Below are 54,577 nucleotides of genomic sequence, written 5' to 3'. Positions count from 1 at the left end.
CCGACCTGGGTGTCTTCCTGAAGGCCAACTCGTCGGTGATCGGCCCGGATCAGGACATCGTCCTGCCCTACTCCGACATCCGCACCGACCAGGAAGGGGAACTGGCCGTCGTCATCGGCCGGACCGCCTCGCAGGTCAGCGCCGAGAAGGCCCTCGACCACGTCTTCGGGTACACCTGCCTGCTGGACATCACCGTCCGCTCCGGCGAGGACCGCTCCACCCGCAAGTCCTTCGACACCTTCACCCCCATCGGCCCCTGGATCGTCACCGCCGACGAAATCGCCGACCCCGACCGGCTGGACCTGCGCTGCGATGTGTCCGGCGGGACCCGGCAGAGCACCAACACCGAGGACCTCATCTTCGGCGTGCGGGAACTGGTCGCCTACGCCTCCTCGGTGATGACCCTGTACCCCGGCGACGTGATCGCCACGGGCACACCGGCCGGAGTCGGACCGCTCAGCGACGGGGACCGCGTCGTCGTCGAGATCGAGAAGATCGGCCGCCTCGAAGTAGGCGTGGACGGATCCCGGGCGACGCCGTACGCGTCGCGGCCGGGGCACCGCCGGGGCTGATCCGCCCGCACCCCTGCGAGGCGGTCCCGAAGCGCCGCCGAGGGACTGCCGCGCGGGGCCCGGTGAGCAGAAATCAGCCACGCTGCGCCCTCTCGACCCGCACCTCCCCGCCGCTGGTGAGCAGCATGGCCGCGGGCCGTGCGGGCAGCCTTCGGCCGACGGGCCGTCGGGGTGGCAGCCGGCCCACGGGGCGCGCCCTCCGCGTTCAGGACCGCGGCGTGCTCGACCTGCGTACGACCAGCTCGGGCTGGAGCACGATGCCGGTGTGCTGGTGCTCAGGGGCCGCGTCGGATGCCTCGATCTCCTGGAGCAGGAGTTGTGCGGCGAGGCGGCCGATCTCCGCCGCCGGATGGCGTACCGAGGTCAGCGGGATGAGGCTCGCCTCCGCGAACTCGATGTCGTCGTAGCCGACGACGGCCAGGTCGTCCGGGACGCCCACGCCCGCGTCGAAGGCCGTCTGCATGACGCCCAGGGCCATGAGGTCGTTCGCGCAGAAGACGGCCGTCGGGCGGGGCGCGAGGCCGATGAGCCGGGCCCCGGCGTCCCTGCCGGCGGCGACGTCGAGCCTGTCGGCCCGGATGTCCACGATCGCGTCGGCGTCGAGGCCCGCCTCCTGAACCGCACGTGCCAGCCCTTGGCGCCGGTCTTGTATCTGCTGCAGATGCTGGGGGCCGCGCACGAAGGCGATGCGCCGGTGACCACCGGCAACCAGATGCCTGCCAGCGAGCAGGCCCCCCAGGACATCGTCGGCCGCCACTGAACAGGCCGTCTGCTCATCGGCCGCCCGGTCGACCACCACGAACGGAATGTTCGCCCGCCGCAGCGCCGCCCAGGGCTCCCCGTGCGAGGCGACCGGAGCGAACAGGACCCCGCGGAGGCGCTGCTCGACGAAGAGCGACAGGTAGGCCTGTTCGGCCGACGTGTTCTCCGCACTGTTGCACACCATCACGCCGAGGTCCGCCTCGGCGGCGACGCGCTCGGTGCCCCGGGCGAGAACGGCGAAGAAGGGGTTTCCGGTGTCCATGACCAGCAGTCCGAGCATGCGGCTCCGACCGGCACGCAGCTGTCGTGCCGACTCGCTCCGGACGTACCCCAACAGCTCGATCGCGGCGTGGACACGAGTCCGCACCTCGGGCGAGACACGATCGGGCCTGTTCAGGACATTGGAGACCGTGCCCACGGAAACGCCTGCCTGACGCGCCACCTCCTTGATGCCGACCACTGACGACGTCCGTTCTCCTCGAGTCCGTAGGAACGTCATCCTAAGCCAGCCCCTCGCGCCGCAATGAATCCTTTCAATCACCTCGAACGCAGCACCTTGACTAGCAGTGCAGCACGTGTTTCATTGGTGATGAAACGATTCAAACGCTGATGCGTAGAGCACGGCTCTGGTTGTGAGGTTGCCCATGACTGTCGTACGGAACGCCGTGAAGGCTGCGCTCAAGTCCCAGAGGATCGAGACCCCGTCCTGGGGCTACGGGAACTCCGGCACCCGCTTCAAGGTGTTCTCCCAGCCCGGTGTCCCGAGGACGCCGTGGGAGAAGTTGGACGACGCCGCGAAGGTGCACGAGTTCACCGGTGTCGCGCCGAAGGTGTCCTTGCACATCCCGTGGGACCGGGTCGACGACTACACGGCTCTCGCTGCCTATGCCAGGGAGCGCGGTCTGGAACTGGGCGCGATCAACTCCAATACTTTCCAAGACGACGGCTACCGGCTCGGCAGCGTCTGTCACCCGGAGGCGAAGGTGCGCCGCAGGGCCGTCGATCACCTCCTGGAGTGCGTCGACATCATGGACGCAACCGGATCCACAGATCTGAAGCTGTGGTTCGCCGACGGCACCAACTACCCCGGCCAGGACGACATCACCGGCCGCCAGGACCGGCTCGCGGAGTCTTTGGCCGAGGTGTATGAGCGGCTCAGCGAAGGCCAGCGGCTCCTGCTCGAGTACAAGTTCTTCGAGCCGGCCTTCTACACCACCGACGTGCCGGACTGGGGGACGTCCTACGCCCACTGCCTCCAACTGGGCTCCAAGGCGCAGGTCGTCGTGGACACCGGCCACCACGCCCCGGGCACCAACATCGAGTTCATCGTTGCCTTCCTCCTCCGCGAGGGGAAGCTCGGCGGCTTCGACTTCAACTCGCGCTTCTATGCCGACGACGACTTGATGGTCGGGTCCGCCGACCCCTTCCAGTTGTTCCGAATCATGCACGAGGTCTCCAAGAACGGCGGTCTGGACGCCTCCGGGAACGTGGCCTTCATGCTCGACCAATGCCACAACATCGAGGCCAAGATCCCTGCTGTCATTCGGTCCGTGATGAATGTCCAGGAGGCCACCGCCAAGGCTCTGCTCGTCGACCTCGACGCGCTCGCCGCCGCGCAGCTCTCCGGTGACGTCCTCGCCGCGAATGCCGTGCTGATGGATGCCTACAACACCGACGTCCGCCCTCTGCTGCGGGAGGTGCGGGAGGAACAGGGGCTGCATCCCGACCCGGTCACCGCGTATGCCGCTTCCGGATGGCAGGAGCGGGTCGCATCCGCGCGCGTGGGCGGACAGCAGGCCGGCTGGGGCGCCTGAGCGCGCCGGCCCTCCGATCTGTTTTCGCGCCCAGCAGGCGCCCTCTCCTCTTCCTCCTCCGCACACTTCGCATCTGAAGGACCGATCTCCATGGCCACCCACCCCGAAGTCGCCGCCCTCCTCGACCGTGCGCAGCGGCTGGGCTCCGACCCGCGCAACACCAACTACGCGGGCGGCAACGCATCCGCCAAGGGCACCGTCCCCGACCCCGTCACCGGCTCGGACACCGAGCTGATGTGGGTCAAGGGGTCCGGGGGCGACCTCGGCACCCTCACCGAGGACGGTCTCGCCGTCCTGCGGCTCGACCGGCTGCGGGCCCTGAGGGACGTGTATGCGGGAGTGGAGCGCGAGGACGAGATGGTCGCCGCCTTCGACTTCTGCCTGCACGGGAAGGGCGGAGCGGCGCCATCCATCGACACCGCGATGCACGGTTTGGTGGATGCCGCTCACGTGGATCACCTCCACCCGGACTCCGGCATCGCGCTCGCCTGCGCCTCGGACGGGGAGAAGCTGACGGCACAGTGCTACGGGGGGAAGGTGGCCTGGGTGCCGTGGCGGCGTCCCGGGTTCCAGCTCGGCCTGGACATCGCGGCGATCAAGGATGCCCACCCCGAGGCCGTCGGCGTGGTCCTGGGCGGGCACGGGATCACCGCGTGGGGTGCCGGCGCCGAGGAGTGCGAGGCCAACGCGCTGTGGATGATCCGCACGGCGGAGGCCTTCCTCGCGGATCACGGCAAGGAGCAGCCGTTCGGCGTTCCGCTGGCCGGCTACGGGGCGCTGGAGGCCGTGGAGCGTCAGGCACGGGCCGCCGCGCTCGCGCCTGTCATCCGTTCCCTGGCCTCGCAGGACCGGCCGCAGGTCGGCCACTTCACGGACACCGACGTCGTCCTCGACTTCCTCGCGCACGACCAGCACCCGCGTCTCGCCGCTCTGGGCACCTCGTGCCCGGACCACTTCCTGCGCACCAAGGTCCGCCCGCTCGTCCTGGACCTGCCGCCTGCGGCCCCGCTGGATGAGGCCGTGGCCCGGCTGAAGGAACTGCATGCCGAGTACCGCGAGGAGTACGCCGCCTACTACGCCCGGCATGCCACCCCCGACTCGCCGGCCATGCGCGGCGCGGACCCCGCGATCGTGCTGGTGCCGGGCGTCGGGATGTTCTCGTACGGCAAGGACAAGCAGACCGCGCGGGTGGCGGGCGAGTTCTACCTCAACGCGATCAACGTCATGCGCGGCGCCGAGGCCGTCTCCTCCTACGCCCCCATCGATGAAGCGGAGAAGTTCCGCATCGAGTACTGGGACCTGGAGGAGGCCAAGCTGCGGCGGATGCCGAAGCCGAAGCCCTTGGCGACGCGTGTGGCGCTGGTGACGGGTGCGGGCTCGGGCATCGGCAAGGCCATCGCGCACCGGCTGGTCGCCGAGGGCGCCTGCGTGGTCGTCGCCGACCTGAACGGCGAGAACGCCGCTGCCGTGGCCGAGGAGCTGGGCGGCCCGGACAAGGCCGTCGCGGTCACCGTGGACGTCACCTCCGAGGAGCAGATCAGCGCCGCGTTCCGTGCGGCCGTTCTCGCGTTCGGGGGGGTCGATCTCGTGGTCAACAACGCCGGGATCTCGATCTCGAAGCCGCTGCTGGCCACGACCGCGAAGGACTGGGACCTCCAGCACGACATCATGGCCCGGGGGTCCTTCCTCGTCTCCCGCGCGGCCGCCGGAGTCATGATCGAGCAGGGCCTGGGCGGCGACATCGTGTACATCGCCTCCAAGAACGCCGTCTTCGCCGGACCGAACAACATCGCCTATTCCGCCACCAAGGCCGACCAGGCCCACCAGGTCCGCCTTCTCGCCGCCGAACTCGGCGAGCACGGCATCCGCGTCAACGGCGTCAACCCCGACGGCGTCGTCCGCGGTTCGGGCATCTTCGCCGCGGGATGGGGGGCGCAGCGCGCCGCGACGTACGGCATCGAGGAGGACGAGCTCGGTGAGTTCTACGCCCGGCGCACGCTGCTGAAGCAGGAGGTCCTGCCCGAGCACGTCGCGAACGCGGTGTTCGCCCTCACAGGCGGTGACCTCACCCACACCACCGGCCTGCACATCCCCGTCGACGCCGGTGTCGCTGCGGCCTTCCTCCGCTGAGCACCCTCGATCGCCTGGGGCGGGTGACTGACGCACCCGCCCCGGTGCACCGCGGACCGGCGGCACGATGCCGGCCGAGGCCCGGCCCTGACACCAGGCCCGGCACGGCGCCGCCGGTCCGCCATTCCCCAACTTCCCGATGAGCCGCCCGCACCGCAGAGGTATGCACCCCGTGACCAGCACTCCCCCGCCCTCCGCGTTCGCCGCGGTCGATCTCGGCGCCACCAGCGGACGGGTGATCGTCGGCCGTGTGGGCCCGGACCGTCTCGACCTCACCGAAGTGCACCGCTTCGGCAATACCCCCGTGCGGCTGCCGGACGGCCTGCACTGGAACGTCCTGGCCCTGTTCCAAGAGATCCTCGACGGACTGCGTGAATGCGCCCGCTCCGGCGGCGTCGCCTCCATCGGTGTCGACACCTGGGCCGTGGACTACGGCCTCCTGGGCAGCGACAACGCCCTCCTCGGCAACCCCTTCCACTACCGCGACTCGCGTACCGAGGGCATCGCCCCGGGCGTCTGGGCAGAAGTCTCCGCCGAGACGCTGTACAGCATCACGGGCCTCCAGCACCTCCCCTTCAACACGGTCTTCCAGCTCGCGGCCGGCACGGGAGCCGTTCAAAGGGACGCCGCCCGCACCCTGCTGCTCATCCCGGATCTCCTGATCCACTGGCTGACCGGATCGTTGGGTGCCGAGGAGACCAACGCCTCCACCACCGGTCTCTTCGACGCCCGAACCGGCACCTGGTCCCACCACCTCATGAAGCGGCTCTCCCTCGACCCGGGCCTCTTCCCGCCCCTGCGCAGGCCCGGAGACGCGGCGGGTACCCTCCTCCCCCACGTAGCCGCCTGCACCGGACTCCCCTCGCATACGCCGGTGACTACGGTCGCCTCCCACGACACCGCCTCCGCAGTCGTCGCCGTACCCGCCACCGAAACCGGCTTCGCGTACATCTCCTGCGGAACGTGGTCCTTGGCCGGCCTCGAACTCGACGCCCCCGTCCTCAGCGCCGCCTCCCGAGCGGCGAACTTCACCAACGAACGCGGCATCGACGGCACCGTGCGCTACCTGCGCAACATCATGGGCATGTGGCTCCTGGAAGAATGCCGGCGCACGTGGGACAAGGAGGGCCTCCCCACCCACATCCCCACGCTGCTCACCGAAGCCGCGGAGGCTCAACCGTTCGCCGCGGTCCTCGACCCCGACGCCCCGGAGTTCCTCGCCCCCGGCGACATGCCCACCCGCATCCGCGCATACTGCGCCCGCACCGGACAACCCATCCCCGCCACACAGGGCGCCATCGTCCGCTGCATTCTGGAAAGCCTGGCCCTCGCACACCGCCGCGCCCTGCGCCAGGCCGCCGAGCTCGCCGGCCGCGACATCACCCGCATCCACCTCGTCGGCGGCGGATCACGCAACGAACTGCTCTGCCAACTCACCGCCGACGCCACCGGCCTGCCCGTCGTCGCCGGCCCCAGCGAAGCCACCGCACTCGGCAATATCCTCGTCCAAGCCCGAGCCGCCGGCCTGGTGGGCGGCCTTCCCGACATGCGCCGCCTCGTCGCCCGCACCCAGCACCTGCGGCACTACACCCCTCAAGGCAACAGCGCCGCCTGGGACGCGGCCGCCGCCCGAATCGGCGCACCGACGCACCCGATGATCCCGTGACGCCGGAGCCCCAGATCTCCTATCCCAGGCGGCCAGGAGACGGACCACTGCGGTCGCGGGCCCATGGCCCAGGGATTGCCCTCCCACGCCAGCCGGCGCACGGCGGCGGTGCTCACGGAAGTCCCACGCCCCCGAGTGGCGGTCTCGGCAAGCTTGTACGCCTTGATCCGCGGACGCGCCCCGGGAAGGCTGCGACAGCCCTCGGAGGAATCGCAGCTCAGCGCACCCGCCCCCGCGGCTTCAGTCCCACGTCCGGCAGCGCCGGCGCCGGAATGGGCGGCCCGTCGTAGCCGTGTACGGCCCCGAACCGGTCGCCGCCCATCCAGTCCTCCCGGGCCCGGGCGATCTCGTCCTGGGTCCTGCCCACGAAGTTCCACCACATGATCAGCTCCTCCTCGAACGGTTCGCCGCCCAGGAGCATCAGGCCCGCGTCGGACTCCGCGCGGAGCGGGAGCTCGGTGCGGCCGCAGCCGAGGTAGAGCATGGAGCCGGGGAGGACCGGGACGCCGTCGACCTCGGCCTCGCCGGACATCGAGAGCACGGCGTACTCGAAGTCGGGGTCCAGGGGGAGCCGGGCCCGCGCGCCTCGGGTCAGCGAGAGGTCGGCGCCCACGATCGGGGTGTACGCGGTGCCGGGCGAGGTGGCGCCGTCGAGGTCGCCCAGGATCACCGTGGCCGTGAGGCCGGGGGCGGTGACCGCGGGCAGGTCGCTGTGGTGCTGGAAGTGGGGATCCGCGAAGCGGTGCGCGTCCGGGAGCGCCACCCAGAGCTGGGCACCGTGGAGCAGGGCGGCGTGCGGCTTGGGGCTCTCCTCGGAGTGGCTGATCGCGCGGCCGGAGGTCATGAGGCCGAGTTCGCGCGGGCGGATCGTCTGGAGGCTGCCGAGGCTGTCGCGGTGCAGGACCTCGCCCTCGTGCAGCCAGCTGACGGTCTGGAGGCCCATGTGGGGGTGCGGCGGCACCTGCATCCCGGGTTCGTCGGCGATGTCGTCGGGGCCGTAGTGGTCCACGAAGGCCCAGGCACCGACCATCCGGCGGCCCAGGTTGGGCAGCAGCCTGCGGACCTCGGTGGACTCGCCGAGCCGCACCGTGCGCGGGGCCAGCAGTTCGCGTACGGGCTCCGCGACGACGAAACCCCGGCCCCCGCAGACGGTGGGGACGGCCTGGCGATCGAGATTGCTCATGGCGCTCAACCTATTCCGCTGCGGGCGGGGGCGGGTGGCACCCACGCCGGATGATTAGTGGAATGTTAAACCACCTATCGGTGTTGTGCGGATCGGACACCCGCCCGGCCGAGGAGACGACATGAGCGACAGCTACTACGAGTTCGGAACCGCCGCCGAGCGCTGGGAGCGCGCGGGATTCTTCTTCGACGCGAAGGAGTACACGACCGCGGCACGCATCCTGGACGGCCTCGTCGCGGAGGTCCCGGAGCAGGTCGCGCCCCGGCTGCTGCTGGCCCGCGCCTACTACCACTCGGCGAGCCTCGGGCGGGCCGAGACGGAGCTTCGCGCGGTTCTGGAGCGCGATCCGGTGGAGCACTACGCCCGCCTGATGCTCGGCCGGACCCTGGAGCGCCAGGGGCGGCAGGCCGAGGCGGACACACAGCTGCGGCTGGCGGCAGCGCTGTCCGGTGACCTCGGGCCGGCGTGAGCGCGTCCCGGCACCCGCCATATTCCAGGTGCCGGGAACGGCGGCCACGTGATACTCCACAGGACCATGAACGACCTTGAGACGCCGCGCCTGTTCCTGCACCCCATGAGCCCCGCCGACGCCGAGCACGTCGCCGCGGGTTCGCCGCCGGCCGGGGCGCGCTGGGCTCCCGGCTACCCCTCCCCCGGCGAGCGGGGCGCCGCCTCGCGCTTCCTCACGACCTGCGCGGACACCGGCGACCCCACCCCGTTCTGCTCGTACGAGATACGGCTCCGGGCCGATGGTGTGGTCATCGGCGGCATCGGCTTCCACGGGGCGCCGGACGAGCGGGGCGGCGTCACGATCGGGTACGGGCTCGTGGAGTCGGCGCGCGGACGGGGCTATGCCTCCGAGGCGCTGCGGGCGCTGCTCCGGTTCGCGCGGGGACAGGGCGTCGCCCGGGTGCGCGGGGACGCCGACACGGGCAACATCCCCTCGCAGCGGGTCATGGCGGCGGCCGGGATGCGCCTCGTGGGCGAGGACGCCTCGCTCACGTACTACCTGGTCGAGTGGGCGGCGTAGGACGGGCGGAGCCTGCCGGTGACCCACCCGGCGGGCTCCGCCCGTCGCCTCGTCCACGGCGGCCGTCAGCCCACGGCGGCGGCCGTCCGGTTCGTCCGGCCGTCCGCGAGCGCGTCGGCCCTCGGCACCAGCAGCCGTTCGGTGAGGTGGCCGAAGAGCAGGCCGAACGCGGTCCACAGCGTGGCCTGCACCGCGAGCGTGGCCAGCCGGAACTGCCACAGCAGCGTGGCCGGGAAGTCCGTGCCGACCTCGTTGAACGAGGGCAGGAACACATAGGCGAGGGCGATCAGCAGGACGTAGCCGGCCGCCGCCGCGACCGTCGCGTTCCAGTTGCCCAGGCGGCGTGCCAGCCGCCTGCCGGCGATGACGGCGGCGACCGCGAGCAGCACGCTGAGGGCGACCATCAGGAAGAACAGCGCGGTGCGTTCGCCGATGGTGTCGGGGTTGCCGACGGCCGGCGGGTTGGCCGGGTACTTCAGGAACGGCACGACGTACACGCTGAGCAGCGCGGCGCCCGAGATCAGCGCGGCCGTGACCCTGGGGCCGAACCGGCCCATCCTGCCCAGCGCATAGCAGAAGACGAGCGCGGCGATGCCGCCGGCCGCGACGCCGAAGACGAGCACCCCGGTGGCCAGGCCGGCGGTGGACTGCACGCCCCTGCTGACGAGTTCCTCGCCGGCGCCGTGGTGGTGGCCGTGGGCGCTGTGCGCGGCCTCTTCGATGGCGATGGCCGCGTCGACCCTGGACTCGCCGAGGAAGTAGGCGACGAGCAGCGCGAGCGCCCCCGCGGCCAGTCCGGCGAGCATGCCGCGGATCAACAGGGCTCTGACAGATATGGAGTTCATGAGGGATTCCCCTGGATCAGCCGGTGGGGCGGTCAGTGGCAGGGGAAACCGAGCAGGTGACGGCCGTCGTGGACCCACTCGTGGACGCCTTCGCCCGAGATGAGGGCCGTGGCCCCCTGTTCGGCGCCGACGAAGTAGAGCAGGACCAGCATGAGGATGCCGAAGAAGACCGCCCAAGGAGCAATGGCCTTCAGGGAGATGGGGGTGATGGCGGGTGCGCCGGTTGCGGGGGCAGCACTCTGTGCCATGGCAGAACCTCCTGTGGGAACACGCGTCCCGTTCGTGGTGCCTGAGACGAGGGTGCTGGGTCTGACTTCCCGCGTGCGCGGGTACACAGTGGCGCGACCGTGCCGGATTCTCACCGGACTTCCGTCACACCCTCGTCATGTCGTCGCGACCATACCGCCTGGGCACCGGGCTCCGCCATGCCCCCTGCAAGCGGCCGGTGGGACCCGGATGCCATGGTGTGCTGGGCCGCGGGGCCTGTGTTCCGGGAGTTGAGGGCGGGTATGACGGTACGGGTGATGCTGATCTCACCGGCAATGAACGCGGCGTTGCGTGAGGCCCGGTTCGCCGGTGACGCCACGCTCGACGTGTCGGGTGTGCGTACGGCACGACTGGCCGCACCACACGTCCCGGACGCGGACCGGGCGGTGCACGGCCCGTCCCAGCGGTGCGCCCGTACGGCGGCGGCACTGGGCCTGCGCTCGATGGGCGAACCCGCGCTTCGTGATTGGGAGTTGGGCCGCTGGACGGGTGCCCGGCTGGACGAGGTGAGCACGCGCGAGCCGGCGGAAGTGGCCGCCTGGCTGGCCGACCCCTCGGCCGCCCCGCACGGCGGCGAGTCGCTGCTCGGCCTGTGCGCGCGGGCGGGGGCCTGGCTCGACTCGCTGAGCGGTGCCGGCCGGGTGCTGGCCGTCGCCGAACCGTCCTTGGTGCGTGCGACCGTGGTCCACGCGCTCGCGCTGCCGCCACCGGCGTTCTGGCGCCTCGACGTCGCCCCGCTCACGCTGACGGAGCTGAGCGGCCGGCCGGGGCGCTGGAACCTGCGCGTGGGGCGGCCGCTCGCCCCGCCGGGCCCGGCTACCCCCGGTACGTCTCCAGCAGCCTCAGCCACACCTCGCTGATCGTCGGGTAGGAGGGGACCACGTGCCACAACCGGTCGACGGGGATCTCGCCCGCGACCGCCATGGTCGCCGAGTGGAGCAGTTCGCCGATGCCGGGGCCGACGAAGGTGACACCCAGCAGGACTTCGCGGTCGAGGTCCACCACCATGCGGGCACGGCCCCGGTAGCCGTCCGCGTACAGGCCCGACCCGGCCACGGAGGCGAGGTCGTAGTCAACGGCGCGGACGCGGTGGCCGGCCTGTTCCGCCTCGGCCAGGGAGAGGCCCACCGAGGCGGCCTCCGGGTCGGTGAAGACGACCTGCGGGACAGCCCCGTGGTCGGCGGTCGCCGCGTGGGCGCCCCAGCGGGCGGTGTCCAGTGGCCTGCCCTGCGCGCGGGCCCCGATCGCGTCGCCCGTGATGCGTGCCTGGTACTTGCCCTGGTGGGTCAGGAGCGCGCGGTGGTTGACGTCGCCGGCCGCGTAGAGCCAGTCCGTGCCCTCGACCCGGCAGGTGTCGTCGACGGTGAGCCAGGAGCCGGGTTCCAGGCCGACCGTCTCCAGGCCCAGGCCGTCGGTGCGCGGGGCGCGACCGGTGGCGAAGAGGACCTCGTCGGCCTCGACGCTCTCGCCGTTGTCGAGTTCCACGGTGACCGGTCCTTCGCCGTCCGGGCGGCGTACGGCGGTGGCCGAGACTCCGGTACGGATGTCCGCGCCGGCCCCGGTGAGCGCCTCGGCGACCAGCTCGCCGGCGAACGGCTCCATCCGGGGCAGCAGCCCCTGGCCGCGCACGAGCATGGTGACCTCCGCGCCGAGCGCGTTCCACACGGTGGCCATCTCGACGCCGACGACTCCCCCGCCCACCACGACGAGCCGGCCGGGGACCGCCTTGGCGCTCGTCGCCTCGCGGCTGGTCCAGGGGCGGGCTTCCTCGATGCCGGGCAGGCCGGGGACCACGGCCCTGCTGCCCGTGCAGACGGCGACGGCGTGCCGGGCGGTGAGCCGGTGCTCCGTGCCGTCGGGCGCGGTGACGGTGACCTGCTTGACGCCGGTCAGCCGGCCGTGGCCGCGGAAGATGTCGGCCCCGATCCCGTCGAGCCAGGCGACCTGCCCGTCGTCCTTCCAGTGCGAGGCGTACTCGTCGCGGTGGGCGAGGACGGCGGCGGCGTCCAGCGGTCCCTGGACGGCGCCGCTCAGGCCGGGGACGCGGCGGGCGTCGGCGCGGGCGACCACGGGTCGCAGGAGCGCCTTGCTCGGCATGCACGCCCAGTAGGAGCACTCACCGCCGATCAGCTCCGACTCGACCACCGCGGTGGTCAGCCCGGCGGCCCGGGCCCGGTCCGCCACGTTCTCACCCACCGGACCTGCTCCGATGACCACGACGTCGTACTCGACGGGCTCCGCTCCATGTGTCATGCGGCTCATTCTGGCGGGGGGTGTGGGCGTCGGCCACATGGGCAGGCACGGAATAGCACGAGATCGGGCACCGTTGACCCGGACACGTCTCATACGGGCACAGGAAGAGGGAGCAACGCATGAGCACCGTAGAGCTCACCAAGGAAAACTTCGACCAGGTCGTCAGCGACAACGAGTTCGTCCTGATCGACTTCTGGGCTTCCTGGTGCGGCCCGTGCCGGCAGTTCGCCCCGGTGTACGACGCGGCGTCCGAGCGCCACACGGACCTGGTCTTCGCGAAGGTCGACACGGAGGCGCAGCAGGAGCTGGCGGCGGCCTTCGAGATCCGGTCGATCCCCACGCTGATGATCGTGCGGGACAACGTGGCGGTCTTCGCGCAGCCCGGCGCACTGCCGGAGGCGGCTCTGGAGGACGTGATCGGCCAGGCCAGGAAGCTGGACATGGACGAGGTGCGCAAGGCCGTCGAGGCCGAGCAGCAGAAGGGCGAGGCGGAGGGGCAGCAGCAGTAGCACCGCCTGCCCCCGCGGGGCTGCCTCAGGTGTCGGCCGCGCGCTCCGCGACCCGGGCCGAGAGCCCGTACGGGAGTTCCGACCCGTCGACGAGGAGGCCCTCGACGGCTTTGGTCCTCGGGTCGATGTCCGCCACCATGCCGTCCCCCGCGTACCGGGGATAGCCGGTCTCGCCCGTCTCACCCGTGGCGGTGACCACGGCCGACCGGATGGCGGCGCCCGGTCCCCCGCCGTCGGAGCCCTTGGCCGCGGCGCCCCTGACGCTGGCCCCCGTCGCGCCTTCTCCGGTCGCGGGGGCCTTGTCGTCGGTGAACTCGGGGACGATGAGGATTTCGTAGCTCTGCGGATCGCTCATGGCCAAGACGCTAGGGCCTGTCCGGCGGATCTTCGCGGATCAGCACGCGGCATCTGGTGCATCCCCACGTTCTCGGCTTCGCTCGAACAGGGGAGACCCCACTCCTCGGCGTGCGCCCGGATCATCCTTGTACTGGATGTACTTGGATGATTCGGGCGTGCGGCGAGAATGCGTGCCAGGCGTCGTGGGCCCACGAAGATCCGCCGGACAGGCCCTGGGCACGGGCGGTGCGCCGCGCAGGTCGTCGGTCCGGCTCAGCTGGATTCCCGTCGTACGGTGCGGGCGCGCAGCAGGTCGTGCCGCTCGGGCGGAGTCCTCGGGTGGCGGACAAGGCGGTCCACCAGGTCGGCCAGCGGCTGGGCGGTCGCCAGCTCCATCCGTACGCTGCTGAGCCTCGGCCGCAGCAGCCGCCCGAGCATCGAGTCGTCGGCGCCCACCACGGCGGCCTCGGCGGGTATCGCGATGCCGGCGTCCTGGAGCGCCCGCATCAGGAGCATCGCGTACGTGTCGTCGTACGCGAAGACGGCGTCCAGGCCGAGCGCGGGCCAGCGGGCGGCCACCGACGCGGCCGACTCCTCCTCGTAGCGCAGCGGCAGCACCTCGACGTGGGCGCCGCCGTTCAGCGCGGCCTCCCGGGCGCCGGCCAGGCGCGGGGCGGCGAAGAGCGCGGTGGCGGGGTCCTCGGGCATCACCACGCCGATGCGGCGCCTGCCGCGTTCCAGCAGATGGCGCACCGCGCAGCCGCCGACCTCCCGCTGATCCATGATCAGGGCGTGCGCGCCCTCCACCGGGTGGGGGCCCAGGGTGATGACCGCCTTGGCTCCGGAGCGCCGGAGCACGGCTGTGCCGCGCGGGGCGAGCGGGACGGAACCGGGCACGATGACGGCGGCGGGGCGCAGTTCCGCCCAGGCGCGGGCGGCGTCGTCGGCGTTGAGTCCGAGCGAGCCGTACTGGACGACCGTGTAGTCGAGGCGCCGGAGCCCCGACTCCAGGTCGCGCAGGAAGCGCAGGTGCAGGGGGCCGGTCGGCACGTTGCCGGTGGGCAGCAGCACCATGCGCGAGTGGCCGGCGCGCAGGGTGCGGGCGGCGGCGTGGGGTACGTAGCCGAGTTCGTCGGCGGCCTCCCGTACCCGGCGGCGGGTCTGGTCGCTGATCCGCACCTGCGCGTTGTTGTTGAGGACGTAGGACACGGTGGCCCGGGAGACGCCGGCGAGCCGCGCCACGTCGGCGCTGGTCGGAACGGGGCCTTCGGTGGGCTGATCGGGTAACTGGCTCATGGCTCCGGGCAGTCTTCCAGACCGTTGCGGCGCACCGGCGCGCAGGCCGGGCGGGGGAACCGCCTAGGGTGTTGCGATGACCATCCAGCACCGCAGCGACAGTTACGACGGTCCGGCCGCCTTCCCCGGCCGGACCGGTTCCACCGCGACCGCCCAGGCCGATCCGCGCGACGTGGGCCCGGTCCGCACCTCGTACGCCCCCGACCGGGACGGCGCGCCCGACCCCGGCGAGATCGTCTGGACCTGGGTGCCGTTCGAGGAGAACGACGGGCGCGGGAAGGACCGGCCGGTCCTGGTCGTGGCGCGGGAGGCGGCGGGCACGCTGCTGGCCGTGCAGCTGTCCAGCAAGCAGCACGACATGGACCGGGAGTGGGTGGCGCTGGGCGCGGGCCCCTGGGACAGCTCGGGGCGTCAGTCCTGGGTGGATCTGGACCGAGTCCTGCGGGTGCACGAGGACGGGATGCGACGCGAGGCGTGCGCCCTGGACCGGGCCAGGTTCGACCTGGTCGTCGGGCGGCTGCGGGAGCACTACGGCTGGGCGTGAGGGGCCGCCCGACAGGGCCCGGTCCTCACCCTCGACTTCAGGGTGAGGGTCACCCCCGGCCGGCGAACACCCGGTCGAACGCCACCCGGGTGGGCGAATCGTCGTCGCGGCCGAGGATGCCGAGGACGACTTGCTCGAAGTGGCCCGCGAACCGGCCCTCTCCCGTGAGCAGCGCGCGGAAGGCGCCCGCCACCTCCGCCGGGTCGTTGCGGAACACACCGCAGCCCCAGGCACCCAGGACGAGCCTGCGGTAGCCGCACACCGCCGCGACCTCCAGCACCCGCTCGGCGCGGGCGGCGAGCGCGGCCGGAACGCGGTGCGCCTCCTGCGGGGTGCGGGCACGGATGACCCCGGCGTTGGGGGCCGGGGAGGTGAGGAATCCGGCCGTGTACGGGGCGTCGAGCAGCCGGCCCCGGTCGTCGCGGAAGACCGGCACGCCGGGTGAGTGGATGACCCGGTCGGTGTAGAACGCGCTGCGCTCGGCACGGTGACGGGCGTAGAAGTCGGGCACCCGCAGCAGCGTGGCGTACAGCGCGGAGCCCCGGCACAGGGCCTCTTCCTGGGCCTGGGCGCCGTTGAGGTAGCCGCCGCCGGGGTTGCGGGCGGAGGCGTAGTTCAGGACGGCGACCTCGCCGGGCCCCTCGCGGGTCATCCGGGCGGCCGCCTGGAGGCTGCTCTCGCCGGTGACCTCGATGACCGGGGTCCGGTCCCGGTCGGGGGCCACCGGCACCGGCTCGGGGCCGTACAGTCGCGTACCCGCGAGGGCGGCCGCCACAGCCGTCCCGATGCCGATCTCGCGCCCGTTCCCGGCGCGGTAGGAACCCGCCCGGACGATCGCTTCCGTCTCGCGCGCGATGCCACGCAGCCGGGCGCTCATGGGCCCTCCCCCTTATGGTGCATACGGGGCATGATCGGCGTTCTTCTCCCGGACACGCAAGCGAATATCCGGCGAAGAAGGCACTCTTGTGCGATGCCTCAGTAGCGGTTTGGGTAGGACGGACGCACCGGAACAAGGAGGCCCGGCATGTCATCCGAGACACCCGGCGGCCATGGTCCGCCACCCGGTCAGACCCCGCCCCTCGGTGAGGGCGAGGCGGAGGATTTACTGCGCGGCATCTGTTTCAAGACGGGACCGCCGCGCACGGTGGGGGTCGAGCTGGAATGGCTCCTGCACGACCGTGACCAACCGCGGCGCACCGTCCCGCCCCACCTGCTGGAGGCGGCCGCAACGGCCGTCCGGGCGCTGCCCCTGAGCGCGGCGCTCACCTTCGAACCCGGCGGCCAGCTGGAACTCAGCTCGCGCCCCGCCGCTTCCCTGACGGCGTGTGTCGAGGACACCGCCGCCGATCTCACCGCCGTACGCGCCGCCCTGGACGGACTGGGCCTGGCTCCGGCGGGCCTGGGCGTCGATCCCTGGCAGACACCGCGCCGGCTCCTGCGCGAGCCCCGGTACGAGGCCATGGAGAAGGCCCTCGACCGATGGGGCCCGGCCGGCCGCGCCATGATGTGCACCACCGCGTCCGTCCAGGTCTGCCTGGACGCCGGGGAGGAGGAGCCCGGCCCGCTCGGGTACGCGCGGCGCTGGCGGCTCGCCCACCTGCTGGGCGCCGTCCTCGTGGCGGCCTTCGCCAACTCGCCGTTCCAGGGAGGCGGGCCGACGCCCTGGCGGTCCACCCGCCAGGCACTGTGGGCCGCCCTGGACCCGAAGCGGACACTGGCCCCGGACGGATTGCTGCCGCCCCGGGACGCCTGGGCCGCACACGTCCTGGACACGCCCGTGCTGTGCGTACGGGGCGAGGGGCCGTGGCACGTGCCGGACGGGCTCACCTTCCGCGGCTGGATCCGGTCCGGGGCGGCCGGGCGCCGCCCGGACCGGAGCGACCTCGACTACCACGTCACCACCCTGTTCCCGCCGGCCCGGCCGCGCGGGCACCTGGAGCTGCGCATGATCGACGCGCAGTCCGGTGACGACGGCTGGATCGTGCCGCTCGCGGTCACGACCGCCCTGTTCGACGACCCGGAGGCCGCGGAGACGGTGTACCGGACCGTGAAGCCGCTCGCCGAGACGGCCGGAGCGGACGCCGCACCACGCAACCCGCTGTGGACCGCGGCCGCCCGCGACGGCCTGGCGGATCCGGAGCTGCGCCAGGCGGCGGACGCCTGCTTCCGGCTCGCCCTGGAGGCGTTGCCCCGGCTGGGCGCGAGCGTCGCGGTGCGGGACGCGGTCGCCGGCTTCCACGACCGCTTCGTCGCCCGGGGCAGATGCCCGGCCGACGACCTGCGGGACCTGCTCACCACGGGCGGGGCGCGCCGCCCGGCCCATCCGAAGGGGACCCTGTCATGACCGAATCCCCCGCGCCCCCGCACGCCGGGGACGCCGAGGCGCTGCGCGGGCACGCGCTCGCCGCGCTGCTCACCGCCCGCAGGCGCACCGCGCTCCTCACCGACAGTGTCGACGACCACGAACTGGCCGCCCAGCACTCGCCGCTGATGTCACCGCTGGTCTGGGACCTGGCGCACATCGGCAACCAGGAGGAGCTGTGGCTGCTGCGCGGTGTGGCCGGACGGGAGGCGATGCGCCCGGAGATCGACGGGCTCTACGACGCCTTCGAGCATCCGCGCGCCACCCGGCCGTCCCTGCCGCTGCTGGCGCCCGACGAGGCCAGGTCGTACGCCTCGGAGGTGCGCGGCAGGGCGTTGGACGTGCTGGAGTCCGCCCCGCTCGGTGACGGGCCCGCGCTGGTCAGGTCCGGCTTCGCCTTCGGGATGATCGCGCAGCACGAACAGCAGCACGACGAGACGATGCTCATCACGCATCAGCTGCGCTCCGGTCCGGCCGCCCTGACGGCCCCGGAGCCGCCGCGCCCGGCGGACGACGCCCCGGTGCTGCCCGCGGAGGTCCTGGTGCCCGGCGGCCCGTTCACCATGGGCACGTCGGCCGAACCGTGGGCGCTGGACAACGAACGCCCCGCACACCGGCGGGACGTCGCCGGGTTCGTCATCGACACGGCTCCGGTGACATGCGGCGCGTACCGGGCGTTCATCGAGGACGGCGGATACGGCGAGCGGCGCTGGTGGGCGCCCGAGGGCTGGGCGATGGTCCGGGAGCACGATCTGGGCGCCCCGCTGTTCTGGCACCGGGAGGCCGGGCAGTGGCTGCGGCGGCGCTTCGGGGTGACCGAGCCGGTGCCGGACGACGAGCCGGTGGTGCACGTCAGCTGGTACGAGGCCGACGCGTACGCGCGCTGGGCGGGCCGCAGGCTGCCGACCGAGGCGGAGTGGGAAAAGGCGGCGCGCCACGATCCCGTCTCCGGGCGCTCGCGCCGCTATCCGTGGGGCGACGAGGACCCGACGCCGGAGCGGGCCAATCTGGGGCAGCGCCATCTGCGGCCCGCGCCCGCCGGGGCGTACCCGGCCGGGCGGGCTCCCTGCGGGGCGGGTCAGCTGATCGGTGACGTGTGGGAGTGGACGGCGAGCGACTTCCTGCCGTACCCGGGGTTCGCCCCGTTCCCGTACCGGGAGTACTCGGAGGTGTTCTTCGGTCCGGAGCACAAGGTGCTGCGGGGCGGCTCGTTCGCAGTGGACGCGGTGGCCTGCCGGGGCACGTTCCGCAACTGGGACCTGCCGGTCCGGCGGCAGATCTTCGCCGGGTTCCGTACCGCGAGGGACCTCTGATGTGCCGGCACATCGCCTACCTGGGGCCGCCGGTCGCCCTGGGCGAGGTGCTGTCGCACCCGGCGCACTCCCTGGTGCGGCAGTCGTGGGAGCCCCGCCGCCAGCGGTACGGCACGGTCAACGCGGACGGCTTCGGGGTCGGCTGGTACGCGGAGGGCGACCCGGTCCCGGGGCGCTACCGGCGCCAGGGCCCCGTCTGGGGCGACCAGACCTTCGCCGACCTGGTCCGGGTGGTCCGCAGCCACGCCCTGCTCGCCGCGGTCCGGGACGCGACCGGCGCCGATCCGGACGGCGAGGCGGCCGCGGCTCCGTTCGCCGCGGACCAGGTGCTGTTCAGCCACAACGGCGCGGTGCTGGGCTGGCCCGGTTCGATGGCGTCCGTGGCGGCCACCCTGCCCCCGGCCGAGCTGCTGCGGCTCGCGGCGCGCAGCGACTCCGCCCTGGTGTGGGCGCTGGTGCGGCACCGGCTCGCGACGGGCGACCCGCTCCCGCAGGCCGTGGCGGACTCGGTGTCCGAGGTGGCGGAGGCGGCGCCGGGCTCCCGGCTCAACCTGCTGCTCACCGACGGCCGCGCCATCGTGGCGACCGCCTGGGGCGACACCCTGTGGCATCTCACCGAGCCCGGCCGGCACACGGTCGTCGCCTCGGAGCCGTACGACGACGACCCCCGCTGGTACGAGGTACCCGACCGCACCCTGCTGACCGCGACCGCCGGCGACGTCCTGCTGACCCCGCTGAAGGAGCCCCGCACGTGAGTCCCTTCCTGCTGACCCGCACCCTGCCCGTGGACGCGACGGACGCGGCGCTGCGCGCCGATGTGCTGCACGGCCTGTCCCGGCGCCCGAAGACGCTGCCGCCGAAGTGGTTCTACGACGCCCGGGGCAGCGAACTGTTCGAGGAGATCACCCGTCTGCCCGAGTACTATCCGACGCGCGCCGAACGGGAGATCCTGGTCGACCGGGCGGGCGAGATCGCCGCAGCCTCCGGCGCCCGCACCCTGGTCGAGCTGGGTTCCGGCTCGTCGGAGAAGACCCGGTATCTGCTGGACGCGCTGACGGATCTGCACAGTTACGTACCGGTCGACGTCAGCGAGAGCGCGCTGCGCGGCGCGGCGGACGCCCTGCTGAAGGAGCGGCCGCGGCTGTCCGTGCACGCGCTGATCGCCGACTTCACCGCCGGGCTGACGCTGCCAAAGACGCCCGGGCCCCGGCTGGTGGCGTTCCTGGGCGGCACCCTCGGCAACCTCCTGCCGGGTGAGCGGTCGGTGTTCCTGAAGTCGGTGCGCGATCTGCTGGTGCCCGGGGACACGCTGCTGCTCGGCACGGATCTCGTGAAGGACGAGGAGGTGCTGGTCGCGGCGTACGACGACGCGGCGGGGGTGACGGCGGCGTTCAACCGCAACGTGCTGTCGGTCGTCGACCGGGAGCTGGGCGCGGACTTCATACCGGAGGACTTCGCGCACGTGGCGCGGTGGAATCCGCAGGAGGAGTGGATCGAGATGCGGCTGCGGGCCCGCCGGTCCCTGACGGTGAAGATTCCGGAACTGGATCTCGTGGTGCCGTTCGAGGCGGGTGAGGAACTGCGGACCGAGGTGTCCGCCAAGTTCCGCGAGGACGGGGTGCGCGGCGAGCTGGCCGGGGCGGGGCTCCGCCTGGCCCACTGGTGGACGGACTCCGAGGGCAGATTCGCGCTGTCCCTGTCCACGGTGGACTGACCGGGAGCTACGGGTACGGGGCCGGCGGTGTCCGGTCCCGTACCCGCGCCGGGGGGTCAGCTGCCGGCGAGCACGGCGGTGATCTTCTCGGAGGCGGTCTTCGCCTCGGTCGCCGGGTCACCGCCCTGGAGGACGGCCGTCATGTACTTCTTGATCGGGTTGTCGGCCTCGACCGCGGCCCACTGCGGGGAGTTGGGTGTGGCGTGGCCCTGCGCCGCGCCCTCGGCCATGGCGGCGGTGCTCTCCTCACCCTCGATGACATGGGCGAGGGAGGGCTTGTTGGGCACGTAGCTCATCGTCTTGGCCAGTTCTTCCTGCCACTCGGCCCCGGCCAGCGCCTTGATGACCTCGTAGGCGGCGGCGCGCTGATCGGACTTCTGCGGCACGATCAGGTCGGAGCCGCCGGTGAACACCGAACCGGGCGCCTTGGCGGACTTGCCGGGAATCGGGAAGTAGCCGAGCTTCCCCTTGAGTTCGGGGTTCTTCTTCTCGATCAGAGTCGCCGTGCTGGGGGTGGAGATGATCTGGGCGACATTCCCCTCGGCGAACACATTGGCCTGCGGGGGCTTTTCCTCGTCGGCGTCCTTGGGTCCGTCGCCCAGCGCCTGGAGTTCGGAATAGAACTGCATGCCCTTGAGCGCGGCTTGCGTGTCGAGAGTGCCCTCCCAGTCGCCCTCCTCGTCGCTGGCGAGTTGCCCGCCCTCGTCCCAGATGAACCCGGCGAGGACGTACCAGTTCTGCCCCGGCAGGTACATGCCCTGAATTCCGTCGCGGTTCAGTTTCCGGGTGTCGGTGATCCACTGCGCGCGCGTCTTCGGCGGGTTCTTGATGCCCGCGTCCTCGAAGATGTCCTTGTTGTAGATCACCACGCGGTTGGCCGCGTACCACGGGATGCCGTACTGGACGCCGCCGATGCTCCCCGGCTCGGCGAGACCGGGCAGCCAGTCCTCCCGGCCCAGGTCACGCATGGATTCGAGGGTGAGGTCGCGCAGGTGGCCGCTCTCGGCGTACTGGGCGACCTGGGTGTTGCCGACCTCGATGACGTCGGGGGTGTCCTTGCCGGCGAGCGCCTCCAGGACCTTGGGGCCGATGCCACCCCATTCCTGGATCTTGAACTCCAGTTCGACCGAGGAGTGCTCGTCCTCGTACGACTTCTTGAAACGGTCCAGGAAGTCGGCGGTGACGCTGTCCTTCATCAGCCAGATCGTCACCTTCTTGCCGCCTGAGCCGCCGGTTCCGGGGATCACGCCGCAGCCACCCAGCGCAACAGTGGAAATAAGGGCGACAGCTCCGATGAGCATGCGGTTTTTCACGGTTCACCTTCTGCGGAACGGCAGGACGAAAGTTGCGGACCCGGTGTGGGGGACTGCGAACTGCGCTCGCACGGGCGTGGCTGGATTTTGGTATGGACCAATACTTTGGTCAAGCGCCGTTCCGGACATGCCCGGCGTCGGCGACCTCTCGCGAACCGGGCCGAGGTAGGGCACCTTGGTAGGGACGAGAGGAGACAAACCGTGTCAAATCACACGTATCGTGTCACCGAAATCGTAGGAACCTCCCAGGAGGGCGTGGACGAGGCGATTCGCAACGGTGTCGCAAGAGCCTCGGAAACGTTGCACAATCTCGACTGGTTCGAGATCACCCAGGTGCGCGGGCAGATCGAGGACGGCCGGATCGCGCACTACCAGGTCGGCCTGAAAGTGGGCTTCCGGCTCGACGACCCGAAGTGACGCGCCGGCCCGTCACCCCGCGCGGGCGCGACCGGTTCAGGTCCGCCCCTCGCGCTCCTGTGCGTCCCTCAGCGCGGGCGAGGCCGGGGTCCAGCGGGCGCGCACGACGGTGAATCCGGCCAGCTCGGCGGCGTCGCAGACCAGTTCGTCGTCGTCCACGAGCATGCGCACCGTACGGTCGCGGCCGAGCCGCTCCAGGATCTCCAGCTTGGTCCGGCGCGCCGGCCGCCGGTCGTCGTTGCGCCGCATGTGCAGCCGCCCCTCGGGGAGCCCCTGACGGGCCAGCCAGGCCACGGTGTCCTTGCGGCACCGCTCCGGCCGCCCGGTGAGGTAGACGATCTCGCACTCCTCGGCACTGCTCAGCGCAAGCCGTACGCCCTCGTCCAGCGGCGGGTCGTCCATGGCGGCGGCGAAGAAGGCGGCCCAGTTCCGGCGGCCCTCCAGATGGTGCTGGCGGTGCGTGGTGTCGGCGAGCGTACCGTCAAGATCGAACACGGCCACCGGCCGGACGTCGTTTCTCATGCGGCCAGCAAACCAAGCGGCGGCACCATCCGGCGAACCGGCACGACCGGCGGCCGGCCCGCACCGAGTACGGAGACCCCTCCCCCATGACCTCGCCCCACGATCCGTACGTCCGGGTCCGAGGCGCCCGCGAGCACAATCTGCGGAACGCCGACGTCGACATCCCCCGCGACACCCTCACCGTCTTCACCGGCGTCTCCGGCTCGGGCAAGTCCTCGCTGGCCTTCGGCACGATCTACGCGGAGGCCCAGCGGCGCTACTTCGAGTCCGTGGCCCCGTACGCCAGGCGGCTGATCCATCAGGTCGGCACGCCCGCCGTCGGGGAGGTCACCGGACTGCCGCCGGCCGTCTCGCTGGAGCAGCGCAGATCGGCGCCGGGGGCCCGGTCGTCCGTGGGCACGGTGACGACGCTGTCCAACTCGCTGCGGATGCTGTTCTCGCGGGCCGGGGACTATCCGCAGGGGGCCGAGCGGCTGGACTCGGACGCGTTCTCGCCGAACACCGCCGCCGGGGCGTGCCCCCGCTGCCACGGCCTCGGCCGGGTCCACCGCACCAGCGAGGAACTGCTGGTCCCGGACCCGGACCTGTCGGTCAGGGAGGGCGCGATCGCCGCCTGGCCGGGCGCCTGGCAGGGCAAGAACCTGCGCGATGTGCTGGACGCCCTCGGCTACGACGTGGACCGGCCGTGGCGGGAGCTGGACCCGGCCGACCGGGAGTGGATCCTGTTCACCGACGAGCAGCCGGTGGTGACCGTCCACCCGGTGCGCGAGGCGGGGCGCATCCAACGGCCCTATCAGGGCACGTACATGAGTGCCCGGCGCTATGTGATGCACACCTTCGCCGACTCGAAGAGCGCCACCCTGCGGGCGAAGGCCGAGCGCTTCCTGACCAGCGAGCCCTGCCCGGTGTGCGGGGGCAGCAGGCTGCGGCCGGAGGCCATGGCCGTCACCTTCGCGGGGCGCACCATCGCGGAGCTCGCGGGCCTGGCGCTCACCGAGCTGGCCGATCTGCTCGCGGCGGCGGGTGGCGACGCAACCGCCCGGGTGCTGACGGCGGACCTCCTCGCCCGCATCGGGACCGTCACCGAACTGGGCCTCGGCTACCTGAGCCTGGACCGCACGGCGCCCACGCTCTCCTCCGGCGAACTCCAGCGGCTGCGGCTGGCGACCCAGCTGCGGGCAGGGCTCTTCGGCGTGGTGTACGTCCTGGACGAGCCGTCCGCCGGTCTGCATCCGGCGGACACCGAGGCGCTGCTCGCGGTGCTGGGGCGGCTGAAGGAGGCCGGGAACACGGTCTTCGTGGTGGAGCACCAGATGGACGTGGTGCGGCGGGCCGACTGGCTGGTGGACGTGGGGCCGCTGGCCGGTGAGCACGGTGGCCGGGTGCTGCACAGCGGGCCGCCCGCCGGGCTCGCCGGGGTCGCGGAGTCGGCCACCCGGCGCTTCCTGTTCCCGGACGCGCCTCCCCCGTCGCGCGAGGTGCGCGCACCCTCGGGGTGGCTGCGGCTGTACGGGGTGGAGCGGCACAACGTGCGCGGGGTGGACGCGGCGTTCCCGCTGGGTGTGTTCACGGCGGTGACCGGGGTCTCCGGCTCCGGCAAGTCGACGCTGGTGGGGCAGGTGCTGGCGGGGGCGCTCGCGGACCGGCGCGGTGCCGGCCCGGACTCCGGCGAGCGGGAGCAGGTGGTGGCCGGATACGCCCGCGCCGAAGGGCTGGACGCGGTGGACCGGCTGGTGCAGGTGGACCAGCGGCCCATCGGGCGTACGCCGCGCTCCAACCTGGCGACGTACACCGGCCTGTTCGACGTGGTGCGCAAGCTGTTCGCGGCCGGCCCCCTGGCCCGGGAACGGGGGTACCGGGCCGGGCGGTTCTCGTTCAACGTGACCGGCGGGCGGTGCGAGACGTGCCAGGGCGAGGGGTTCGTCTCGGTGGAGCTGCTGTTCCTGCCGAGCACGTACGCGCCCTGCCCGGACTGTCACGGGGCGCGCTACAACCCGGAGACGCTCGAGGTGACGCTGCGCGGGCTGAACATCGCCCAGGTGCTGGACCTGACCGTGGAGTCGGCGGCCGGGTTCTTCGCCGGGACCCCGGCCGCCGCGCGCAGCCTGGGGACGCTGCTGGACGTGGGGCTCGGCTATCTGCGGCTCGGGCAGCCCGCGACGGAGCTGTCCGGCGGCGAGGCACAGCGGATCAAGCTGGCGGCGGAGCTCCAGCGGACGCGCCGGGGGCACACGCTGTACCTCCTGGACGAGCCGACGACGGGGCTGCATCCGGCCGATGTCGAGGTGCTCATGCGGCAGTTGCACGGGCTGGTGGAGGCCGGGTCCACGGTGGTGGTCGTGGAGCACGACATGGCCGTCGTCGCGGGTGCGGACTGGGTGATCGACCTCGGTCCGGGCGGCGGTGACCGGGGCGGCCGGATCGTGGCCGAGGGGCCTCCGGCCGAGGTGGCGCGGGTACCGGAGAGCCGGACCGCGGGGTATCTGCGGACCGCTCTCGGGCTTGCCTGAGCGGTCGGCGATCCCCAACTCCGGTGGGGTTCATGAGGGTTGGCGTTCGGCGCAGGGAAGGGGAATGAAACAGTAAAGAATGTTGACAGTTATCTGGTCCATACCAATCATGGGCATGCCACACGGTCGTACGTCGCCGAGCGGCATGTGAGCCCCGGCCGGGAATCACAGGAACGGGCCGCGCCCCTCCCCGGGCGCGGCCGAGCCGTGCATCCGCCCGTTGTCCCACCCCGCTGGGAGCTGCCCCATGAGACGTCCAAGAACAGTCGGCGCCGTCCTGAGCGCCTTGGCCACCGCCGTCGCGTCCGCAGGTCTGGTCCTCGAATCAGGCGCCGGCGCCCAGGCCGCCACCACCGCCGCCACCCCCATGCCCGCGCACGTCTTCGCCCCGTACTTCGAGGCGTGGAACGGCGACAGCCCGGCCGCGCTCGCCCAGGCGTCCGGCGCCAAGTACCTGACCATGGCCTTCATCCAGGCCGCGACCAAGGGCTCTTGCACCCCGTACTGGAACGGTGATTCGGGCATGCCGATCGCCCAGTCCGAGTTCGGCGCCGACTTCACCACGATGCGCTCGCGCGGCGGCGACGTGATCCCGTCGTTCGGCGGCTACACCGCGGACAACACCGGCACCGAGATCGCCGACAGCTGCACCGACGTGGACTCGATCGCCACCGCGTACGAGAAGGTCATCACGACCTACGACGTGTCCCGCCTCGACATGGACATCGAGGACAACTCGCTGACGAACAGCGCCGGCATCGACCGCCGCAACAAGGCGCTCAAGAAGGTCCAGGACTGGGCCGCCGCCAGTGGGCGTCCGCTGCAGATCTCGTACACCCTGCCCACCACGACCAGCGGTCTGGCGAGCAGCGGTCTCGCGGTGCTCAAGAACGCGGTGTCCAACGGCACGCAGGTCGACGTCGTCAACCTCATGACGTTCGACTACTACGACGGCGCCGCGCACGACATGGCCAAGGACACCCAGACCGCGATCACCGGTCTGAAGGGCCAGCTGGCGAAGCTCTACCCGTCGAAGACCGACGCCCAGCTGTGGGGCATGACCGGCATCATCGAGATGCCCGGCATCGACGACTACGGACCGGCCGAGACCTTCACGACGGCCAACGCGCCCGTGGTGTACGACTGGGCCGTCTCCAAGGGCGTCGGCACCCTGTCGTTCTGGGCGCTCCAGCGCGACAACGGCGGCTGCCCCGGCACCGGCGGGAGCGACACCTGCTCCGGCATCGCGCAGGACACCTGGTACTTCACGCACACCTTCGCCCCGTTCACCGGCGGCGGCAGCGGCCCGGTGACCGACGACTACTCGGTGGCCGTGACCCCCTCCTCGGCCACGGTCGAGCCGGGCAGGTCGACGACCGCGACCGTGAAGACCGCGGTGACCTCGGGCGCCGCCAAGACGGTCGCGCTGACCACGAGCGGCGCCCCGGCCGGGGTGACCGCGACGCTCAGCCCGACCTCGGTGACGGCCGGCGGCTCCTCGACGCTGACGCTCAGCGCCTCGGCGTCGGCGGCCCCGGGCACGTACACCGTCACCGTGACCGGCACCTCCGGCACGCTCAGCCACTCTGCCTCGTTCACCCTGACGGTGCCCGGCGCCGGTGGCGGCACGGGGTCCCTGGTCAACGGTGACTTCGAGACGGGTGCCCTGGGTCCGTGGACCTGCGAGTCCGGTGGCGCGGTCGTCTCCTCGCCGGTGCACGGCGGCACGCACGCGCTGTCCGTCGCGGCCACCTCGTCGCAGACCGGCGAGTGCGCGCAGACGCTCACCCTCTCCCCCAACACCACGTACACCCTGCAGGGTTACGTGCAGGGGAACTACGCCTACCTCGGTGTGCGGGGCGGCGCGACGGCGAGCACCTGGGGCCTCTTCAGCGGCTACACCAAGCAGTCGGTGACCTTCACCACCGGTGCCGGCGGCTCGGTCACGGTCTACCTGCACGGCTGGTACGGCCAGGGCACGGTGTACGGGGACGACCTCTCCGTGACCAAGTCCTGACCGCCGAGGGTCCCGGAGGCGGGCGGCCTCCGGGACCCTCGGCCGTGCGGTGGCTCAGCGGCGGGCCTTGCGGGTCGCCCGCAGCCACTCCTTGTTCATGGCCGAGATCGACGGCAGCGGGATGCCCTTGGGGCAGGCGGTGGCGCACTCACCGGCGAGCGTGCAGCCGCCGAAGCCCTCGCTGTCCATCTGCTCCACCATGTCGAGCACCCGGGTCTCCCGCTCGGGGGCGCCCTGCGGGAGCACGTTGAGGTGGTTGACCTTCGCCGAGGTGAAGAGCATCGCCGAGCCGTTGGGGCAGGCCGCGACGCAGGCGCCGCATCCGATGCACTCGGCGTGCTCGAAGGCGAAGTCGGCGTCCGGCTTCGGCACCGGGGTGGCGTGCGCGTCCGGGGCCGTACCGGTGGGGGCGGAGATGTAGCCGCCGGCCTGGATGATCCGGTCGAAGGCCGAGCGGTCCACGACCAGGTCCTTGACGACCGGGAAGGCCGAGGCGCGCCACGGTTCGATGTCGATGGTGTCGCCGTCGTCGAAGGACCGCATATGGAGCTGGCAGGTGGTGGTTCGCTCCGGACCATGGGCGTCGCCGTTGATGACGAGGCTGCACGCGCCGCAGATGCCCTCGCGGCAGTCGTGGTCGAAGGCGACGGGGTCGTCACCGGCCAGGATCAGTTCCTCGTTGAGCGTGTCGAGCATCTCCAGGAACGACATGTCCTGCGAGATGCCGTCCACCTCGTACGTGGACATGGCGCCGGGGGCGTCGGCGTTCTTCTGGCGCCAGACGCGCAGGGTGAGCTTCATGCGTAGCTCCGCTGGGTGGGGTGGACGTACTCGAAGACGAGGTCTTCCTTGTGGAGGACGGGGGCCTCGCCGGTGGCGGTGAACTCCCAGGCGGCGCCGTAGGAGAACTCCTCGTCGCGCCGGGCGGCCTCGCCGTCCGGGGTCTGGGACTCCTCGCGGAAGTGGCCGCCGCAGGACTCGGCGCGGTGCAGGGCGTCGAGGCACATGAGCTCGGCGAGCTCCAGGTAGTCCACGACGCGGTTGGCCTTCTCCAGCGACTGGTTGAGCTCGTCGCCGGTGCCCGGGACCTTGATGCGCCGCCAGAACTCCTCGCGGATCTGCGGGATCCGGGCGAGCGCGGTGCGCAGTCCCTCCTCGTTGCGGGCCATCCCGCAGTACTCCCACATGAGTTCGCCGATCTCGCGGTGGTAGGAGTCGGGGGTGCGGTCGCCGTCCACGGCCAGCAGCAGGTTGAGCCGGTCCTCGGTCTCGGCTACGGCCTCCTCGACGGCGGGGTGCGAGGCGTCGACGTCGTCGCGGTGCGGGTTGCGGGCGAGGTAGTCGTTGATGGTGGACGGCAGGACGAAGTAGCCGTCGGCGAGCCCTTGCATCAGCGCGGAGGCACCGAGGCGGTTGGCGCCGTGGTCGGAGAAGTTGGCCTCGCCGACCGCGAAGAGGCCCGGGATCGTGGTCTGGAGGTCGTAGTCGACCCAGAGCCCGCCCATCGTGTAATGCACCGCCGGATAGATCCGCATCGGGGTCACGTACGGGTCCTCGGCGGTGATCCGGGCGTACATGTCGAAGAGGTTGCCGTACTTCTCCTCGACCTTCGCCCGGCCCATCCGCCCGATGGCCTCGGCGAAGTCCAGGTAGACGCCCTGGCCGCCGGGTCCGACGCCGCGCCCCTCGTCGCAGACGTTCTTCGCGGCGCGCGAGGCGATGTCGCGGGGCACCAGGTTGCCGAAGGAGGGGTACTGGCGCTCCAGGTAGTAGTCGCGCTCGTCCTCGGGGATCTCGTTCGCGGGACGGGTGTCGCCCTTCGCCTTCGGAACCCAGATGCGGCCGTCGTTGCGCAGCGACTCGCTCATCAGCGTCAGCTTGGACTGGTGGTCGCCGGTGCGCGGGATGCAGGTGGGATGGATCTGGGTGAAGCAGGGGTTCGCGAAGTAGGCGCCGCGCCGGTGGGCCCGCCAGATGGCGGTGGCGTTGGAGTTCATCGCGTTGGTCGACAGGTAGAAGACGTTCCCGTAGCCGCCGCTGGCGAGGACCACGGCGTCGGCGAAGTAGGTGTCGATCCTCCCGGTGACGAGGTCGCGGGCGACGATGCCGCGCGCCCGGCCGTCGACGACGATCAGGTCGAGCATCTCGGTGCGGGGGTGCAGTTCGACGTTGCCCGCGGCGATCTGCCGGGACAGCGCCTGGTAGGCGCCGAGGAGCAGTTGCTGTCCGGTCTGGCCCCGGGCGTAGAAGGTGCGGGAGACCTGGACGCCGCCGAAGGAGCGGTTGTCGAGGAGGCCGCCGTACTCGCGGGCGAAGGGGACGCCCTGCGCGACGCACTGGTCGATGATCTCGACGGAGATCTGGGCGAGCCGGTGCACGTTGGACTCACGGGCGCGGAAGTCACCGCCCTTGACCGTGTCGTAGAAGAGGCGGTGCACCGAGTCGCCGTCGTTGCGGTAGTTCTTGGCGGCGTTGATGCCGCCCTGCGCGGCGACGGAGTGGGCCCGGCGGGGCGAGTCCTGGAAGCAGAACTGGACGACGTGGTAGCCCTGTTCGGCCAGGGTCGCACCGGCCGAGCCGCCGGCCAGGCCGGTGCCGACGACGATGACGGTGTGCTTGCGCCGGTTGGCGGGGTTGACCAGCTTGGCCTCGAAGCGGCGGGTGTCCCAGCGCTCCGCGACGGGGCCGGCGGGGGCCTTGGTGTCGGCGACGGGTTCGCCGGTCGTGTAGTGGGTGTAGTCGTTCATGTCAGCTCACCACTCCGGTCATGACGGCGACGGGTACGGAGATGAAGCCCACCGTCAGCACCAGCGCGAGGACATGGGCGAGGGTCTTCAGGGCGCGGTCGCGGCTCGCGCGGCCCGCGCCGAGCGTCTGCGCGGCGCTCCAGAACCCGTGCCGGACGTGGAGTCCCAGGGCGAGCATCGCGACGATGTAGATGACGTTGCCGTACCAGGTGGAGAAGGTGTCGATGACGTTCTGGTACGGGTGGCCGGACTGGAATCCGCCGGAGTGCACGGTGCCGGTCGTCAGGTCCAGGATGTGCCAGACGATGAACAGCCCGAGGATGACCCCGCCGTAGCGCATGGTGCGGGTGGCGTAGCTCGCGCGCGGCCGCTTGTGCACGTACGTGAGGGGCCGGGCCCGCAGGTCGCGCCTGCTGAGCTGGTACGCGGAGACCGCGTGCAGCACCACGGCGGCGACGAGCACCAGGCGCACGATCCACAGCGCCCACTCGTGGTGCAGGACCGGCTCCCCCATCACGCGCAGCCAGTGCGCGTAGCCGTTGAACTCACCGGACCCGAAGAAGATCTTCAGGTTTCCGATCATGTGGGCGACCAGGTAGAGGAGCATGACCAGACCGCTGACGGCCATGATCGCCTTCTTGCCGACGGTCGAGCCCCAGAGCGTACGCGTCATGGACGGCCGTCGGTCCGTCCGGGTTGCCAATGCCATGGACACGACGCTAGGGCCGGAGGGCCCGATCAGTCCAAGTCATGGAACGGCTGATCTCCATAGCCTGAGCCTATGAAGCGGGGTAGCGTGGGGTGATGCAGTTCCAGCAGCTCACCTATTTCGTGGCCGTCGCCGAGGCCCGGCACTTCACCCGTGCCGCCGAGGAGGTGCATGTCTCGCAGCCCTCGCTCTCCCAGCAGATCCGGGCCCTGGAGAACGAGCTGGGCGCCGAGCTGTTCAGCCGGGCACGCGGCAACATCACCCTGACGGACGCGGGCGAGGCACTGCTGCCGCTGGCCCGCCGCATCCTGGCCGACGCCGACACGGCACGCCACGAGGTGCAGGAGCTCGCCCAGCTGCGCCGGGGCCGGGTGAGGCTCGGGGCTACGCCCAGCGTGTGCACGGGCCTGCTGCCGGAGGTGCTGCGCGCCTTCCACGACCTGCACCCGGGGATCCAGCTGCTGCTGGAGGAGGGCGGTTCGCACGATCTCGTACGGGAGCTGGCGCGCGGGGCACTCGATCTGGCTCTGGTGGTCCTGCCGTTGCCGGCCGCGTCACCGGCGCTGACCACGGTCGAGCTGCTTCAGGAGGACCTGGTCGTCGTCTCGTCGGCGCAGCGTCCCCGGCCGGGCCGGGGCGGGCGGGTGCGGATCGCGGATCTGGAGGGCGAGCCGCTGGTGATGTTCCGGCACGGCTACGACCTGCGGGAGCTGACGGTGGCCGCATGCCGCGCGGAGGGCTTCGAGCCGTCGTTCACGGTGGAGGGCGGAGAGATGGACGCGGTGCTCGGCTTCGTCCGTGCGGGCCTGGGCATCGCGGTCGTCCCGGCCATGGTCGCGGCCCGGTCCGGAGCCGACCTGCGGACGACCCCGCTGGCCCGGCCCGGACTGCGCCGCACCATCGCGCTGGCGCACCGCAGCGACGTGGCCCCGCCGCGCGCGGCGCGCGAGCTCCAGCGGGTCCTGCTGGCGGGGCGGGCGGGCACGGCGAGCCCCTGAGGGGCGCCGTGCCCGCCCGGCTCACACCGCGTCGGCCAGCAGCAGCGAGTGGATGCGGTCCGGGGCGCCGGGGCGGGCGTAGTACCAGCCCTGGGCCGTGTCGCAGCCGAGCTGCCGCAGCTGCTCGGCCTGGGCGCCCGTCTCCACGCCCTCCACGGTGACCGCCAGGTCGAGGCTGTGCGCGAGCGAGACGATCCCCTCCACGATCTTCAGGTCGACCGGGTCCGCCGGGTGGTGCTGCATCCCCTGGGTGAAGGACCGGTCCAGCTTCAGCACGCTCACCGGCAGCCTGCGCAGGTTCGCGAGGTTGGAGTAGCCGGTGCCGAAGTCGTCCAGCGCGATGTCGACGCCCATCTCGGCGAGCTGGCGCAGCGGCTTCAGCACGTCCTCGTCGGCCCCGATGAGCGCCGACTCGGTGACCTCCAGGCAGAGCGCGCCCGCTTCGAGCCCGGAGCGCTCCAGGACTTCGACGGTCTCCGCGACGAGCTGCGGGTGGTGCAGCTGGGCCGGTGAGAGGTTGACGTTGATCCGCAGCGGGCCGCCGTCGGTGTGGCGTTCCTGCCAGAAGTTGGCCTGCCGGACCGATTCCTCCAGGACCCAGCGGCCGAGCGGCACGATGAGCCCGGTGTGCTCGGCCAGCGTGATGAACCGGTCGGGCCCCAGCACCCCGTGCTGCGGATGGCACCAGCGCACCAGGGCCTCCGCGCCGTGCACCGTACCGTCGCCCAGGTGCACCAGCGGCTGGTACTCGATGAAGAACTCACCGCGTTCCAGGGCGGCCGGCAGCGCCGTGGTGAGGCCGTGCCGGGTGATGGCGCGGGCGTCCGCCTCGGCGTCGGCCAGCTCGAAGCGGTTGCCGCCCGCGGACTTGGCCCGGTACATGGTGATGTCGGCGCTGCGCAGCACCTCGGCGGCGCTGCGTTCGCCGGCGGGGCCCTCGACGACGCCGATCGAGCCGCGCACCGTCAGCTCGCGCCCGTCGATCCGGATGGGTGTGCCGAGGACGCCGAGGATGCGGCAGGCGAGTTCGTCCACCTCGGCGGGGCTGTCGAAACTCGTCGTGAGCGCCACGAACTCGTCGCCGCCGAGCCGGGCGACCATTTCGCCGGAGGCGGTCGCGCAGCTCTGGAGGCGGTCCGCGACCTCCACGAGCAGCCGGTCGCCCGCCGCGTGGCCGAGGCTGTCGTTGATCGCCTTGAAGCCGTCCAGGTCCAGGTAGCAGAGGCCGAAGCGGCTGTCGTCGCCGGCTGAGAGCGCTTTCTCCAGGCGCTCGAAGAAGAGCGTCCGGTTGGGCAGGCCGGTGAGCGCGTCGTGGGTGGCCTCGTAGCGGAGGCGGAGGTTGAGCAGGCGGCGCTCGGTGGTGTCCTCCAGCAGCGCCAGCTGGTATTCGGGCCGCCCCTCGGTGTCGCGCAGCAGCGACACCGTCAGATTGGTCCACAGCACGGTGCCGTCGTTGCGGTAGTACGGCTTCTCGACCCGGTAGTGCTCGCGTTCGCCCCGGACCAGCTCGTTGTAGTACTTCCAGACCTGCGGGGAGTCCTCGGGGTGGACCCACTCGTTGACGCGGTGGCTCAGGACGTGGTTCTCCAGGCCGCCGAACATCCGGGTGAGGGTGTCGTTGACCTCCAGCACATTGCCGTCGAGGTCGGCGATCCCGATTCCGATGGCCGCGTCCTTGAAGACGGCGCGGAACCGTGCCTCGGTGGCGTGCAGGGCCTGTTCGGCGTGGGAGCGGGCGGCGAGCGCCGAGCGGGCGATGGCCTCCTGCTCGGCCAGGGTCCGCTCGCGCAGGGCCTGCGTGAAGCCGGCGGCCACCGCGTGCTGGATGCGGGCGCAGCGGGACCGGCTGTCCTCGGTGGTCAGGGCCACCGGTCCGTTGCTGCCGCAGTAGAGCACCAGGTACGAGTCGACGACGCCGAGCGTGGAACTCAGCGCGTCCGGGTCGGTGCAGTGGGCGGCGACGAGAGCGCCGCCCACCCCGCTCGCCGCGGCCGCGTCGAACGGGCGGGCGTGCAGGGTCTCGCTGAGCGTACGGGCCAGCGGCAGCAGGTGCTGCTCGAACTCGGGCCGGGTCAGGGAGGTGGCCGTCGACGGGAAGATGGCCCGGCTCCAGATGGTGGCGAATCTCCGGAGCCGGTCCTCGGGGCCGTCGGGCGCCGCCTCCGGGGCGCCGGACGACTGGGCGGGAATGCTCACGCCTTGCGTCCCACTCCCGCGATGCCCGAGAAGGCGTACGGGTCCTCGTTCTCGGGGGCCGCGGCGTTCTCTGGGCGCCATTCCGGCATCGCGACGAGGCCGGGCTCGACCAACTTGTAACCGTCGAAGAAGCGGGCGACCTCGTCAGGCGTGCGCATGATCAGCGGGTTGCGGATGTTCCGGTACACGCCGACCGCGCCGCCGGCCTCCTCGCGGCTCAGCGGAATGCCCTCGTACGTGGCGTGGGTGACGATCAGGAGGCTGCCGGGGGCCAGCATGTCGCGGAGGGCGGCGACGGCGCTCTGCGGGTCGTCGGCGTCCTCGATGAAGTGGAGGACGGCCACGAGCAGCAGCGCCACCGGGCGGTCGAAGTCGAGGAGTCCGCTCACCTCGGGGCTGTCCCGGATCTCCTGGGGGCGCCGCAGGTCGGCCGAGGCGATCGTGGTGCCGTCGTTGCCTTCGAGGACGGCCTGGCTGTGCGCGACGGCGACCGGGTCGTGGTCGACGTAGGCGACCTTGGCGGCGGGGTCGATCGCCTGGGCGACCTCGTGCACATTGCCGAAGGTGGGTATCCCGGAGCCGATGTCGAGGAACTGGCCCACGCCCTGGCTCAGCGCGTAGCGCACCGCGCGGCGCATGAAGGCCCGGTTCGCCTGCATGACCTTGGGAAGTCCCGGCATGAACTCCATGGCCTTCCGGGCCGCTTCCCTGTCCACCTCGAAATTGTGCGAGCCGCCCAGATAGAAGTCATACATTCGGGACACGCTCGGCACCGAAATGTCAATGCCCTGCGGTGCCCAGGCGGGACGCTCCATCGATGTCTCCAACAAGTCGCCACGGCGATCCGGCCATGTCCATGGTCAGTGTGGACCAGAGGCTACTGATCGTCCGCCAAGAGAGCGAGCCGAAACGGAAATTAGCCGTCCGTTATTGGTCACACTCCCATGGCATGTGCAACCGACTCGTCGCTGCCCGTCACATTCGCCCAACGAGAGGGATCAAATAGTTCACTCCCGGACTACTTTGGCATGTCAGCGGGGTACGCGTCGGCGAAGCCCGGGCATCATGTTCCGCGAGGGCCAGGGACGTTGGCGTTCACGGTCCGGGAGCCCCCGGAGCGGGGCGGGAGCGTCCGGGCGCCCGCGGACCGGCGCACATCTCCTCCTTGCCGCGCCAAGGCCGGGAATAAGCGGGACCGGTGACAGGTCCTTCGGTGCCATTCCCGGGGAGAGGGTCGACAATCGGCCAATTCCGGAGACCGGGACCCCGCATGCGCCTGTTCCATTTCAGCGGCGCCAAACCCCGCGCACCCCAGGTCCCCTCCATCAGGCGAATCCGGAGGAGGTCCGGCGTGCCGCCGCACGGCCCGGAACATGCTCCCGGTCGTGTACGGATCACTCTTCTGGCGGCTGGCCGCGGCGCTCGCGCTCACCTGGCTGCTGACCGCCCCCACCTCCGCGACCGCCGACAGCTGCGCGTACGCGTCCATCGGGGAGGACGACGGCGGTACGGCGGTGGCGGTCAGCGGCGACGGCAGCTGCTTCGCCGGCCCGGAGCCGGAGCCCGCTCCGACGCCCACGCCGAAACCGAAGCCGCCCCCTCCACCCCCTCCTCCACCGCCGCCCCCGAAGCCGGCACCACCACCACCACCACCACCGCCTCCGCCGCCGCCTCCGGCACCCGAGCCCGAACCGGCACCACCGCCGCCGCCACCTCCCCCGCCACCGGCCCCGAAGCCCGTACCGAAGCCGAAGCCGAGTCCTTCGCCATCGGTACGGCCCTCGCCTTCCGTTCATGTCGCGCTCCCCGCCTACCGCAGGCCGGTGCGGAAGACACCGCAGCGCCACACCTCCTTGGTCACGCTCACCTTGATGATCACGGCGCCCGCGGTGTTCGCCGTCGCCGTGCTGCGCCCCCGTTCCCGATGAATCCCGGAGACGCCCATGTCGGAATGGCTCGTCCTCACGCTCGCCATGGTCGCGGCCACCGCCGTCGTCCTGACCATCGCCGTTCTCAGCAACCGCAGACTTCCGGAGGACGACGACCCGTCCGAAACCCCCGATGTCATCGAGTACATGACGATGATGATCGGAGTGATCTACGCGATCGTGCTGGGCCTCGCCATCGCCGGCGTCTGGGAGGGCCGGAGCGCCGCGCAGGAGTACGTACGCCAGGAGGCCCAGGCCCTGCACGAGGTGAGCGCGCGCTCCGCCGTCTATCCGCAGGAGGTGCGCACCCGCATCAGGGCGGACGTCGACGCGTACGTGAGCTACGTGGTGCACGACGAGTGGCGGACCATGACCGAGCACGGGAGGCTCAGCGACCGCGGCACCGAGCTGCTGGACAGGGTGCGCGCCGACGTCACGGACTACCGGCCGAAGACCGACCACGAGGGTGAGGCGTACCAGCCGCTGGTGGACCAGGTGGCCGCCGCCGACGACGCCCGCAGTTCGCGGGGGCAGAGCGCGGGCGCGACCATGCCCGGGGTGGTGTGGTTCGGGCTGATCATCGGCGCCCTGGTGACCGTGGGGCTGATCTTCACCCTGCAGATCCGCCGGACGTTCCGGGAACTCCTGCTCGCGGGGCTCTTCAGCGTGCTGATCGCCTTCCTCCTCTTCCTCATCTGGGACTTCGACTCCCCGTTCGGACGGGGCTTCTCCGCCACCGCCGCCCCCTTCCTCGACCTCTTTCCGGGGGCGGCGGACGGTTGACCGATGGCCGGTGCGCCGCCCGGGGGACAGCGGTGCCCCATTCGCCGGACCCCGATCGCGGGCGAAATGCACCACTTCTAGCGTGGGCGGCATTCGAGGTGCATTTCTGACACTTTGTGGAAATCCGTTCCGCAGCTGCTCCTCGGGGACCCGGAGGATTCACCATGCGCGCAATACGTGTCGCCCCCGTCGCTCTGCTCGGCGCCGCCGCACTCGCCCTGACCGGCCCGGCCGTGACCGCGTACGCCGCGACCGCGGGCGGTCCGTCGGGCGGCGGGAACGGATACACCGTGACGCCGTCGGTGGTCGCGCCCGGGGGCAAGGTCACCCTGGCGGCCCGGGGTTGCTCGACGACGGCCACGGCGTCCTCCGGGGTGTTCGACACCGTCACCATCCCGGTGAACGGCAGCGCCCAGGCCACCGTCGACTGGGACGCCAAGCCGGGCGCCGCCTACGAGGTGACGTTCATCTGCAACACCTCGCCCAGCTCCACGGCCAAGGTGAACCTCACCGTCAGCGCGGCCACGGGCACGCCCACCACGAGCTCGACCAGCACGGCGGCCGCCACGGCGTCGCCGGCCGGTGTGCAGGGCGGCCTGGGCGGCAGCATCGACAGCGTGAACTCCGGTGAGATCGTGGCGGGCACCGCGCTCGCCGTGGCCGCCGGGGCCGGTGTCGTGTTCTTCGTACGCCGCCGCAGGGAGAGCCGCTCGCACTGACGGTACGAGCGCAAAGGGCAACGAGAGTCGCCCCGGGTCCTGTGACAGGATCCGGGGCGACTCTCGTTATCGGTCCGGCGGGGGCGTCCTGACGGTCAGGCCGTCCCATGACCCGTCCTCCGGCGGCGCATGATGTACACGCCTCCGCCGAGGGCCGCCGAGGCGACGAGACCGGCGCCGACGCCCATCTCGGCCGGGGTCGCCGCCATCGAGCCGCCGAGCCCGCCCTGGGCGCCCCGGCTGTCGAGCACGGTGAAGCGGTGGCCCGCCGTCCGGTCGGTGCCGTCGCACCGGACCGTCAGGTTGTACGTGCCGGGAGTCGCGTCGTCGAAGATGCGGACCCGGGCGTGGCCGACCCGGCCGGCCGAGAGCCGGGTGGTGCGGAACGCGTTGGACGAGACGCTGCCGCCCCGGCCGCAGCCCTCGGCGCTGACCTGCATGGCCGCGCCCTGGTGCACGCGCTCGGGGTCGACGGTCACATTGTTGGGGCCGTTGTTGCGCCCGTTGCCGTTGTTGTTCCCGTTCCCGTTGCCGTTCCCGTTGCCGTTGTTGTTCCCGTTCCCGTTGTTGTTGTTGTTCCCGTTCCCGTTGTTGTTGCCGTTGTTCCAGCCGCCCGGGTCGTTCCAGTCGTTCTGGTTGTTGTCGTTGTTCTGGTTGTTGTTCTGGTTGTTGTTCTGGTTGTTCCCGACGTCTCCGCCGGCGGTCGCCATGGGGGCACCGGCCCCGAGGGCGGCGACGGCGGCCGCCGCGACCACCAGAGCGCGTGTAGCACGCATCGTTCCAACCTCCACCGGGAAGCGCCCCGGGGCTCTGTGCGCCGGGATGGATCGACGAGAACGCCTCCCATGACGAACCCTCACCAGAAGCTTGATCGCCCGCATTTCGGCGCTGCTCCGGACCGGTGATCCGACACGCCGTGCGGACGCCCCCGAAGCTGACGGATGCCCAGGTCACGGGCTGTCAGGAATTTTGTCCGCGCGCTACTCCGATGAGCATCCGGGTGGTACGCCGCCACCCGTTCGCCCGTCTCTGATCGCCGCCCGGTGGCACCGCGCCTAGCGTTCTGCTCGTCGCGACGAAGGGAGAACCATGGGCCGGGACAACTGGCGACCGGAACGGATCCGACACTCGCCGTGGGGCGCGCTCGCCCTGGCGATGCTCTCCGGCCTGGCGCTCATGCGCAACGGGGCCGACCTCTCCCCCGGTCCCCCGCAGCCGGTCGCCGCCGCCTCGGTGGGCCACCGGAACGACGCCCCCGCCGCCCCGGTGGCGGGCCCGGCCGTCAAGCCGCTCCCGTACGCGCCCGTCGCCCGCGTGGCGATCCCCTCGATCCAGGTCGACGCACCGGTCATCGATGTGAGTCTCGACGCGGACGGCTGGATCGAGACCCCGCCGCCGGAGGACCCCAATCTGGCCGGCTGGTACCAGAACGGCATCGCCCCAGGTCAGGCCGGCACATCCGTCATCGTCGGCCACGTCGACAACAAGGCGGGGCCCGCCGTCTTCTACGGGCTCGGCTCGCTGGAGAAGGGGGACCACGTCGAGGTCGACCGCAGCGACGGCCGGGTGGCGGTCTTCGAGGTGTACGGCGTCGAGGTCTTCGCCAAGAACGACTTCCCGGGTGCCCGGGTGTACGGCGACACCGGGCAGCCCGAGCTGCGGGTCATCACCTGCGGCGGCGGTTACACCAAGGCGAACGGCTACGACGGCAACGTCGTGGTCTTCGCCCGCCTGGTGGACACCCGCTGACAGCGCTCGTCAGCGGCGCCGCGGCACCGTGAGCCGGTATCCGTCGTCCAGCAGCTCCGGCAGATACCGGCGCAGCGCCGCCACGCTCTGCGAGCGGTCGCCGCCCGCGTCGTGCGAGAGCACCACGACCCCGGGGCCGGCCCCCTGCCTGACCCGGTGGACGATGGTGTCGGTGCCGGGCACGGTCCAGTCGAGGGTGTCCACGGTCCAGGCCATCGGTTCCATGCCCAGCGCGGCGCCGATCTCGAAGGAGTCGCGGTTCCAGGCACCGTAGGGCGCCCGGTACCAGAGCGGTGCCGCGCCGGTGATCTCCTCGATGACATCGCTGGTACGGCCCAGCTCATCGGTGATCCCGGCCCGGGAGAGCTTGGTGACCAGGGGGTGTGTCCACGAGTGGTTGCCCACGGTGTGCCCCTCGTCGGAGATCCGGCGGACGAGGTCGCGGTTGTCGTTCGCCATCTCGCCGCAGAGGAAGAACATCGCCCGTACGTCGTGCTCGCGCAGCGTGTCCAGGATGTGCGGGGTGTGGAGCGGGTCGGGCCCGTCGTCGAAGGACAGCACCATGGCGTGCCCGATGTCGGGCAGCTGCTCGAACGGCCGGGTGCGCACCGGCGGGGCCGCAGGGTGGTACCGGGGCGGCGTCTGTCCCGTCATGGGCCGCAGCCTATAGGCGAGCTCCCGGCCGCGGAAGGCGGTGGCCGGGGAGCCTGCCGCACCCGCGCCGGGGGGCGTCGGACGGGCCGGGGAGGTGACGGGGTCCGCGGCGACGAGCCGTACGGCGGCCACCGCGCCCAGGCCGGCGGCCAGCCGCAGGACCGTTCTCCGCAGGGGCGGCCTGTGATCACTCTTCATCCCCCACTGCTCACACGCCCGCTTCGCCGCCCGCCTCAGCGACACCGGCCACCGAGTTTTTTGCACCCGGATGGCGGGAAGGCCCCGGTGTCCCCGGCGAGCGCAGCCGGCCGCCGGGAGGGCGGGCCACAGGCCGCGGGGCGAGCCGATAGCCTCACTGCCGTGACAGATCAGCACTCCCACCAGTTCGAACGTGGCACAGACGGACCGAAGGTGATCGTCGCGGGCATCGACGGTTCCGAGTCGTCCATGCGCGCGGCGGCCTACGCGGCCGGGCTCGCACGGCGCCAGCGGGCCATGCTGGCCCTCGTGTACGTCCAGCCGGTGCTGGCGGCGGGCGCGGCGCTCGGGGCTTCGGTCGGCGACGCGACCGCCGAGGTGGCCGAGGGGCTGGTGGAGGAGATCCGGCAGTCGACGGCCCGGATGAAGGACATATGGGATGTCCGCTGGGAGTTCCACACCTTCCGGGGTGACCCGTTCAACGGCCTGGTGACCGCCGCCGACGAACTCAAGGCGGACGCCGTCGTGGTGGGCGCGTCGGAGTCGGCGGGGCACCGATTCATCGGTTCGGTGGCCGTCCGCCTGGTGAAGGCGGGCCGCTGGCCGGTCACCGTCGTGCCGTAGAGCCCTCCCCCGCAGCGCCGCCCGACCGTTCACCGCACCACTCGCCGCTCTGAGCGACCGCTCGTCGCACAGGGCGGTGTTTGTCCTGTTCCTCGTGGCCTGGATGCGCTCGTATACGCCAGGTCGGCAGCGAGGCGGGACCTTGGCGGGAAGGGCGTTCACCATGACCACGACGAAGACCGATGAGCGGGCGCTCGCGGAGCTCCAGCGTGAACACGGACCCGCCCTGTTCCACTTCCTGCTCGGTCTGACCTTCGGTGACCGCCAGCGGGCCGAGGACCTGCTCCAGGAGACGCTGGTACGGGCCTGGCAGCACCCGGAGGCGTTCGACGGCCCGTACGAGTCGATGCGGCCCTGGCTGTTCACCGTGGCGCGCCGGCTGGCGATCGACGCCCGGCGCTCCCGGCTGGCCCGGCCGGCCGAGGTCGGCGACGCCGGCCTGGAGTGCGCTCCGGCGGGGGCCGACACGGCGGAGTCCGCGGTCGCGGCGCTCGATGTGCGCGAGGCGGTGCGCGCCCTGAGTCCGGAGCACCGGTCGGTGCTGGTGCAGATCTACTTCCGGGGGCTGAGCGTGGGCGAGACGGCCGAGGTGCTGGGGATACCGGCGGGCACGGTCAAGTCGCGTTCGCACTACGCGCTGCGGCTGCTGTCCCGGAATCTGCCCGGCTACACGCGCCGCCCCTCTCAGCAGCGGACGGTCGTCGGCGCCTCCTGCCTGTGACGGACCCGGTCCCGCGGATACCGCCTTTCCGGCCACACCGGGCCCGCTCCCCCGGTTCAATGCTGCGTGGGCGATCGGCCGGGCAGCCCGCCGGCCGTACGGCCCCGAGACCGAGGGAATGGGGCGATACGGGATGCCTCCGGAACGTCATGAGGGGTCCGGCGCGGGCGAGCTGCCGGTTCCGATGGCCTGGATGTACGCGGAGTACCTGGCCGGTGAACTGCTGCGCACCGGCGACCTGATGGAGCCGGCGACGCTGGAGTTCCGGGCGGGGCGGGACGCGCTGGCGCTGACCATCTTCCTGCTGGACGGCGCGGTGGCCGGGGCGCTGCCGGCCGCGCGGGTGGACGAGCTGCGGCTGCTCACCGCGGCCGGGGCGCCGTGGCGCCGCTGGGTGCGCACCCGGCTGGCCGCCCCGGTGGCGGGCGGCACCGGGGCGGATCTGGCGCTGGCCCGGTCGGCCTGGCGGTGGCTGGAGGAGACCGAGCTGCTGGCCGCCGATCCGGAGGCCGTCGGGCAGCTGCCGCCCTGGGAGGAGGCGGCGGAGGGCGCGGAGGAGGAGGCGCGGGTGTGGACCCCGGCCTGGCAGCTGGGCCTGCCGCTGGGACACCTCGCGGTGCACCTGTACTGACGGACGCTGCGTGTCGTCGGTGCACCCGCACCGGGGGCGCCGCTCAGGACCCGTGCACCCCGGCGCGGTACTTCGGCAGCCGGACGGTGATCCGCATCCCGGCGCCGATGCCCGTCTCGATGACGAGCCCGTACTCGTCGCCGTACACCTGGCGGAGCCGTTCGTCCACGTTGAGCAGGCCGATGCCGGTCGATCCGCCGCCCTCGCCGCGCAGGATGTGGCGCAGCCGCTGGGGGTCCATGCCGGTGCCGTCGTCCTCGATGACGACCTCGGCCTCGGAGCCGGCATCCAGGGCGCTGATGGTGATGCGGCTGGAGGTGACGGCGCCTTCGAGACCGTGTTTGACGGCGTTCTCCACGAGCGGCTGGAGGCAGAGGAAGGGCAGGGCCACGGGCAGGACCTCGGGGGCGACCTGGAGGGTGACGGAGAGCCGTTCGCCGAAGCGGGCCCGGACCAGGGCGAGGTACTGGTCGATGGAGTGCAGTTCGTCCGCGAGGGTGGTGAAGTCGCCGTGGCGGCGGAAGGAGTAGCGGGTGAAGTCCGCGAACTCCAGGAGGAGTTCGCGGGCCTTCTCCGGGTCGGTGCGGACGAAGGAGGCGATGGCGGCCAGTGAGTTGAAGATGAAGTGCGGGGAGATCTGGGCGCGCAGGGCCCTGATCTCGGCCTCGATGAGCTGGGTGCGGGAGCGGTCGAGTTCGGCGAGTTCCAGCTGGACGCAGACCCAACGGGCGACCTCGCCCGCGGCCCGCGCCAGGACCGCCGATTCGCGCGGGGCGTAGGCGACGAGGGTGCCGAGGACGCGGTGGTCGACGGTGAGGGGTACGGCGACGGCCCACTTCAGCGGGCAGTCCAGATCGTCGCAGCCGCTGTGGAAGGCGGTGTCGCGGCCGGTCTCCAGGACGCCCGCGACCTGCTCCATGACGTCCCGGCCGTGGTGGTCGCCCTCGCCGTCCCAGACCAGCACCCCGTCGCGGTCGGTGAGGCACAGCGCGTCGGTGCCCAGCAGCGAGCGCAGCCGGCGCGCCGACCGGCGGGCGCTGTCCTCGGTGAGCCCGGCGCGGAGCGGGGGCGCGGCCAGGGAAGCGGTGTGCAGGGTCTCGAAGGTGGCGTGTTCGACGGGCGTGCCGACGTCGCTGGTGCGCAGGGGCCGGGCGGTCCGGCGGCCGAGCAGGAGGCCCCCGCCGAACAGCAGGAGGGCGAGCACGACGATGACGGCGTATCCGGCCCCGGTCACCGGTGTCTCCCGGCGGCGAGCGCCTCGGGCAGGTGGAAGCGGGTCATCGCGGCGTTGGTGCCGGGTGGTACGCGGTTCGGCGTGGCGAGCGAGACCAGGATCATGGCGAGGAAGCCGACGGGTACGGACCAGACCGCGGGCCAGGCGAGCAGGGCGTGCGGCCAGCCGGGCGGACGGACCGCGCCGCTGACCGTGATGGCGACGGAGAGCAGCGCGGAGCCGCCGCCGAGCAGGAGGCCGGCCACCGCCCCGGGCGGGGTGAGCCGGCGCCACCAGATGCCGAGGACGAGCAGCGGGCAGAAGGAGGACGCGGAGACGGCGAAGGCCATGCCCACGGCGTCGGCGACGGGGACCCGGCTGACCAGCAGCGAGCCGGCCAGGGGCACGGAGATCGCGAGGACGGTGGCCAGCCGGAAGTGCCGCACCCCGCGTGAGGGGAGCACGTCCTGGGTGATGACCCCGGCGACGGCCATGGTGAGCCCGGACGCGGTGGAGAGGAACGCGGCGAACGCGCCGCCCGCGACGAGCGCCCCGAGCAGGTCGCCGCCGAGTCCGCCGATGACCCGGCCGGGCAGCAGGAGCACGGCGGCGTCCGCGTCGCCGCCGTGGATCAGCTCGGGGGCGTACAGGCGGCCCAGCGCGCCGTAGACGGGCGGCAGGAGGTAGAAGACGCCGATGAGGGCGAGGACGGCGACGGTGGTGCGGCGGGCGTCGCGGCCGTTGGGGCTGGTGTAGAAGCGGACGACGACGTGCGGCAGGCCCATGGTGCCGAGGAAGGTGGCCACGATGAGGCCGTAGGTCGCGTACAGGGGGTGGTCGGCGCGGAAGGCGGAGAGGTGTTCGTCGAAGGTGATGCGGGGCTGTCCGTCACCCTGCCAGGCCAGCACCAGGAAGATCGCGGGAACGAGGAGCGCCGTCAGCTTCAGCCAGTACTGGAAGACCTGGACGAAGGTGATCGAGCGCATCCCGCCGGCGGCGACGGCGAGGACGACGACGGAGGCGACCAGCACGTCGCCGAGCCAGCCGGGCGCCCCGGTGAGGATCTTGAGGGTGAGTCCGGCGCCCTGGAGCTGGGGTACCAGGTAGAGCCATCCCGCGCCGACGACGAGGACGCTGACGAGCCGGCGGACCTGCCGGGACTCCAGGCGCCCTTCGGCGAAGTCGGGCAGGGTGTACGCCCCCGAGCGGCGCAGCGGAGCCGCGACGAAGACCAGCAGGACCAGATAGCCGGCGGTGTAGCCGACCGGGTACCAGAGCATGTCGGGGCCGTGCACGAGGACGAGGCCCGCGATGCCGAGGAAGGAGGCGGCGGAGAGGTATTCGCCGCTGATGGCGGCGGCGTTGAGCCGGGGGCGCACGGTGCGCGAGGCCACGTAGAAGTCGGAGGTGGTGCGGGATATCCGCAGCCCGAAGCCGCCGACGAGGACGGTGGCCAGGACGACGACGGCGACGGCAGCCACCGCGTACGTGCGGCTCACGGGGCGGGGCGGCCTTCCACGAGCCGGGCGAAGTCGCTCTCGTTGCGCTCGGCGCGGCGCACGTACCACCAGGCGAGCAGGGTGAGCGGCGGGTAGGCGGCGAAGCCGAGGACCGCCCAGACGACGGCGGAGCTGTGCAGGGCCTCGAAGACGAGGGGCAGGGTGCCCACGACGGCGGCGAGGGCCGCGAAGGCGGTCAGCCCGGCCCGCAGCTGTCCGCGCATGAGTGAGCGGACGTAGGCGCCGCCGAGCGCGGTCTGCTCGTCGATCTCCGACTGGGTGCGGTAGCGCGGCAGCGGGCGCACCCGCCGGGGCTCCCCCGTCACCACTTCGCGCCGGGGTGTGGGCTCTGCGGACATGGGGCCGGAGTGTAGGCGGCACCCGGCCCTGCTGGGAAGGGGGTTCGGGGCGGGTAGCGGCTGGTCAGCGGCTGGTCCCGCGCATCAGGAGGTCGCGCAGCGCGCGGGTGTGGCGGCGGCTGACGGCGAGTTCCGCGGTGCCGATGCGGACGCTCATGGTGCCGGCGTCCAGGCGGAGTTCGTCGATCCGGCCGAGGGCCACGAGGTGGCGGCGGTGGATGCGGACGAAACCGCGGGTGCGCCAGCGCTCCTCCAGGGTGGTGAGGGGGACGCGGACGAGGTGGCTGCCGTTGGCGGTGTGCAGCCGGGCGTAGTCGCCCTGGGCCTCGGCGTACGCGATGTCGTCGATCGGGATGAAGCGGATGACGCCGCCCAGTTCGACGGCTATCTGGTCCTGCGCGGTGTCGTGGACGACGGGCGCCGAACGGTCCTGTACCTGTTCGGCGACGCGTCGTACGGCCTCGGCGAGGCGTTCGCGGCGGACCGGTTTGAGGACGTAGTCGACGGCCTTGAGGTCGAAGGCGTGCACGGCGAAGCCCTCGTGGGCGGTGACGAAGACGATGAGCGGCGGTGCGGCGAACCCGGCGAGGAGCTGGGCGACGTCGAGCCCGGTGAGACCGGCCATGTGGATGTCGAGGAAGACCACGTCGATGGCGGTCGGGTCGTCGGGGCCCGCGTCGACGGCGCTCCCGATGCGGCGCAGCGCCTCGGTGGCCCCGGTGGCGCCCTCCGCGCTGCGGATGCGGGGGTCGGCGCGCAGGAGGTAGAGCAGTTCCTCCAGGGCGGGTTCTTCGTCGTCGACGGCGAGTACGCGGAGCATGAGGCCGGAGTGTAAGGCGTGCCCTCCGCGCATCGCGCCCCTACTTGAGCAGCCGGGACAGGCGGCGGTCCGCGAGCGGTTTGCCGCCGGTCTGGCAGGTCGGGCAGTACTGGAGCGAGGAGTCGCTGAAGGAGACCTCGCGGATGGTGTCCCCGCAGACCGGGCACGCCTGGCCGGTGCGCCCGTGGACCCGCATCGCGCTCTTCTTCTCGGCCTTGAGGCGTCCCGCCTCGACGCCGCCGGACCGGGCGACGGCGTCCTCCAAGGTGGTGCGCACGGCCTCGTGGAGGCGGGTGATCTCGTCGGCGGTGAGGTTCGCGGTGGGCTTGAACGGCGACATCTTCGCGACGTGCAGGATCTCGTCGCTGTACGCGTTGCCGATGCCGGCGATGAGCGACTGGTCGCGCAGGGCGCCCTTGATCTGGCGGCGTTCCCCGTCGAGCAGCGCGGCGAACGCGTCCCGGTCGAATCCCGGGCCGAGCGGGTCGGGTCCGAGGCGGGCGATCCCGGGGACCTCGGCCGGGTCGTGCACGAGGTGGACGGCGAGGCGTTTGGTGGTGCCGGCCTCGGTGAGGTCGAAGCCGTCGCCGCCGGTGAGGACGGCACGCAGGGCGAGCGGTCCCTTGCCGGGGCGGGGCGGGGCGGCCGGGAAGGCGTCGTTCCAGCGGAGCCAGCCGGCCCGGGCGAGGTGGGTGATCAGGTGGAGCGGGCCGACGCCGATGTCGAGGAACTTGCCGTGCCGCCGCACATCGGTGACCGTGCCGCCGTGCAGGGCGGTGAGCGGCGGGGCGTAGGTCTTGAGGACGCTGATCGCGACCGGCAGGACGCGGTCGATCTCCTTGCCGACGAGGTGGTCGTCGAGGAAGAGCCGCAGTGCTTCGACTTCCGGCAGTTCGGGCATGGTTCCAGCCTGCCGCAGCCGCGCCGTGGACGCCTACCGAAGGCCGTACACGCGTTCGGCGGTGGTGGCGAGCACGGCGGCCCGCTCGCCCTCGCTCAGGTCCTGGACCAGGGCGCGGGCGGTGTCCAGGACCTCGGTGTACGTGGCGGCGAGGCGGCACACCGGCCAGTCCGAGCCGAACATGAGCCGCCCGGGCCCGAAGGCGTCGATGACGGTCTCCGCGTACGGGCGCAGGTCGTCCGGGGTCCAGGCGTGCCAGTCCGCCTCGGTGACGAGTCCGGAGAGCTTGCAGACGGTATTGGGGAGGGCGGCGAGGGCCCGCAGGTCGTCGGCCCAGGGCCGGGTGCGCCCGGTGGCGATCGGCGGCTTCCCCGCGTGGTCGAGTACGAGGACGAGGCCCGGGAGCGCGGCGGCCGCCCGGGTCGCGGCGGGCAGTTGGTGCGGGAGGATCACCAGGTCGTAGACGAGCCCGGCGTCGGCCACGGCGGCCAGACCGCGCAGCACGTCGGGCCGGAGCAGCCACTCGGGGTCCGGTTCGCCCTGGACCTGGTGGCGCAGCCCGACGAGCCGGTCGCCCCCGGGGAGTTCGCGCAGGGCGGCCAGGGTGTCGGCGATGTCCGGAGCGGTGAGGTCGGTCCAGCCGACGACCCCGGCGACCAGCTCGCTGCCCGCGGCGAGCGCCAGGAACTCGGGCGTCTCCCCAGGCACGGTGACGGTCTGGACGAGCACGGTGGCGCCGACCCCGGCCGCACGGGCCTCCGGTTCCAGGTCGGCGAGGGTGAAGTCGCGGCGCAGGGGGGCCAGCGCCTCACCGGTGATCCAGTCCTGGTCGCGTACCGCGAGGTCCCACACATGGTGGTGGGCGTCCACGACGCGGGGCGCGGCCCTCACCTCACAGCTCCCATACGACGGGGAGCCCGGCTTCGGCACCCTCGGCGGAGTAGTCGTGGGCCACGTCGAGGAGGCCGTCCATCCGGGCCTGCCAGGCGACGTTGACGGGCAGTTGCTCCAGCTCGGCGAGCAGGCGGGCGTAGTCGTCGCACTCGATGAGGTGGAAGAGGTCGGTGCCGCTGCGCCAGATCGTCCAGGAGCCGACGCCGGCCGCCCGGATCGCCCGGGTCAGCTCCGACGGGACCTCGCGGTGCGCGGCCTCGTACTCCGCGACACGATCGGCGCGGATCTTGGTGTGCAGGGCGATGCGCATGTCAGTGTCCGTTCCCGGGCAGCAGGCCCTGGTCGCGCAGGTCGTCCCAGAGGGCGTCGGGGATCTCCCGGTTCAGCTGTACGGCGGCGTCGCGCACCTCGTCCGGGGAGCGTGCGCCGACGAGCACCCCGGCGACGGCCGGGTGGGTGAGGGGGTACCGCAGGGCGGCGGCGCGCAGCGGGACTCCATGGGCCTCGGTGATGCCCCTGAGCCGGAGGGCGCGGTCGAGGAGGCCGGTCGGGGCGGTGGCGTAGTCGTAGGTGGCGCCGGGGCGCGGGTCGGCGAGGAGCCCGGAGTTGAAGACCCCGCCGACGACGACGCTCCGGCCGCGTGCGGCGGCGGCCGGCAGCAGGTCGGTGAGGGCCGACTGGTCGAGGAGGGTGAACCGGCCGGCGCACAGGACGACGTCGACGTCGGTGTCGTGGACGAAGCGGGTGAGCATCGCGGTCTGGTTCATGCCGGCGCCGATCGCCCCGACGACCCCTTCGGCGCGCAGCTTCTCCAGTTCCGGATACGCCTCGCGGAAGGCGGGTCCGGCGTGGTCGTCGGGGTCGTGGAGGTAGGCGATGTCGACGCGGTCGAGGCCGAGGCGGTCGAGGCTGTCCTCGATGCTGCGGCGGACGCCGGCCGCGCTGAAGTCCCAGCGGCGGCGGTGCGTGGCGCGTACGGCGAAGCCCTCGGACAGCCCGTCGGAGGCGGCGGTCTCCGGGGCGGGCAGCGGTTCGAGGACGCGGCCGACCTTGGTGGAGAGCGTGTACGCGTCGCGGGGGCGGCCGCGCAGGGCCTCCCCGAGGCGGCGTTCGGAGAGGCCGAGTCCGTAGTGCGGCGCGGTGTCGAAGTGGCGGATGCCCGCGTCCCAGGCGGCGTCGACGGTGGCCGCCGCCCGCTCCGGTTCCACTTCGCTGAAGAGATTGCCGATGGCGGCCGCACCGAAGGACAGTTCGGTGATCCCGACCGTGCTGCCGCCCAGCCCGTTGCGCCGCATGCTGTCGCCGCCCTCCTCGATGATCGCTGCCACCAGCGAATATTCATCGGATCACTTGGGCACGTCAACACCCGTGCGGTCACCACTTGCGGAGATCAGGGATGGACCTGTCCGATCTATGCCTTGGCCGTCAGCTCTCCGCCACCTCCGCGAGAAGCGCGGCCAGCTCCTCGTCGGCGCACCGCGCCAGCCCGTCCAGGCCGGGCAGCGCCTTGCCGTCACCCACGACTCCGATGTGCACGCGCGAGCCGTACGTCGTCAGCGCGACGGCCATCGACTGCCCCCGAGCCAGCGGCGCCAACGGGTACAGGGCGCTCAGCGGGCAGCCGGCCAGCGAGAGGCGGGAGCGCGGCAGGGGCACGCTGGTGACCAGGACGTCGAAGAGCATCCGGGCCGCGTTCCCGGCGAGCGGGGCACCGAAACGGTGGGCCAGCGAAGGCAGCTGATCGGCCAGCACGGCGACCGCCCCGGCGCCGCGCAGCGGGCCCGCTGACTTGTTGCGGTCCATCGCCTCGCGTACCGCGCGCAGCCGCTCCCGGGGATCCGGCTCCGAGACGGGGAGGTCCAGGAGGTAGGCGGAGAGCCGGTTGCCGGTCGCCACGGCCGCGCCGCCGGGCCGGCGCCGCGAGACCGGGACCAGGGCGCGCGGGTCGTCGCGCGGCGGGGTCTCGCCGCGCTCCAGCATCCAGCGCCGCAGCGCGCCCGCCACGACGGCGAGCAGCACATCGTTCCCGGTGCCGCCGGTCACGCGGCGGACGCGCCGCACGGCGTCGAGGTCCAGGTCGGCCGTGGCGAGCCGCCGGGTCCCGCTGGAGCCGGCCCGGAGCACCGGTGCGCCGCGCGGGTCGAGGCGGCCGGCCCGGACGAGCGAGGCGCCGACTCCGACAGCGCGGCCCAGGTCCTCGATACGGCCGAGGGCGAGCCCGGCGACCTGGCGCGGACCCGGCATCCAGGACCGGGGCGGCACCGGGCGCGGCCGGGCGGAGGGGCGGGGCCGGGCGGCCGCGGTGGCGATCTGGTCGAAGATCCCGGCCCCGATGGCGACCGCCCGCATCCCGTCGGCGAGCGCGTGATGGAGCTTGACGAGCACGGCGAACGGGCCGCCGCCCGGTCCGTCGATGAGGTACATCTCCCAGGGCGGCAGGCCCCTGCGGAGCGGCCGCTCCATCAGCTCTCCGGCGAGCCGGGTCGCGGCCGCCATGAAGCCCGCGCCGCCGGGCGCCGTCTCCTCGGCGGGCAGCCGGACGCGCCGGACGTGGCGGTGCACGTCGAATTCCGGATCGGGGGACCAGGCCGCACCGCCGACGGGCAGCAGCACGTCGCGTACCCGCATGCGCAGCCGGGGAATCGCGGCGGCGCGGTCGCCGAGGAGGCCGAGCAGCGCCTCGGGGCCGGGGGCGGCGCCGGGGGGTGGCGCGAAGACGGCGAGCGCGCCGAGGTGCATGGGGTGGGCAGCGGACTCGAGGTGCCAGAAGGCGAGATCGAGGGGTGCCAGTAGCTCAGTGCCCAACGGGTCCTCATGTCATCGAAGACGGGAGACCGACCGGATCGCAGTCAATCTCCGGCGATCCATCACGGTCAAGTACAGATACATTACGTTCAGTTACAATCTCGTTGCGCGTTACTTCTCGGCCGTACGGACGAAGGGGCGGGCGAAGGGTCAGCCGCGTGGCGGAACGACGAATTCGCTCCAGACGCACTTGCCGGTGCCCCGGGACTCGACGCCCCAGGCGTCCGCGAGCTGGTCGACCAGCAGCAGACCTCGTCCGGAGACTCCGGCCTCACCCGCGTCCCGGCGGCGCGGCAGGGCGCTCGACCGGTCCTCGACGTCGACCCGCAGCCGTCGCTCGGGACCGGTGAGGACCCGGATCGTGACGATGGCGCCGCCGTCGGTGTGCATCAGGGCGTTGGTGACCAGCTCGTCGGCGGCCAGCTCGACCTCGTCGGCCCGGTCGCCCGCACCCCAGGCCCGGACCGCCGCGCGGATCATGTGGCGGGCCGAGCTGAGCGCCTCGGGGTCGTTCTGGGCGACGTGCTGCTGGAGCCGCCCGCCCGGCTGCGGGGCCTGTGCGGCCTTGCGGCGCAGGAGCAGCAGGGCCACGTCGTCCTCGCCGCCGCGCTCGTCCACGGACGCGCAGAGGCGGTCGGCGAGCTGATCGAGGTCCTGCGGGCCGTTGGTGACGAGGGCGGTGAGCCGCTGGGTTCCCTCGTCCAGATCCGCGCCGGGGAGCTCCACCAGTCCGTCGGTGAACAGCACCATGGTCTGGCCCGGGTCCAGCTCGACCGTGCCGACCGGGTATTCGAGCCGGCCGAACTCGGCGGAGAGCCCGAGCGGCAGCCCGCCTTCGGAGGGCACCCTTCGGCAGCCGCCGTCAGCGTCGCGCACGAGCGGGTCGACGTGCCCGGCGCGCACCAGCTGGACCACGCCGGTGGTCAGGTCCGCCTCGGCGTAGATGCAGGTCGCGAAGCGGTCGGTGTCGAGTTCGTGCAGGAAGACGGAGGCGCGTGCCATGACCGTGGCGGGGCTGTGCCCCTCGGCGGCGTACGCCCGCAGCACGATGCGCAGCTGGCCCATCACGGCGGCCGCGTGGGTGTCGTGGCCCTGCACGTCCCCGATGACGGCGCCGACCCGGCCTCCGGGCAGCGGGATGACGTCGTACCAGTCGCCGCCGATGTCCCGGCCGAGCCTGGCCGAGCGATAGCGCACCGCGATCTGGGCTCCGGGCACGTCGGGGATCCGGCGCGGCAGCATGGCCTGCTGGAGCCCTTCGGCCAGGTCGTGCTCCTGTTCGTAGAGCATGGCCCGCTGAAGGCTCTGGGCGATGGAGCTGCCGAGGGCCAGCAGCAGGTTCCGCTCGTCGGCGGTGAAGCCGTTCTTGCCGCTGTAGAGGAGGCCGAGCGCGCCGACGGGGCGGGCCTGGGCAATCAGCGGGAGGTAGGCGGCGGAGGTGATCCCGAGGTGGCTGATGTGCGGCCACAGGGCGGGGTAGGAGGCGGCGAAGTCCTCGGCCGACTCGATGAAGCGGGGCCCGAGCGTGCGGACGACCTCGCTCATCGGGTACTGCTCGTCCGTCCGGGTGTACCGGGTGCCGGGTACGAACGATCCCTCGGGCCCGTCGGCCACCAGGTGGATGCGCCCGGCCTCGGTCAGCCCCATGACCAGGCTGGTCGCACCGAGCAGGGCCAGGCCCTCGGAGTTCTTCAGGACCTCGATGACGTCCTTGACGGTACGGGCGTGGGCCAGCGCGGCCGTGGTGGCGTCGACCAGGCTGGTACGGCGGCGCAGCTCCTCGTCCAGCTCGCGGCGGGCGGCGGACTCGGCGAGCTCGGGACCGGCGTCCCGCACGATGCCGATGATCCGGCGGGGACGGCCGCTGTCGTCGCGTCGTACGAAGCCCTGGGTGTGCGCCCAGCGCAGGGTCCCGTCGCGCGACTGGAGGCGGAAGTACGCCCCGTAGTTGCTGCGGCCGCTCTTCAGCGTCTCCGAGACCATGGCGTCCAGCCGGACGCCCTCGTCGGGCGGCACGCGAAGCCCGAGCGTCTGGGGCCGGTTGTCGTATTCGTCGGCCCTCAGATCGAACACGTCGAGGGCGGGCCGGTCCAAATGCATGAGGCCGCTGTCGAGATCCCAGTCGAAGCTGCCCATTCGGTTCAGGGCGAGGCTGAGATCCGGGTGGGCGGGCCAGTCGTCCGGGAGTGACAGGGCACCCGCTACCCGATCATCCATGTGCGTCACTCTGCCACCATTTGTCCGATTCTTCGACTGAACCGTCCATGTGGTGAACGTGCAATAGGACACATCCGCGGAGAGCGCCGAAGGGCCGCATCACAAGGATTTCCCGGATATCGGCGCGGGAGGAAGGCCCGAATACCGCCCAGTAGGGCCGCCCCGCCCCGAAAGCGGGTCCGAGCAGGGGCTAACGTGTGCGACGGGGGTCGACTAAGCCTTGCCTTACCAACCGGCCCCGCTTCTGCTCACCCGTTCGAAGGAACAGCTCGCCATGACACGCCCCGTCCGCGTCGCCATCGTCGGAGCCGGTCCCGCCGGCATCTACGCGGCGGACGCGCTGCTCAAATCCGACGCGGCCGCCGACCCGGGCGTCTCCATCGACCTCTTCGAACGGATGCCCGCCCCGTTCGGCCTGATCCGCTACGGCGTAGCGCCCGACCACCCGCGCATCAAGGGCATCGTGCAGGCGCTGCACCAGGTGCTGGACAAGCCCCAGCTGCGCCTGTTCGGCAACGTCGACTACCCGAACGACCTGGACCTCGACGAGCTGCGCACCTTCTACGACGCGGTGATCTTCTCGACCGGCGCCGACGCTGACCGCGCGCTCGACATCCCGGGCCACGACCTGGACGGCTCCTACGGGGCCGCCGACTTCGTCTCCTGGTACGACGGCCACCCGGACGTCCCGCGCACCTGGCCGCTGGAGGCCGAGAAGGTCGCCGTGCTGGGCGTCGGGAACGTGGCCCTGGACGTGGCCCGCATCCTCGCGAAGACCGCCGACGAGCTGCTGCCGACGGAGATCCCGGCCAACGTCTACGACGGCCTGAAGGCGAACAAGGCGCTGGAGGTGCACGTCTTCGGCCGGCGCGGCCCGGCGCAGGCGAAGTTCAGTCCGATGGAGCTGCGCGAACTGGACCACTCGCCCAACATCGAGGTCATCGTCAACCCCGAGGACATCGACTACGACGCGGGTTCGATCGAGACCCGGCGCGGGAACAAGCAGGCCAACATGGTCGCCTCCACGCTGGAGAACTGGGCGATCCGCGATGTCGGCGACCGGCCGCACAAGCTCTTCCTGCACTTCTTCGAGTCCCCCGTGGAGATCATCGGCGAGGAGGGCCGGGTCACCGGCCTGCGCACCGAGCGCACGGAACTGGACGGCACCGGAAACGTGCGCGGCACCGGAACCTTCCACGACTGGGACGTCCAGAGCGTCTACCGGGCGGTGGGCTACTACTCGCGCGAGCTGCCGAAGCTGCCGTTCGACGTCGCGTCCGGCACGGTCCCGCACGCCGCGGGCCGGGTCCTCGAAGGCGGCGAGCCGATGGAGTCGGTATACGTCACCGGCTGGATCAAGCGGGGCCCGGTCGGCCTGATCGGCCACACGAAGGGCGACGCCAACGAGACGGTCGCCTGCCTCCTGGAGGACCACGCCGCCGGGCGGCTGCCCGCACCGGAGCGCCCCGAGCCGGAGGCCGTCACCGCCTTCCTGGAGGAGCGCGGCATCCGCTACACCACCCGTGAGGGCTGGTACCGCCTCGACGCGCACGAGCGTGCCCTCGGAGCCGCGCAGGACCGCGAGCGCGTCAAGGTCGTGGAGCGCGAGGCGATGCTGGACGCCTCGGAGGCCGGTAACTGACGCCGGGCGGCGGTCCCGCACACCCGGCGGAGGTGTGCGGGGCCGCCGCCGTCAGAGGGTCTCCCGGGGCCGGTGTACGTCATGGGGAGGCGTGCGCGCGGCCCGGGACCGCCGCAACGCCCGGCGCGGGGGGCGGCGCGCCGCCCCCCCGCCCGGGGGGGCGGCGGGCCCCCGCCCGGGCGAGGCTCGGGCCGG

52 protein-coding genes and 1 riboswitch (1 of these 53 running past the window's edge) are annotated in these 54,577 nt (G+C 72.2%); of the genes, 24 read left to right on the top strand and 28 right to left on the bottom strand.

Annotated elements, in window-relative coordinates; genetic code table 11:
* Nucleotides 1-572: the 3' portion of a fumarylacetoacetate hydrolase family protein gene (locus tag ACLQ2N_RS29055; RefSeq protein ID WP_425817527.1), read on the top strand. 292 nt of this gene lie to the left of the window's left edge; only the last 572 of its 864 coding nucleotides appear in the window; its start codon lies off the left edge, out of view; its stop codon occupies nt 570-572.
* Between the two features lie 205 nt (nt 573-777).
* Here the strand turns inward: ACLQ2N_RS29055 and ACLQ2N_RS29050 are convergent, their stop codons facing one another.
* Nucleotides 778-1,833, bottom strand: coding sequence for a LacI family DNA-binding transcriptional regulator (locus tag ACLQ2N_RS29050; protein WP_425817525.1), 1,056 nt, complete (start codon nt 1,831-1,833; stop codon nt 778-780).
* 145 nt (nt 1,834-1,978) lie between these two features.
* Here ACLQ2N_RS29050 and rhaI point away from each other — a divergent pair, with 145 nt between their 5' ends.
* The 3 genes from rhaI (at nt 1,979) to ACLQ2N_RS29035 (ending at nt 6,944) form a co-directional block, all read left to right on the top strand.
* Entirely contained in the window at nt 1,979-3,148 is a 1,170-nt protein-coding gene (gene rhaI, locus ACLQ2N_RS29045; protein ID WP_425817523.1) for an L-rhamnose isomerase, read from the top strand.
* 90 nt (nt 3,149-3,238) lie between these two features.
* Nucleotides 3,239-5,278 carry a bifunctional aldolase/short-chain dehydrogenase gene (locus tag ACLQ2N_RS29040; protein WP_425817521.1) on the top strand — a complete coding sequence of 680 codons (2,040 nt, stop codon included), beginning with the start codon at nt 3,239-3,241 and terminating at the stop codon, nt 5,276-5,278.
* 163 nt (nt 5,279-5,441) lie between these two features.
* Nucleotides 5,442-6,944: a rhamnulokinase gene (locus ACLQ2N_RS29035; protein WP_425817519.1), complete on the top strand. Its 1,503-nt coding sequence runs from the start codon at nt 5,442-5,444 to the stop codon at nt 6,942-6,944.
* 217 nt (nt 6,945-7,161) lie between these two features.
* Here ACLQ2N_RS29035 and ACLQ2N_RS29030 read toward each other — a convergent pair whose 3' ends face one another.
* Nucleotides 7,162-8,127, bottom strand: coding sequence for a pirin family protein (locus tag ACLQ2N_RS29030; protein ID WP_425817517.1), 966 nt, complete (start codon nt 8,125-8,127; stop codon nt 7,162-7,164).
* A 121-nt stretch (nt 8,128-8,248) separates the two neighbouring features.
* Between ACLQ2N_RS29030 and ACLQ2N_RS29025 the strand changes: the two genes are divergently transcribed.
* Together ACLQ2N_RS29025 and ACLQ2N_RS29020 are read left to right on the top strand one after the other, a co-directional pair.
* A complete protein-coding gene (locus ACLQ2N_RS29025) occupies nt 8,249-8,596 on the top strand; it encodes a tetratricopeptide repeat protein (RefSeq protein WP_425817516.1) in 348 nt (115 codons plus the stop codon).
* A gap of 66 nt (nt 8,597-8,662) precedes the next feature.
* Nucleotides 8,663-9,157, top strand: coding sequence for a GNAT family N-acetyltransferase (locus ACLQ2N_RS29020; RefSeq protein WP_425817514.1), 495 nt, complete (start codon nt 8,663-8,665; stop codon nt 9,155-9,157).
* A gap of 65 nt (nt 9,158-9,222) precedes the next feature.
* On the opposite strand, the gene ACLQ2N_RS29015 is transcribed toward ACLQ2N_RS29020, so the two are convergent.
* Both ACLQ2N_RS29015 and ACLQ2N_RS29010 read right to left on the bottom strand, forming a co-directional pair.
* Nucleotides 9,223-10,002, bottom strand: a complete 780-nt coding sequence (locus ACLQ2N_RS29015; protein ID WP_425817512.1) for a CbtA family protein — start codon at nt 10,000-10,002, stop codon at nt 9,223-9,225.
* Between the two features lie 32 nt (nt 10,003-10,034).
* A complete protein-coding gene (locus ACLQ2N_RS29010) occupies nt 10,035-10,250 on the bottom strand; it encodes a CbtB domain-containing protein (protein ID WP_361021048.1) in 216 nt (71 codons plus the stop codon).
* A 45-nt stretch (nt 10,251-10,295) separates the two neighbouring features.
* Nucleotides 10,296-10,387: riboswitch (adenosylcobalamin (AdoCbl) riboswitch) on the bottom strand.
* Between the two features lie 124 nt (nt 10,388-10,511).
* Here ACLQ2N_RS29010 and ACLQ2N_RS29005 point away from each other — a divergent pair.
* A complete protein-coding gene (locus tag ACLQ2N_RS29005) occupies nt 10,512-11,129 on the top strand; it encodes a histidine phosphatase family protein (RefSeq protein ID WP_425817510.1) in 618 nt (205 codons plus the stop codon).
* Here the strand turns inward: ACLQ2N_RS29005 and ACLQ2N_RS29000 are convergent.
* Nucleotides 11,086-12,522: a dihydrolipoyl dehydrogenase family protein gene (locus tag ACLQ2N_RS29000; RefSeq protein WP_425817508.1), complete on the bottom strand. Its 1,437-nt coding sequence runs from the start codon at nt 12,520-12,522 to the stop codon at nt 11,086-11,088. The genes ACLQ2N_RS29005 and ACLQ2N_RS29000 overlap by 44 nt on opposite strands.
* A 119-nt stretch (nt 12,523-12,641) precedes the next feature.
* Between ACLQ2N_RS29000 and trxA the strand changes: the two genes are divergently transcribed.
* A complete protein-coding gene (gene trxA / locus ACLQ2N_RS28995) occupies nt 12,642-13,031 on the top strand; it encodes a thioredoxin (RefSeq protein ID WP_425817506.1) in 390 nt (129 codons plus the stop codon).
* Between the two features lie 25 nt (nt 13,032-13,056).
* On the opposite strand, the gene ACLQ2N_RS28990 is transcribed toward trxA, so the two are convergent.
* Nucleotides 13,057-13,386: a hypothetical protein gene (locus tag ACLQ2N_RS28990; protein ID WP_425817504.1), complete on the bottom strand. Its 330-nt coding sequence runs from the start codon at nt 13,384-13,386 to the stop codon at nt 13,057-13,059.
* A 254-nt stretch (nt 13,387-13,640) separates the two neighbouring features.
* Nucleotides 13,641-14,663, bottom strand: a complete 1,023-nt coding sequence (locus ACLQ2N_RS28985; RefSeq protein ID WP_425817502.1) for a LacI family DNA-binding transcriptional regulator — start codon at nt 14,661-14,663, stop codon at nt 13,641-13,643.
* A 76-nt stretch (nt 14,664-14,739) separates the two neighbouring features.
* Between ACLQ2N_RS28985 and ACLQ2N_RS28980 the strand changes: the two genes are divergently transcribed.
* Nucleotides 14,740-15,207, top strand: coding sequence for a type II toxin-antitoxin system PemK/MazF family toxin (locus tag ACLQ2N_RS28980; RefSeq protein WP_425817500.1), 468 nt, complete (start codon nt 14,740-14,742; stop codon nt 15,205-15,207).
* Between the two features lie 49 nt (nt 15,208-15,256).
* Here the strand turns inward: ACLQ2N_RS28980 and ACLQ2N_RS28975 are convergent, their stop codons facing one another.
* The gene (locus ACLQ2N_RS28975; protein WP_425817498.1) at nt 15,257-16,084 is read right to left on the bottom strand and encodes a TIGR02452 family protein; all 828 of its coding nucleotides are present in this window, start codon (nt 16,082-16,084) and stop codon (nt 15,257-15,259) included.
* Nucleotides 16,085-16,231: 147 nt separating this feature from the next.
* Here ACLQ2N_RS28975 and egtA point away from each other — a divergent pair, with 147 nt between their 5' ends.
* From egtA to egtD, 4 genes are read left to right on the top strand one after another with little or no spacing between them, the layout of a single operon-like run.
* A complete protein-coding gene (gene egtA / locus ACLQ2N_RS28970) occupies nt 16,232-17,551 on the top strand; it encodes an ergothioneine biosynthesis glutamate--cysteine ligase EgtA (RefSeq protein WP_425817496.1) in 1,320 nt (439 codons plus the stop codon).
* Nucleotides 17,548-18,882: an ergothioneine biosynthesis protein EgtB gene (egtB, locus tag ACLQ2N_RS28965; protein ID WP_425817494.1), complete on the top strand. Its 1,335-nt coding sequence runs from the start codon at nt 17,548-17,550 to the stop codon at nt 18,880-18,882. Before egtA ends, egtB begins: the two co-directional genes overlap by 4 nt.
* Nucleotides 18,882-19,637, top strand: a complete 756-nt coding sequence (gene egtC, locus ACLQ2N_RS28960) for an ergothioneine biosynthesis protein EgtC (protein WP_425817492.1) — start codon at nt 18,882-18,884, stop codon at nt 19,635-19,637. Before egtB ends, egtC begins: the two co-directional genes overlap by 1 nt.
* Entirely contained in the window at nt 19,634-20,596 is a 963-nt protein-coding gene (gene egtD, locus ACLQ2N_RS28955; protein WP_425817490.1) for an L-histidine N(alpha)-methyltransferase, read from the top strand. The genes egtC and egtD overlap by 4 nt, the downstream gene beginning before the upstream one ends.
* A gap of 56 nt (nt 20,597-20,652) precedes the next feature.
* Here egtD and ACLQ2N_RS28950 read toward each other — a convergent pair whose 3' ends face one another.
* A complete protein-coding gene (locus ACLQ2N_RS28950; RefSeq protein ID WP_425817488.1) occupies nt 20,653-21,909 on the bottom strand; it encodes an extracellular solute-binding protein in 1,257 nt (418 codons plus the stop codon).
* A gap of 201 nt (nt 21,910-22,110) precedes the next feature.
* Between ACLQ2N_RS28950 and ACLQ2N_RS28945 the strand changes: the two genes are divergently transcribed.
* Nucleotides 22,111-22,326 (top strand): dodecin, encoded by a 216-nt coding sequence (locus tag ACLQ2N_RS28945; RefSeq protein WP_143622752.1) that lies wholly within the window; start codon nt 22,111-22,113, stop codon nt 22,324-22,326.
* A gap of 36 nt (nt 22,327-22,362) precedes the next feature.
* Here ACLQ2N_RS28945 and ACLQ2N_RS28940 read toward each other — a convergent pair whose 3' ends face one another.
* Nucleotides 22,363-22,848, bottom strand: coding sequence for an LNS2 domain-containing protein (locus tag ACLQ2N_RS28940; protein ID WP_425817486.1), 486 nt, complete (start codon nt 22,846-22,848; stop codon nt 22,363-22,365).
* Between the two features lie 86 nt (nt 22,849-22,934).
* On the opposite strand from ACLQ2N_RS28940, the gene ACLQ2N_RS28935 reads away from it, so the two are divergent.
* Nucleotides 22,935-25,358, top strand: coding sequence for an ABC transporter (locus tag ACLQ2N_RS28935; RefSeq protein ID WP_425817484.1), 2,424 nt, complete (start codon nt 22,935-22,937; stop codon nt 25,356-25,358).
* Nucleotides 25,359-25,605: 247 nt separating this feature from the next.
* On the top strand, nt 25,606-27,375 hold the full coding sequence (locus tag ACLQ2N_RS28930; protein ID WP_425817482.1) for a glycosyl hydrolase family 18 protein: 1,770 nt from the start codon (nt 25,606-25,608) through the stop codon (nt 27,373-27,375).
* Nucleotides 27,376-27,429: 54 nt separating this feature from the next.
* Here ACLQ2N_RS28930 and ACLQ2N_RS28925 read toward each other — a convergent pair whose 3' ends face one another.
* From ACLQ2N_RS28925 to ACLQ2N_RS28915, 3 genes are read right to left on the bottom strand one after another with little or no spacing between them, the layout of a single operon-like run.
* Nucleotides 27,430-28,176, bottom strand: coding sequence for a succinate dehydrogenase/fumarate reductase iron-sulfur subunit (locus tag ACLQ2N_RS28925; RefSeq protein WP_425817480.1), 747 nt, complete (start codon nt 28,174-28,176; stop codon nt 27,430-27,432).
* Entirely contained in the window at nt 28,173-30,122 is a 1,950-nt protein-coding gene (locus ACLQ2N_RS28920; RefSeq protein ID WP_425817478.1) for a fumarate reductase/succinate dehydrogenase flavoprotein subunit, read from the bottom strand. The genes ACLQ2N_RS28925 and ACLQ2N_RS28920 overlap by 4 nt, the downstream gene beginning before the upstream one ends.
* A gap of 1 nt (nt 30,123) precedes the next feature.
* Nucleotides 30,124-30,831 carry a succinate dehydrogenase gene (locus ACLQ2N_RS28915; RefSeq protein WP_425817476.1) on the bottom strand — a complete coding sequence of 236 codons (708 nt, stop codon included), beginning with the start codon at nt 30,829-30,831 and terminating at the stop codon, nt 30,124-30,126.
* 95 nt (nt 30,832-30,926) lie between these two features.
* On the opposite strand from ACLQ2N_RS28915, the gene ACLQ2N_RS28910 reads away from it, so the two are divergent.
* Nucleotides 30,927-31,829 carry a LysR family transcriptional regulator gene (locus ACLQ2N_RS28910; protein WP_425817474.1) on the top strand — a complete coding sequence of 301 codons (903 nt, stop codon included), beginning with the start codon at nt 30,927-30,929 and terminating at the stop codon, nt 31,827-31,829.
* A 21-nt stretch (nt 31,830-31,850) separates the two neighbouring features.
* On the opposite strand, the gene ACLQ2N_RS28905 is transcribed toward ACLQ2N_RS28910, so the two are convergent.
* The 3 genes from ACLQ2N_RS28905 to ACLQ2N_RS28895 all read right to left on the bottom strand — a co-directional run bounded on the left by ACLQ2N_RS28905 (nt 31,851) and on the right by ACLQ2N_RS28895 (nt 35,991).
* The gene (locus ACLQ2N_RS28905) at nt 31,851-34,025 is read right to left on the bottom strand and encodes a putative bifunctional diguanylate cyclase/phosphodiesterase (protein ID WP_425817472.1); all 2,175 of its coding nucleotides are present in this window, start codon (nt 34,023-34,025) and stop codon (nt 31,851-31,853) included.
* Complete coding sequence (locus ACLQ2N_RS28900) at nt 34,022-34,840, bottom strand: SAM-dependent methyltransferase (protein ID WP_425817470.1); 819 nt, start codon at nt 34,838-34,840, stop codon at nt 34,022-34,024. Before ACLQ2N_RS28900 ends, ACLQ2N_RS28905 begins: the two co-directional genes overlap by 4 nt.
* 995 nt (nt 34,841-35,835) lie before the next feature.
* A complete protein-coding gene (locus ACLQ2N_RS28895) occupies nt 35,836-35,991 on the bottom strand; it encodes a hypothetical protein (protein ID WP_425817468.1) in 156 nt (51 codons plus the stop codon).
* Between ACLQ2N_RS28895 and ACLQ2N_RS28890 the strand changes: the two genes are divergently transcribed.
* On the top strand, nt 35,969-36,736 hold the full coding sequence (locus ACLQ2N_RS28890; protein WP_425817466.1) for a DUF4239 domain-containing protein: 768 nt from the start codon (nt 35,969-35,971) through the stop codon (nt 36,734-36,736). The two genes, ACLQ2N_RS28895 and ACLQ2N_RS28890, sit on opposite strands and share 23 nt — an antisense overlap.
* A gap of 164 nt (nt 36,737-36,900) precedes the next feature.
* Nucleotides 36,901-37,455, top strand: a complete 555-nt coding sequence (locus ACLQ2N_RS28885) for a hypothetical protein (RefSeq protein WP_018099917.1) — start codon at nt 36,901-36,903, stop codon at nt 37,453-37,455.
* A gap of 95 nt (nt 37,456-37,550) precedes the next feature.
* On the opposite strand, the gene ACLQ2N_RS28880 is transcribed toward ACLQ2N_RS28885, so the two are convergent.
* The gene (locus ACLQ2N_RS28880) at nt 37,551-38,231 is read right to left on the bottom strand and encodes a hypothetical protein (protein WP_425817464.1); all 681 of its coding nucleotides are present in this window, start codon (nt 38,229-38,231) and stop codon (nt 37,551-37,553) included.
* A gap of 313 nt (nt 38,232-38,544) precedes the next feature.
* Here ACLQ2N_RS28880 and ACLQ2N_RS28875 point away from each other — a divergent pair, with 313 nt between their 5' ends.
* Nucleotides 38,545-39,204, top strand: coding sequence for a class F sortase (locus ACLQ2N_RS28875; RefSeq protein ID WP_425817462.1), 660 nt, complete (start codon nt 38,545-38,547; stop codon nt 39,202-39,204).
* Between the two features lie 9 nt (nt 39,205-39,213).
* Here the strand turns inward: ACLQ2N_RS28875 and ACLQ2N_RS28870 are convergent, their stop codons facing one another.
* A complete protein-coding gene (locus tag ACLQ2N_RS28870) occupies nt 39,214-40,056 on the bottom strand; it encodes a polysaccharide deacetylase family protein (protein ID WP_425817460.1) in 843 nt (280 codons plus the stop codon).
* A gap of 162 nt (nt 40,057-40,218) precedes the next feature.
* Here ACLQ2N_RS28870 and ACLQ2N_RS28865 point away from each other — a divergent pair, with 162 nt between their 5' ends.
* The 3 genes from ACLQ2N_RS28865 to ACLQ2N_RS28855 all read left to right on the top strand — a co-directional run bounded on the left by ACLQ2N_RS28865 (nt 40,219) and on the right by ACLQ2N_RS28855 (nt 42,032).
* A complete protein-coding gene (locus ACLQ2N_RS28865; protein WP_425817458.1) occupies nt 40,219-40,680 on the top strand; it encodes a universal stress protein in 462 nt (153 codons plus the stop codon).
* A gap of 163 nt (nt 40,681-40,843) precedes the next feature.
* Nucleotides 40,844-41,401 carry a sigma-70 family RNA polymerase sigma factor gene (locus tag ACLQ2N_RS28860; protein WP_425817456.1) on the top strand — a complete coding sequence of 186 codons (558 nt, stop codon included), beginning with the start codon at nt 40,844-40,846 and terminating at the stop codon, nt 41,399-41,401.
* Between the two features lie 133 nt (nt 41,402-41,534).
* Nucleotides 41,535-42,032 carry a hypothetical protein gene (locus ACLQ2N_RS28855; RefSeq protein WP_425817454.1) on the top strand — a complete coding sequence of 166 codons (498 nt, stop codon included), beginning with the start codon at nt 41,535-41,537 and terminating at the stop codon, nt 42,030-42,032.
* Between the two features lie 43 nt (nt 42,033-42,075).
* Here ACLQ2N_RS28855 and ACLQ2N_RS28850 read toward each other — a convergent pair whose 3' ends face one another.
* The 10 genes from ACLQ2N_RS28850 to ACLQ2N_RS28805 form a co-directional block, all read right to left on the bottom strand.
* The gene (locus tag ACLQ2N_RS28850) at nt 42,076-43,266 is read right to left on the bottom strand and encodes a sensor histidine kinase (RefSeq protein ID WP_425817452.1); all 1,191 of its coding nucleotides are present in this window, start codon (nt 43,264-43,266) and stop codon (nt 42,076-42,078) included.
* Nucleotides 43,263-44,744 carry a cation acetate symporter gene (locus ACLQ2N_RS28845; protein WP_425817450.1) on the bottom strand — a complete coding sequence of 494 codons (1,482 nt, stop codon included), beginning with the start codon at nt 44,742-44,744 and terminating at the stop codon, nt 43,263-43,265. The genes ACLQ2N_RS28850 and ACLQ2N_RS28845 overlap by 4 nt, the downstream gene beginning before the upstream one ends.
* A complete protein-coding gene (locus ACLQ2N_RS28840; protein ID WP_136315704.1) occupies nt 44,741-45,103 on the bottom strand; it encodes a hypothetical protein in 363 nt (120 codons plus the stop codon). The genes ACLQ2N_RS28845 and ACLQ2N_RS28840 overlap by 4 nt, the downstream gene beginning before the upstream one ends.
* Before the next feature lie 64 nt (nt 45,104-45,167).
* Nucleotides 45,168-45,923: a LytR/AlgR family response regulator transcription factor gene (locus ACLQ2N_RS28835; RefSeq protein WP_425817448.1), complete on the bottom strand. Its 756-nt coding sequence runs from the start codon at nt 45,921-45,923 to the stop codon at nt 45,168-45,170.
* A gap of 40 nt (nt 45,924-45,963) precedes the next feature.
* Nucleotides 45,964-46,824, bottom strand: coding sequence for an Fpg/Nei family DNA glycosylase (locus ACLQ2N_RS28830; RefSeq protein ID WP_425817446.1), 861 nt, complete (start codon nt 46,822-46,824; stop codon nt 45,964-45,966).
* Nucleotides 46,825-46,857: 33 nt separating this feature from the next.
* On the bottom strand, nt 46,858-47,715 hold the full coding sequence (locus ACLQ2N_RS28825) for an amidohydrolase family protein (RefSeq protein WP_425817444.1): 858 nt from the start codon (nt 47,713-47,715) through the stop codon (nt 46,858-46,860).
* 1 nt (nt 47,716) lies between these two features.
* Nucleotides 47,717-48,028, bottom strand: a complete 312-nt coding sequence (locus tag ACLQ2N_RS28820; RefSeq protein ID WP_425817442.1) for an L-rhamnose mutarotase — start codon at nt 48,026-48,028, stop codon at nt 47,717-47,719.
* 1 nt (nt 48,029) lies between these two features.
* The gene (locus ACLQ2N_RS28815) at nt 48,030-49,013 is read right to left on the bottom strand and encodes an aldo/keto reductase (RefSeq protein WP_425817697.1); all 984 of its coding nucleotides are present in this window, start codon (nt 49,011-49,013) and stop codon (nt 48,030-48,032) included.
* A 130-nt stretch (nt 49,014-49,143) separates the two neighbouring features.
* On the bottom strand, nt 49,144-50,523 hold the full coding sequence (locus ACLQ2N_RS28810; protein ID WP_425817441.1) for a wax ester/triacylglycerol synthase family O-acyltransferase: 1,380 nt from the start codon (nt 50,521-50,523) through the stop codon (nt 49,144-49,146).
* Nucleotides 50,524-50,673: 150 nt separating this feature from the next.
* The gene (locus ACLQ2N_RS28805; RefSeq protein ID WP_425817439.1) at nt 50,674-52,740 is read right to left on the bottom strand and encodes a SpoIIE family protein phosphatase; all 2,067 of its coding nucleotides are present in this window, start codon (nt 52,738-52,740) and stop codon (nt 50,674-50,676) included.
* 274 nt (nt 52,741-53,014) lie between these two features.
* Between ACLQ2N_RS28805 and ACLQ2N_RS28800 the strand changes: the two genes are divergently transcribed.
* Complete coding sequence (locus tag ACLQ2N_RS28800) at nt 53,015-54,382, top strand: FAD-dependent oxidoreductase (protein WP_425817437.1); 1,368 nt, start codon at nt 53,015-53,017, stop codon at nt 54,380-54,382.
* Nucleotides 54,383-54,577: the final 195 nt, after the last annotated feature.

It is taken from the genome of Streptomyces sp. DT224 (assembly GCF_049844595.1).
In the GTDB taxonomy this organism is placed as follows: Bacteria; Actinomycetota; Actinomycetes; order Streptomycetales; family Streptomycetaceae; genus Streptomyces.
The sequence above is the reverse complement of the archived record's forward strand: the minus strand, read 5'-3'. Positions and strand labels throughout refer to the sequence as shown.

Coding starts and splice junctions, on each gene's coding strand:
- ACLQ2N_RS29050 (WP_425817525.1), bottom strand. CDS start 1,833: ATGACGTTCCTACGGACTCGAGGAGAACGGACGTCGTCAGTGGTCGGC.
- rhaI (WP_425817523.1), top strand. CDS start 1,979: ATGACTGTCGTACGGAACGCCGTGAAGGCTGCGCTCAAGTCCCAGAGG.
- ACLQ2N_RS29040 (WP_425817521.1), top strand. CDS start 3,239: ATGGCCACCCACCCCGAAGTCGCCGCCCTCCTCGACCGTGCGCAGCGG.
- ACLQ2N_RS29035 (WP_425817519.1), top strand. CDS start 5,442: ATGCACCCCGTGACCAGCACTCCCCCGCCCTCCGCGTTCGCCGCGGTC.
- ACLQ2N_RS29030 (WP_425817517.1), bottom strand. CDS start 8,127: ATGAGCAATCTCGATCGCCAGGCCGTCCCCACCGTCTGCGGGGGCCGG.
- ACLQ2N_RS29025 (WP_425817516.1), top strand. CDS start 8,249: ATGAGCGACAGCTACTACGAGTTCGGAACCGCCGCCGAGCGCTGGGAG.
- ACLQ2N_RS29020 (WP_425817514.1), top strand. CDS start 8,663: ATGAACGACCTTGAGACGCCGCGCCTGTTCCTGCACCCCATGAGCCCC.
- ACLQ2N_RS29015 (WP_425817512.1), bottom strand. CDS start 10,002: ATGAACTCCATATCTGTCAGAGCCCTGTTGATCCGCGGCATGCTCGCC.
- ACLQ2N_RS29010 (WP_361021048.1), bottom strand. CDS start 10,250: ATGGCACAGAGTGCTGCCCCCGCAACCGGCGCACCCGCCATCACCCCC.
- ACLQ2N_RS29005 (WP_425817510.1), top strand. CDS start 10,512: ATGACGGTACGGGTGATGCTGATCTCACCGGCAATGAACGCGGCGTTG.
- ACLQ2N_RS29000 (WP_425817508.1), bottom strand. CDS start 12,522: ATGACACATGGAGCGGAGCCCGTCGAGTACGACGTCGTGGTCATCGGA.
- trxA (WP_425817506.1), top strand. CDS start 12,642: ATGAGCACCGTAGAGCTCACCAAGGAAAACTTCGACCAGGTCGTCAGC.
- ACLQ2N_RS28990 (WP_425817504.1), bottom strand. CDS start 13,386: ATGAGCGATCCGCAGAGCTACGAAATCCTCATCGTCCCCGAGTTCACC.
- ACLQ2N_RS28985 (WP_425817502.1), bottom strand. CDS start 14,663: ATGAGCCAGTTACCCGATCAGCCCACCGAAGGCCCCGTTCCGACCAGC.
- ACLQ2N_RS28980 (WP_425817500.1), top strand. CDS start 14,740: ATGACCATCCAGCACCGCAGCGACAGTTACGACGGTCCGGCCGCCTTC.
- ACLQ2N_RS28975 (WP_425817498.1), bottom strand. CDS start 16,084: ATGAGCGCCCGGCTGCGTGGCATCGCGCGCGAGACGGAAGCGATCGTC.
- egtA (WP_425817496.1), top strand. CDS start 16,232: ATGTCATCCGAGACACCCGGCGGCCATGGTCCGCCACCCGGTCAGACC.
- egtB (WP_425817494.1), top strand. CDS start 17,548: ATGACCGAATCCCCCGCGCCCCCGCACGCCGGGGACGCCGAGGCGCTG.
- egtC (WP_425817492.1), top strand. CDS start 18,882: ATGTGCCGGCACATCGCCTACCTGGGGCCGCCGGTCGCCCTGGGCGAG.
- ACLQ2N_RS28940 (WP_425817486.1), bottom strand. CDS start 22,848: ATGAGAAACGACGTCCGGCCGGTGGCCGTGTTCGATCTTGACGGTACG.
- ACLQ2N_RS28935 (WP_425817484.1), top strand. CDS start 22,935: ATGACCTCGCCCCACGATCCGTACGTCCGGGTCCGAGGCGCCCGCGAG.
- ACLQ2N_RS28930 (WP_425817482.1), top strand. CDS start 25,606: ATGAGACGTCCAAGAACAGTCGGCGCCGTCCTGAGCGCCTTGGCCACC.
- ACLQ2N_RS28925 (WP_425817480.1), bottom strand. CDS start 28,176: ATGAAGCTCACCCTGCGCGTCTGGCGCCAGAAGAACGCCGACGCCCCC.
- ACLQ2N_RS28920 (WP_425817478.1), bottom strand. CDS start 30,122: ATGAACGACTACACCCACTACACGACCGGCGAACCCGTCGCCGACACC.
- ACLQ2N_RS28915 (WP_425817476.1), bottom strand. CDS start 30,831: ATGGCATTGGCAACCCGGACGGACCGACGGCCGTCCATGACGCGTACG.
- ACLQ2N_RS28910 (WP_425817474.1), top strand. CDS start 30,927: ATGCAGTTCCAGCAGCTCACCTATTTCGTGGCCGTCGCCGAGGCCCGG.
- ACLQ2N_RS28900 (WP_425817470.1), bottom strand. CDS start 34,840: ATGGAGCGTCCCGCCTGGGCACCGCAGGGCATTGACATTTCGGTGCCG.
- ACLQ2N_RS28890 (WP_425817466.1), top strand. CDS start 35,969: ATGTCGGAATGGCTCGTCCTCACGCTCGCCATGGTCGCGGCCACCGCC.
- ACLQ2N_RS28885 (WP_018099917.1), top strand. CDS start 36,901: ATGCGCGCAATACGTGTCGCCCCCGTCGCTCTGCTCGGCGCCGCCGCA.
- ACLQ2N_RS28880 (WP_425817464.1), bottom strand. CDS start 38,231: ATGCGTGCTACACGCGCTCTGGTGGTCGCGGCGGCCGCCGTCGCCGCC.
- ACLQ2N_RS28875 (WP_425817462.1), top strand. CDS start 38,545: ATGGGCCGGGACAACTGGCGACCGGAACGGATCCGACACTCGCCGTGG.
- ACLQ2N_RS28870 (WP_425817460.1), bottom strand. CDS start 40,056: ATGAAGAGTGATCACAGGCCGCCCCTGCGGAGAACGGTCCTGCGGCTG.
- ACLQ2N_RS28860 (WP_425817456.1), top strand. CDS start 40,844: ATGACCACGACGAAGACCGATGAGCGGGCGCTCGCGGAGCTCCAGCGT.
- ACLQ2N_RS28855 (WP_425817454.1), top strand. CDS start 41,535: ATGCCTCCGGAACGTCATGAGGGGTCCGGCGCGGGCGAGCTGCCGGTT.
- ACLQ2N_RS28840 (WP_136315704.1), bottom strand. CDS start 45,103: ATGTCCGCAGAGCCCACACCCCGGCGCGAAGTGGTGACGGGGGAGCCC.
- ACLQ2N_RS28835 (WP_425817448.1), bottom strand. CDS start 45,923: ATGCTCCGCGTACTCGCCGTCGACGACGAAGAACCCGCCCTGGAGGAA.
- ACLQ2N_RS28830 (WP_425817446.1), bottom strand. CDS start 46,824: ATGCCCGAACTGCCGGAAGTCGAAGCACTGCGGCTCTTCCTCGACGAC.
- ACLQ2N_RS28820 (WP_425817442.1), bottom strand. CDS start 48,028: ATGCGCATCGCCCTGCACACCAAGATCCGCGCCGATCGTGTCGCGGAG.
- ACLQ2N_RS28815 (WP_425817697.1), bottom strand. CDS start 49,013: ATGCGGCGCAACGGGCTGGGCGGCAGCACGGTCGGGATCACCGAACTG.
- ACLQ2N_RS28805 (WP_425817439.1), bottom strand. CDS start 52,740: ATGGATGATCGGGTAGCGGGTGCCCTGTCACTCCCGGACGACTGGCCC.
- ACLQ2N_RS28800 (WP_425817437.1), top strand. CDS start 53,015: ATGACACGCCCCGTCCGCGTCGCCATCGTCGGAGCCGGTCCCGCCGGC.